Annotated in this window: 52 protein-coding genes, 1 other RNA gene and 1 pseudogene (2 of these 54 cut by a window edge); 33 read left to right on the forward strand and 21 right to left on the reverse strand. The window is 38.2% G+C overall.

Annotation, left to right across the window (positions count from 1 at the left end):
• From DN064_RS07160 to DN064_RS07180, 5 genes are all read left to right on the forward strand, one after another.
• Positions 1-544 carry the 3' portion of a formylglycine-generating enzyme family protein gene (locus tag DN064_RS07160; RefSeq protein WP_115461952.1) on the forward strand. It extends 653 nt beyond the left edge of the window, so 544 of the gene's 1,197 nt are visible here — the last part of the coding sequence; its start codon lies off the left edge, out of view; its stop codon occupies positions 542-544.
• A 63-nt stretch (positions 545-607) separates the two neighbouring features.
• A complete protein-coding gene (locus DN064_RS07165) occupies positions 608-1,363 on the forward strand; it encodes a hypothetical protein (RefSeq protein WP_157962261.1) in 756 nt (251 codons plus the stop codon).
• Between the two features lie 196 nt (positions 1,364-1,559).
• Positions 1,560-2,393 carry a DUF481 domain-containing protein gene (locus tag DN064_RS07170; RefSeq protein WP_157962262.1) on the forward strand — a complete coding sequence of 278 codons (834 nt, stop codon included), beginning with the start codon at positions 1,560-1,562 and terminating at the stop codon, positions 2,391-2,393.
• A 115-nt stretch (positions 2,394-2,508) separates the two neighbouring features.
• Positions 2,509-3,522, forward strand: a complete 1,014-nt coding sequence (locus DN064_RS07175) for a DUF481 domain-containing protein (RefSeq protein ID WP_157962263.1) — start codon at positions 2,509-2,511, stop codon at positions 3,520-3,522.
• A 56-nt stretch (positions 3,523-3,578) separates the two neighbouring features.
• Positions 3,579-5,738, forward strand: a complete 2,160-nt coding sequence (locus tag DN064_RS07180; protein WP_115461956.1) for a tetratricopeptide repeat protein — start codon at positions 3,579-3,581, stop codon at positions 5,736-5,738.
• Here the strand turns inward: DN064_RS07180 and DN064_RS07185 are convergent.
• From DN064_RS07185 to tilS, 4 genes are read right to left on the reverse strand one after another with little or no spacing between them, the layout of a single operon-like run.
• On the reverse strand, positions 5,735-7,273 hold the full coding sequence (locus DN064_RS07185) for a YifB family Mg chelatase-like AAA ATPase (protein WP_115461957.1): 1,539 nt from the start codon (positions 7,271-7,273) through the stop codon (positions 5,735-5,737). The two genes, DN064_RS07180 and DN064_RS07185, sit on opposite strands and share 4 nt — an antisense overlap.
• 28 nt (positions 7,274-7,301) lie before the next feature.
• Complete coding sequence (locus DN064_RS07190) at positions 7,302-8,261, reverse strand: YheT family hydrolase (RefSeq protein WP_115461958.1); 960 nt, start codon at positions 8,259-8,261, stop codon at positions 7,302-7,304.
• A 40-nt stretch (positions 8,262-8,301) separates the two neighbouring features.
• Positions 8,302-9,924 (reverse strand): adenine deaminase, encoded by a 1,623-nt coding sequence (gene ade / locus DN064_RS07195; protein ID WP_115461959.1) that lies wholly within the window; start codon positions 9,922-9,924, stop codon positions 8,302-8,304.
• A gap of 2 nt (positions 9,925-9,926) precedes the next feature.
• Positions 9,927-11,240 carry a tRNA lysidine(34) synthetase TilS gene (gene tilS / locus DN064_RS07200; protein ID WP_115461960.1) on the reverse strand — a complete coding sequence of 438 codons (1,314 nt, stop codon included), beginning with the start codon at positions 11,238-11,240 and terminating at the stop codon, positions 9,927-9,929.
• Between the two features lie 119 nt (positions 11,241-11,359).
• On the opposite strand from tilS, the gene DN064_RS07205 reads away from it, so the two are divergent.
• A complete protein-coding gene (locus DN064_RS07205; RefSeq protein WP_115461961.1) occupies positions 11,360-12,052 on the forward strand; it encodes a hypothetical protein in 693 nt (230 codons plus the stop codon).
• A gap of 3 nt (positions 12,053-12,055) precedes the next feature.
• Here DN064_RS07205 and DN064_RS07210 read toward each other — a convergent pair whose 3' ends face one another.
• The 6 genes from DN064_RS07210 to DN064_RS07235 form a co-directional block, all read right to left on the reverse strand.
• Entirely contained in the window at positions 12,056-13,345 is a 1,290-nt protein-coding gene (locus tag DN064_RS07210; protein ID WP_232827431.1) for an anthranilate synthase component I family protein, read from the reverse strand.
• 49 nt (positions 13,346-13,394) lie between these two features.
• On the reverse strand, positions 13,395-13,805 hold the full coding sequence (locus tag DN064_RS07215) for a DUF2721 domain-containing protein (RefSeq protein WP_115461962.1): 411 nt from the start codon (positions 13,803-13,805) through the stop codon (positions 13,395-13,397).
• Positions 13,806-13,874: 69 nt separating this feature from the next.
• Positions 13,875-15,275, reverse strand: coding sequence for a dihydrolipoyl dehydrogenase (gene lpdA, locus DN064_RS07220; RefSeq protein WP_115461963.1), 1,401 nt, complete (start codon positions 15,273-15,275; stop codon positions 13,875-13,877).
• 272 nt (positions 15,276-15,547) lie between these two features.
• Positions 15,548-16,318 carry a LuxR C-terminal-related transcriptional regulator gene (locus DN064_RS07225; protein ID WP_115461964.1) on the reverse strand — a complete coding sequence of 257 codons (771 nt, stop codon included), beginning with the start codon at positions 16,316-16,318 and terminating at the stop codon, positions 15,548-15,550.
• 51 nt (positions 16,319-16,369) lie between these two features.
• On the reverse strand, positions 16,370-16,990 hold the full coding sequence (locus DN064_RS07230) for a CPBP family intramembrane glutamic endopeptidase (RefSeq protein ID WP_115461965.1): 621 nt from the start codon (positions 16,988-16,990) through the stop codon (positions 16,370-16,372).
• Positions 16,990-17,454 carry an Lrp/AsnC family transcriptional regulator gene (locus DN064_RS07235; RefSeq protein WP_115461966.1) on the reverse strand — a complete coding sequence of 155 codons (465 nt, stop codon included), beginning with the start codon at positions 17,452-17,454 and terminating at the stop codon, positions 16,990-16,992. The genes DN064_RS07230 and DN064_RS07235 overlap by 1 nt, the downstream gene beginning before the upstream one ends.
• 151 nt (positions 17,455-17,605) lie before the next feature.
• Between DN064_RS07235 and DN064_RS07240 the strand changes: the two genes are divergently transcribed.
• The 6 genes from DN064_RS07240 to DN064_RS07265 all read left to right on the forward strand — a co-directional run bounded on the left by DN064_RS07240 (position 17,606) and on the right by DN064_RS07265 (position 26,543).
• On the forward strand, positions 17,606-18,820 hold the full coding sequence (locus DN064_RS07240) for an aminotransferase class I/II-fold pyridoxal phosphate-dependent enzyme (protein WP_115461967.1): 1,215 nt from the start codon (positions 17,606-17,608) through the stop codon (positions 18,818-18,820).
• 90 nt (positions 18,821-18,910) lie between these two features.
• Positions 18,911-20,416, forward strand: coding sequence for a Na+/H+ antiporter NhaC (nhaC, locus tag DN064_RS07245; protein WP_115462071.1), 1,506 nt, complete (start codon positions 18,911-18,913; stop codon positions 20,414-20,416).
• A gap of 128 nt (positions 20,417-20,544) precedes the next feature.
• Positions 20,545-21,702, forward strand: a complete 1,158-nt coding sequence (locus tag DN064_RS07250; RefSeq protein ID WP_115461968.1) for an acyloxyacyl hydrolase — start codon at positions 20,545-20,547, stop codon at positions 21,700-21,702.
• 110 nt (positions 21,703-21,812) lie between these two features.
• Positions 21,813-24,971, forward strand: coding sequence for an AsmA family protein (locus tag DN064_RS07255; protein WP_115461969.1), 3,159 nt, complete (start codon positions 21,813-21,815; stop codon positions 24,969-24,971).
• Between the two features lie 67 nt (positions 24,972-25,038).
• Positions 25,039-26,016, forward strand: a complete 978-nt coding sequence (locus tag DN064_RS07260; protein ID WP_115461970.1) for a DUF4421 family protein — start codon at positions 25,039-25,041, stop codon at positions 26,014-26,016.
• Positions 26,017-26,081: 65 nt separating this feature from the next.
• Entirely contained in the window at positions 26,082-26,543 is a 462-nt protein-coding gene (locus DN064_RS07265) for a hypothetical protein (RefSeq protein ID WP_115461971.1), read from the forward strand.
• A gap of 54 nt (positions 26,544-26,597) precedes the next feature.
• On the opposite strand, the gene DN064_RS07270 is transcribed toward DN064_RS07265, so the two are convergent.
• Together DN064_RS07270 and katG are read right to left on the reverse strand one after the other, a co-directional pair.
• A complete protein-coding gene (locus DN064_RS07270) occupies positions 26,598-27,068 on the reverse strand; it encodes an ankyrin repeat domain-containing protein (protein WP_115461972.1) in 471 nt (156 codons plus the stop codon).
• A 79-nt stretch (positions 27,069-27,147) separates the two neighbouring features.
• The gene (gene katG / locus DN064_RS07275; RefSeq protein ID WP_115461973.1) at positions 27,148-29,349 is read right to left on the reverse strand and encodes a catalase/peroxidase HPI; all 2,202 of its coding nucleotides are present in this window, start codon (positions 29,347-29,349) and stop codon (positions 27,148-27,150) included.
• Positions 29,350-29,629: 280 nt separating this feature from the next.
• On the opposite strand from katG, the gene DN064_RS07280 reads away from it, so the two are divergent.
• From DN064_RS07280 to DN064_RS07325, 10 genes are all read left to right on the forward strand, one after another.
• A complete protein-coding gene (locus DN064_RS07280; protein WP_115461974.1) occupies positions 29,630-30,349 on the forward strand; it encodes a hypothetical protein in 720 nt (239 codons plus the stop codon).
• A 63-nt stretch (positions 30,350-30,412) separates the two neighbouring features.
• Positions 30,413-30,658: a putative signal transducing protein gene (locus DN064_RS07285; RefSeq protein WP_115461975.1), complete on the forward strand. Its 246-nt coding sequence runs from the start codon at positions 30,413-30,415 to the stop codon at positions 30,656-30,658.
• 40 nt (positions 30,659-30,698) lie between these two features.
• A complete protein-coding gene (locus DN064_RS07290) occupies positions 30,699-31,025 on the forward strand; it encodes a nuclear transport factor 2 family protein (RefSeq protein ID WP_232827432.1) in 327 nt (108 codons plus the stop codon).
• 106 nt (positions 31,026-31,131) lie between these two features.
• On the forward strand, positions 31,132-32,259 hold the full coding sequence (locus DN064_RS07295) for a hypothetical protein (RefSeq protein WP_115461976.1): 1,128 nt from the start codon (positions 31,132-31,134) through the stop codon (positions 32,257-32,259).
• 59 nt (positions 32,260-32,318) lie between these two features.
• Positions 32,319-33,080, forward strand: coding sequence for a SpoIIAA family protein (locus tag DN064_RS07300; RefSeq protein WP_115461977.1), 762 nt, complete (start codon positions 32,319-32,321; stop codon positions 33,078-33,080).
• A gap of 84 nt (positions 33,081-33,164) precedes the next feature.
• Positions 33,165-33,761, forward strand: a complete 597-nt coding sequence (locus DN064_RS07305; protein WP_115461978.1) for an HdeD family acid-resistance protein — start codon at positions 33,165-33,167, stop codon at positions 33,759-33,761.
• Between the two features lie 10 nt (positions 33,762-33,771).
• Positions 33,772-34,263, forward strand: a complete 492-nt coding sequence (locus DN064_RS07310) for a hypothetical protein (RefSeq protein WP_115461979.1) — start codon at positions 33,772-33,774, stop codon at positions 34,261-34,263.
• A 143-nt stretch (positions 34,264-34,406) separates the two neighbouring features.
• Positions 34,407-36,131, forward strand: a complete 1,725-nt coding sequence (locus DN064_RS07315) for an amidohydrolase (protein ID WP_115462072.1) — start codon at positions 34,407-34,409, stop codon at positions 36,129-36,131.
• Positions 36,132-36,139: 8 nt separating this feature from the next.
• A complete protein-coding gene (locus tag DN064_RS07320; RefSeq protein ID WP_115461980.1) occupies positions 36,140-36,907 on the forward strand; it encodes an MBL fold metallo-hydrolase in 768 nt (255 codons plus the stop codon).
• 3 nt (positions 36,908-36,910) lie between these two features.
• Positions 36,911-37,339 (forward strand): DUF4174 domain-containing protein, encoded by a 429-nt coding sequence (locus DN064_RS07325; protein WP_115461981.1) that lies wholly within the window; start codon positions 36,911-36,913, stop codon positions 37,337-37,339.
• A gap of 1 nt (position 37,340) precedes the next feature.
• Here the strand turns inward: DN064_RS07325 and DN064_RS07330 are convergent, their stop codons facing one another.
• Positions 37,341-37,898, reverse strand: coding sequence for a lipid-binding SYLF domain-containing protein (locus DN064_RS07330; protein ID WP_115462073.1), 558 nt, complete (start codon positions 37,896-37,898; stop codon positions 37,341-37,343).
• A gap of 89 nt (positions 37,899-37,987) precedes the next feature.
• Here DN064_RS07330 and DN064_RS07335 point away from each other — a divergent pair.
• The 3 genes and pseudogenes from DN064_RS07335 to DN064_RS07345 all read left to right on the forward strand — a co-directional run bounded on the left by DN064_RS07335 (position 37,988) and on the right by DN064_RS07345 (position 40,095).
• Positions 37,988-38,363 (forward strand): annotated as a pseudogene (locus DN064_RS07335) (nuclear transport factor 2 family protein).
• Positions 38,364-38,388: 25 nt separating this feature from the next.
• A complete protein-coding gene (locus DN064_RS07340) occupies positions 38,389-39,468 on the forward strand; it encodes an AI-2E family transporter (RefSeq protein ID WP_115461982.1) in 1,080 nt (359 codons plus the stop codon).
• Between the two features lie 12 nt (positions 39,469-39,480).
• A complete protein-coding gene (locus DN064_RS07345; RefSeq protein WP_115461983.1) occupies positions 39,481-40,095 on the forward strand; it encodes an SGNH/GDSL hydrolase family protein in 615 nt (204 codons plus the stop codon).
• A gap of 4 nt (positions 40,096-40,099) precedes the next feature.
• On the opposite strand, the gene DN064_RS07350 is transcribed toward DN064_RS07345, so the two are convergent.
• Positions 40,100-41,725, reverse strand: a complete 1,626-nt coding sequence (locus DN064_RS07350) for an ABC-F family ATP-binding cassette domain-containing protein (RefSeq protein WP_115461984.1) — start codon at positions 41,723-41,725, stop codon at positions 40,100-40,102.
• 153 nt (positions 41,726-41,878) lie between these two features.
• Between DN064_RS07350 and DN064_RS07355 the strand changes: the two genes are divergently transcribed.
• Positions 41,879-43,315, forward strand: coding sequence for a TlpA family protein disulfide reductase (locus tag DN064_RS07355; RefSeq protein WP_157962264.1), 1,437 nt, complete (start codon positions 41,879-41,881; stop codon positions 43,313-43,315).
• A gap of 39 nt (positions 43,316-43,354) precedes the next feature.
• On the opposite strand, the gene fsa is transcribed toward DN064_RS07355, so the two are convergent.
• The 4 genes from fsa to ffs all read right to left on the reverse strand — a co-directional run bounded on the left by fsa (position 43,355) and on the right by ffs (position 45,504).
• A complete protein-coding gene (fsa, locus tag DN064_RS07360; protein ID WP_115461986.1) occupies positions 43,355-44,008 on the reverse strand; it encodes a fructose-6-phosphate aldolase in 654 nt (217 codons plus the stop codon).
• A gap of 94 nt (positions 44,009-44,102) precedes the next feature.
• A complete protein-coding gene (locus DN064_RS07365; protein WP_115461987.1) occupies positions 44,103-44,507 on the reverse strand; it encodes a hypothetical protein in 405 nt (134 codons plus the stop codon).
• 44 nt (positions 44,508-44,551) lie between these two features.
• The gene (locus DN064_RS07370; RefSeq protein WP_115461988.1) at positions 44,552-45,355 is read right to left on the reverse strand and encodes an SDR family oxidoreductase; all 804 of its coding nucleotides are present in this window, start codon (positions 45,353-45,355) and stop codon (positions 44,552-44,554) included.
• Positions 45,356-45,405: 50 nt separating this feature from the next.
• Positions 45,406-45,504: signal recognition particle sRNA small type (ffs, locus tag DN064_RS07375), an RNA gene on the reverse strand.
• Between the two features lie 89 nt (positions 45,505-45,593).
• Here ffs and DN064_RS07380 point away from each other — a divergent pair.
• The 4 genes from DN064_RS07380 to DN064_RS07395 all read left to right on the forward strand — a co-directional run bounded on the left by DN064_RS07380 (position 45,594) and on the right by DN064_RS07395 (position 49,478).
• Positions 45,594-46,631 (forward strand): glutaminyl-peptide cyclotransferase, encoded by a 1,038-nt coding sequence (locus tag DN064_RS07380; protein ID WP_115461989.1) that lies wholly within the window; start codon positions 45,594-45,596, stop codon positions 46,629-46,631.
• Positions 46,631-47,020: an acyl-CoA thioesterase gene (locus DN064_RS07385; RefSeq protein ID WP_115461990.1), complete on the forward strand. Its 390-nt coding sequence runs from the start codon at positions 46,631-46,633 to the stop codon at positions 47,018-47,020. Before DN064_RS07380 ends, DN064_RS07385 begins: the two co-directional genes overlap by 1 nt.
• Positions 47,021-47,127: 107 nt before the next feature.
• The gene (locus DN064_RS07390) at positions 47,128-47,841 is read left to right on the forward strand and encodes a peptidase associated/transthyretin-like domain-containing protein (protein WP_115461991.1); all 714 of its coding nucleotides are present in this window, start codon (positions 47,128-47,130) and stop codon (positions 47,839-47,841) included.
• A 50-nt stretch (positions 47,842-47,891) separates the two neighbouring features.
• Complete coding sequence (locus DN064_RS07395; RefSeq protein ID WP_115461992.1) at positions 47,892-49,478, forward strand: hypothetical protein; 1,587 nt, start codon at positions 47,892-47,894, stop codon at positions 49,476-49,478.
• Positions 49,479-49,527: 49 nt separating this feature from the next.
• Here the strand turns inward: DN064_RS07395 and DN064_RS07400 are convergent, their stop codons facing one another.
• Positions 49,528-50,802 carry a serine hydroxymethyltransferase gene (locus tag DN064_RS07400; protein WP_115462074.1) on the reverse strand — a complete coding sequence of 425 codons (1,275 nt, stop codon included), beginning with the start codon at positions 50,800-50,802 and terminating at the stop codon, positions 49,528-49,530.
• Positions 50,803-50,914: 112 nt separating this feature from the next.
• On the opposite strand from DN064_RS07400, the gene fahA reads away from it, so the two are divergent.
• Complete coding sequence (gene fahA, locus DN064_RS07405; RefSeq protein WP_115461993.1) at positions 50,915-52,207, forward strand: fumarylacetoacetase; 1,293 nt, start codon at positions 50,915-50,917, stop codon at positions 52,205-52,207.
• A 1-nt stretch (position 52,208) separates the two neighbouring features.
• Here the strand turns inward: fahA and DN064_RS07410 are convergent, their stop codons facing one another.
• A complete protein-coding gene (locus tag DN064_RS07410) occupies positions 52,209-53,855 on the reverse strand; it encodes an AMP-binding protein (RefSeq protein ID WP_115461994.1) in 1,647 nt (548 codons plus the stop codon).
• A 40-nt stretch (positions 53,856-53,895) separates the two neighbouring features.
• Complete coding sequence (ytxJ, locus tag DN064_RS07415; RefSeq protein ID WP_115462075.1) at positions 53,896-54,285, reverse strand: bacillithiol system redox-active protein YtxJ; 390 nt, start codon at positions 54,283-54,285, stop codon at positions 53,896-53,898.
• Between the two features lie 166 nt (positions 54,286-54,451).
• On the opposite strand from ytxJ, the gene clpB reads away from it, so the two are divergent.
• Both clpB and DN064_RS07425 read left to right on the forward strand, forming a co-directional pair.
• Positions 54,452-57,058: an ATP-dependent chaperone ClpB gene (clpB, locus tag DN064_RS07420; RefSeq protein ID WP_115461995.1), complete on the forward strand. Its 2,607-nt coding sequence runs from the start codon at positions 54,452-54,454 to the stop codon at positions 57,056-57,058.
• Positions 57,059-57,219: 161 nt separating this feature from the next.
• Positions 57,220-57,671, forward strand: partial view of a TraB/GumN family protein gene (locus DN064_RS07425; RefSeq protein ID WP_115461996.1) — the 5' portion only. The gene runs 409 nt beyond the window's last position; 452 of the gene's 861 nt are visible here — the first part of the coding sequence; the start codon lies at positions 57,220-57,222; its stop codon lies beyond the right edge, outside the window.

Below are 57,671 nucleotides of genomic sequence, written 5' to 3' on the forward strand. Positions count from 1 at the left end.
TCATCCTGTGGTCCATATTGCCTATGCCGATGCCAAGGCTTATGCCCAATGGGCTGGTAAACGTTTACCAACTGAAGCTGAATGGGAATATGCGGCTCAAGGTGGTCTAAAAGATCCTATTTACCCATGGGGTGATAAAGATGTTAACGACACACCCTTTGAGTGCAATTTCTTTCAGGGTCAATTCCCATCTTTCAATTCGTCGGAAGATGGATATTTAACTACGGCACCAGTAGGAAGCTTCAAATCTAATGGTTATGGCTTATATGATATGGCTGGAAATGTCTGGGAAATTGTGAGCGATAAATTCGATGAGGATTATTATTCAATGCTATCAACAGAAACACCGACCATAAACCCAAAAGGTTCTTATCGCAGTTACTACCGCGAGAACAACTACGCCAAACACACCGTCATCAAAGGAGGTTCCTTTTTATGCAATGATAGTTACTGTTCTAGTTATCGTGTGTCTGCGAAAATGCCACTCGAAACTGATTCAGCCATGAATCATGTAGGATTTAGATGTGTTCAAGACATCAAATGATTCTTCTAATTGTTTTGTGCCTCCTAAAATTATCTTAAATTAACCTCACTAAACATCAATCTCATGAAAAAGACCCTTCTCCTGTTAGCCGTATTGTTCTCATCTCTAATGTTTGCTCAAAATGATGATGATACTTCCAGTAGTTCTGCACAACCTACAAACGAAAAACAACGACGGAATGAAGTCAGCCTGGAATTTCTAGGAATGATTGACGGAAGGTTTATACCTGCTTACGAACGCTCTTTTGGGAAGCACTGGTCCGCAAAAGTTGGAATTGGATATAAAGTTAAGGAAGGACTCGTAAATTTCTCCGGCCTTGATGGAGAAAAATTAAAGACAGGTGATATTAATTATGACGGGGGAGTGTTTTATGGAGAAGGGCGTTATTATGTAAATGCCTTTAATAATGGACGTGCCGTTGGTTTTTATTTTGGATTGTATATTAAATATTCAGGGTTCCAATCAGACATTGGAGGTACCTATATTACAGACGAAGGAGAAAACTTCAACTTTTTGTTTGATACAAATATTGGGGTAACTTCAAGTGGTTTTCAATTAGGTTATAAACTACCAATTGGGAAGCGTTTTGCCGTGGACTTTTTAATTGCTGGACCTGGAACTGCCAGATACAGTTTCGATATAAAGAATAGATCTGACCCCTTACCAGATGAGTTCTTTGATGACCTGAATGATCTTCTTGAAGAATACGGTTTTTTTGAATTAATTGATACTGATTTTGATTTTCAACCAAGTGATAGTTCAAGTGCTTTTAATACCGTTAACTTTAGATACGCTATAAGCTTTTCGTTTAACTTCTAAGTTACTGTAACATCTGCAACGATTAGTATTAACCCTTATTATAGTCTTAAACTGCTGGACAATTGCAGCACAAAACGACACCATAAGAGTTAAAAACGGTGGTGTTTTTTATGGTAGAATTAAAGGATTAAAATCAAGTGTTTTAATTGTTAAAACTCCCAATAGTAAAAAAGACTACCAGATCAAATTTTCTCGTGTGACCGAGCTAATTGTACAACGGCAATGTTACGTCATCCTTTCTGGTGGGCGAAGAAAGGCCGGCTATATCAAATCATTCAACCCTGATGAATTTACTCTCACCTATTCTGATGGAAGTTCGGAGACCTATCCCCTAACAGACTTAGTAGTTTTTGATATTATTGGCAGCACTTTTTTTAGGAGATTCAGAGCCTATATAGATGTGAGTTATAATCTCACAAGAGCCGACAATGCGAGTCAAATTTCAGTTGGTGGAGGCCTGCGTTACATCAGTCCGCAATGGAAATCTTCTTTAGACTTTTCAGCACTGGATTCCCAACGAAATAATGCCGACAATATTAGCAGGGTTAGTGCGCAATTAGACGTACAACGTGTGACAAATAATCGAAATTTCCTGCTTGGTGGTCTCGCCTACTTATCTAATACCGAACAATCGCTCCAAGGACGGTACTTGTTTAGATTGGGTTTTGGACGGTATATGGTTTTGTCCAATAAACTCGCCTGGGGCGTTAACCTTGGGATTAATTACAACGTTGAGAATTTTAATGATATGACCACCCTTGCTCAACAATCAGTAGAATTAGGTATTGGCACTGAATTGGATATGTTTGATTTTAAGAATTGGACCCTGAAATCCACACTCATTGTATATCCCAGTTTAAGTGAAAGCGGGCGATGGAGAGCGGATTACAATCTTTATTTTAAATGGAATTTACCACTTGATTTTTATTTAAAGCCCAACCTGCAATTTAATTATGACAATCAGGCGGCTAGTCGAGGGAGCGAATTCGATTATATTTTTACGCTAGGTGTGGGTTGGAAATTTGACTGATTTCATTAAATGTTTATTGCTTAAAACGAAACTTTTTCATCTTCAGAGAAATGCGGTATATTTAAAGCAAAAAACACAATCAATTATTTATTGTACCAACCAAACTAAAACGTCTATGAAATTTATCTTATCTCTCATGATACTTTTGGTTTCAGTCCAACTTGCGACTTCTCAAAATGATACTATAAAAGTTAAAAACGGAAATGTTATTTATGGGGAGATTAAAAAACTCAGATCCAGTGTCATCACCATTGAAACCCCTTACAGTGATAGCGATTTTCAAGTAGAGTTCCCACAGGTGACTGAAATTCATATACAAAGGCTATGTTTTATAGTATTGACTGGTGGGGTTCGCAGAACTGGTTACATCAAATCTGAGGAGCCTAATCAATTTACCCTAACACTGCAAGATGGCACTAAGGAGACCTATCCTCTGACCCATTTAGTGGTATTAGATGAATTAAAAGACAGTTTCTGGAAACGGATTAAAGGAAATGTGGACCTCAGTTACAATCTCACTAAAGCCAATAATGCCAGACAATTGACCTTGGGAGGAGGCTTAAGTTATAGAGGACCCAGGTGGAATTCTAGTGCCACCTTTACATCTTTAAAATCCAACCAGGATAATGTGGATGAAATCCAAAGAACGGATGCCAATGCCAATGTGCAACGTGTCCTTCCAAGGAATTGGTATCTGTTAGCTACCTATAGTTTCCTTTCCAACACTGAACAGGCGTTAAATGCCCGTAACTCTATTAGACCAGGTGCGGGTCGCTTCCTAGTGTTATCCAATCGTTTATCATGGGGACTTAATGCCGGTCTCAACTTTAACTTTGAAAGTTTCTCGGATGCCACCCCTGACAGGAATTCAACAGAACTTTATCTTGGATCTCAATTTGATATGTTTGATTTTAAGGACTGGAGCCTCTTAACCAACATTAATATCTTTCCAAGTTTAAGTGAAAGTGGACGATGGAGGATTGATTACAACCTGGATATCAAATGGGACCTACCATTGGATTTCTATATCAAGACCAATTTCCAGATCAATTATGATAACAGGCCAGCAGCAGCAGGTAGTGATCTGGATTATATCTGGACTACAGGTGTTGGTTGGGAGTTTAATTAAACCTGGTATTATCATCATCATTAATCAAACAACATCAATCCTCAATCAAATAAACCTTGACTACTGAATCCACAAAGAAGAAATGGTTACAGACCTTACAATTTTTGGCTGCCTATTTGGTGGCTGCGTGGACTTTTTTGCAATTTGTAGATTGGATATTGAATCGTTACAACATATCACCCTATTGGGTTGATTTATTACTTTGGGTGTTTGTTGGTATAATTCCATCACTCGCTATTTACTTCTTCAATAAAGAACGTATCAATAAACGCCTACTTAACAGGCGTGAAAAAATACTTTTTCCTTTAAATGTACTCTTAATTATGGCTGCTACCTATTTTGGGTTCAGCAATAGCGATTTAGGAGCCACTACCAAAGAGATTAAGTATACGGATGAGGCTGGTGTACCACAGAGTAAGACCATTACCAAAGAAGAATTTAGAATTGGCATACCTATTTACGGCTTCGAAAACACCAAAAACAATGACAGCATCTCCTGGTGGCGTTATGGTATTGGAGACCTTTTAGTTTATGATTTGGAACAGAACAAAAGCCTAAGCCCATATGCCTTCTTTTTTACTGATACCTCTACGAAAATAACCGAAGCATCCACATTTGAAGACTTTTATGTGGACGGAAATTATGAGAAAAATGGCGATGATATCACCATTAACGTATTTATTAGAAAATCTAATAATGCCAAAGTTCTCAGCAAGCAGACTTTTACTGGCACAAGCTTTCTTGACCTATTAGATGAGATTAGCTACTTTATAACAGAACAAGCGGGATTTGTTGAAACAAACACTATTCGATACCTGGACTATCCATTGAGTGAATTCATGAGCGCCTCAGAAGAAGCTATGAAAGAGTTTGTGAATGGTAACTATGACGATGCTGTAGCTATTGACACCACATTTGCCATGGCCTATCTTGAAGATGCAAAAAGAGCGCAACGCTTTAATCGTGGCAGCTTAGAAGTACAAGATATTATTGACAAGGCCTATTCCTATAGAAATGAGCTCCCGCTTCAAAAACAACTAGAGGTTAATATACAACGAAGTTTAGCCTATGGTAATTTGGAAGAAGCGGAAGAACTGGTAGACTTACAATTGCAAGTTGATCCTACCAATGAATTCTATAATCAAGTTCTATTCTCAATATATGGGAAAGAGAAAGAATTGGATAAATATTACGAGCGATCCGAGTTCTTATTTTACCAGGATCCCAAACCGGCAAATGGGGTTAATATGGCTAATGCGGCCTTGGTGACGGGTCAGGACAAATTACTACTGCAAGAAATAAAGGCCTTTGAATTAGTGAATCCTGATTTAAAATTCTTCAGGATTCAACCATATTTGTTTCAAGAAAAATATGACGAAGCTGAAGACTTATTAAAAGAATTAGATTTGGTCAAGTCGGGCTATCAATTTAGAGCTCAGGTTTATGATACCGCTGTTACCTATCTGCAAAAAAACAAGTTAAATAAAGAGTATTATCAACCTTTTGTTGGACGCTTTAGATATGATGTTAATGAGCAAGTAAAAACCTTTTGGATAGAAAACAATCGATTGCTTTGCTATACAAATAACAGAGGAACAATGCCATACGTACTCTCAGGAAAATATAAGGCAGCAGCTGGCGCGGTTAATGACTATACAAGTGAGTTGGAACTTGTACTTGATAGTTCAAAGAGAGTTGTTGGCATGTTAGAGCGTGTTTATGACTATAGAACTATGGGAACTTATTGGCATTGGAAAGAGGACCAATCTATCACAGCAGCCCATATGGCATTCGAGGCAGGAGATCTAGACAAAGCAAAATCCTTGTATGAAATTGCCTTAAGAAATAATCCAAAGCATAGTTATTTAAAAAATATATTGGATCACATCAATTATAAATTTACTACGGATCCTGAAATCATTAAAGCGCAGAATGAACGCTACGTCGGTACTTACGGTCCACGTCAATTTTACATCATTGATGATAAGTTTTACTATAAGCGAAAAAGCGAGGATACCAATCTCCCTAGAGTTCAACTCTTACCAATGGATGAAACAAGATACATGGATCTCACCCGTTTTAATACCATCATGGAGTTTAGCAAGGATTCAACGGGTGTTATGGCCTCTAGCGGCTATAATTTTAGTGTTGCAGACAACAAATTTGCTTGGGAAGAATTAAATAGAGAGCGCAATTATTTTCTAAAAGACAACTAACCTAACCACCCCTCCCTATCCAGGCTTCTATACTGGATAGCTTCACTTATATGACTTCCAACAATAGATTCTGACTGATCGAGGTCTGCTATAGTTCTGGCCACCTTTAAAATGCGATCATAGGCTCTTGCCGATAAATTCAATCGTTCCATGGCAGATTTTAACAGTTCTAAAGAAGCTGAATCTAACTGGCAGTATTCTCTAATTTGTTTGGTACTCATTTGTGCATTGTAATGCACTGTGTCCAGGTCTTTGAATCGTTCGGTCTGAACGTCTCTTGCTAGGGTAACCCTTTTTCTTATTTCAATTGATGCTTCCCCTTTTCTGCTTTCTGCCAGTTTTTCAAAAGGAACAGGGGTTACTTCAATATGAATATCGATTCGGTCCAATAAGGGACCAGATATTTTACTAAGATAACGCTGCATCTCAGCGGGAGAAGAGGTCACTGGAGCATCCGGATCGTTAAAGTAACCCCCAGGACTTGGATTCATACTGGCAACTAACATAAAAGAAGACGGATAAGTAACCGTAAATTTTGCTCTGGAAATGGTCACATCCCGATCTTCTAATGGTTGCCGCATCACTTCCAGAACACTGCGTTTAAATTCGGGTAATTCATCTAAAAACAGTACACCATTATGTGCCAGAGAAATCTCTCCAGGCTGTGGATAGGTTCCGCCACCAACCAAAGCAACGTCACTAATTGTGTGATGTGGACTTCTAAACGGACGCTGGGTCATCAATCCTGTATGCTCTTTAACGCGTCCAACCACAGAATGAATCTTAGTGGTCTCCAATGCCTCATGTAGAGTCATTGGTGGTAAAATACTTGGTAAGCGTTTAGCTAGCATTGTTTTTCCAGAACCTGGTGGCCCAATTAATATAATATTATGTCCCCCAGCAGCCGCTATTTCCATACAGCGTTTAATACTCTCCTGCCCTTTGACATCCGAGAAATCGAATTCAGGAAAATCCAAATGTTTATAAAACTCTTCCCGGGTATCTACAATGGTTGGTGCAATTTGTTCATTACTGTCAAAATGCTCTATTACCTCTAGAATGTTTGAAGCTCCCAATACTTCTAAATCATTGACTATAGCCGCCTCTTTAGCGTTTTGCTCAGGAAGAATAAAGGCCTTAAACCCCTCTTCCCTTGCCTTGATGGCAATCGGTAACGCTCCTTTAATTGGTTGAAGACTTCCATCTAAAGATAGTTCTCCCATGATCAGGTATTTATCCAAATCCTCCGATTGTATTTGGTTGGAAGCAGACAAAATTCCAACGGCCAGAGTTAGGTCATAAGCAGAGCCTTCTTTTCTAAGGTCTGCCGGTGCCATATTAATGGTTATTTTTTTGCCCGGAATTTTATATCCATTATTCTGTAAGGCAGCAGCAATACGGTAATTACTTTCTTTAATGGCATTATCTGGCAAACCTACTAAGTGATAGCCAATACCTGAGTCAATATTAACCTCAACTACAATGGTTGTTGCCTCTACCCCAAAAACGGCACTGCCATAAACCTTTTTTAGCATAAGGAGTTGATTTCCTTAAAGCTACAAATTAAATATCAGATAAAAACTCGAGGGCCCGAAGCTCATTGTAGTAATATTCTTGTTTTGATTTAAACCCAACATGACCCCCATATTTGGGCATTTCTAAATACAAATTTGAATTGGTTTTGGCCTCTTTTACTGGATAACAACCATGCGATAAAAATGAGTCATTTAAGGCGTTGATGATTAAAGTAGGAATCTGAATTCCTGAGAGAAACTGCAAACTACTACATTTTTCGTAGTAATCTAGTGCATCCCTAAAACCATGAGCTCTGGAGGTATATACATTGTCAAAGTCAATTAATAGTTTAATAGAATCGATATCTTGTTTGGAAATGCGTTTTGGAAATTGTTGCTGTTTCTGCTGAAGTTTTGCTTTTAGATGGTCTAAAAACCGCATCGCATAGGGTTTGTTTTTTAGCTTGTGCAATTCGTAACATGAGCCATTAAGATCGCAGGGTACCGACACAGCTACAACACCTTTTAACTCTTTTGGTATAATATTTCCTTCACCAAGAAATTTTAGAGCCAAATTACCACCCAGACTAAAACCTTTAATATACATGTGCTCATACTTATCTAACTCGACCAGATGGTCCAGGACTTCTTTTAAATCCTCTGTAGCTCCAGAATGATATGAGCGATACAGTAAATTAGGCTCCCCGCTGCAACTACGAAAGTTAACAGCTACCGCATCAAATCCATTCTCACTAAATAGCTTAGCGGCTGAGGTTATATAAGGTCTCTGCGCAGTTCCCTCAAGGCCGTGTAATAAAATAATGAGCTTTTCAGTTGATTGATTGGAGTAACTCCAATCCAAATCAAGAAAATCACCATCGGATAGATTTATTCGTGTCCTGGATTGTTCCAATCCATGGACCTTTCTAAACAGTCCTGAATAAACTGTAGAAACGTAGCCATTTTTAGCCCAAAATGGGGGTTGGTATGTGGATTCTATTATGGGCAATTATTTATAACAACTTAGAATCTAAAAATAGGCATTTATTCTAGATGGATTCAAGTGAGGTAAATTGAAATTTAGTGCCGTCAAACAAGCCCAGATCACTCAATTTAAGTGAGGGAATAACAAGAAGTGCCATAAAGGATAAAGTCATGTAAGGAGCATTAAGTTGCGAACCCAAAGATTTAGCCATTTGATCTAATTGCGCATACGCCTCACCGGTACTTTTGGCATCTGTATTGCTCATGATCCCAGCTACGGGAAGTGGCATAACTAATTCATTATCATTCGAAACAGCACTTAAACCACCTTTGGATTCAATAATTAAATTTACAGCCTTACAGATAGAAATATCATCAACTCCAACCACCACAATATTATGGGAATCATGCGCCACTGAACTTGCAATTGCACCATCTTTTAAGCCGAAATTTTTGATAAAAGCTACTGAGGGTTTTGCATTTGAATAGCGATTGATAACCGCAATTTTAAGGATGTCATTACTAATATCGGATATTAAGTTACCACCCACAAGCATTGTCTGAGTAGAGAGACAGTTAGTTATCAATTGACCTTCTAAACATTCAATAGCTTTAATTTGGTTTGATTTCCCATTTATTTCGAAATCTTCTGGCTGCTTTAAGGACGTTGAAAAATTATTAAGCACTTCAAATTCCGATGAAGTAATGAGGCTTCTACCTTCATCACTTACCAATTCACCATTGATATAGGTCTGAAGAACCTCAAAAAACTCTATATCTTTAACCAAAATAAAATCGGCGTTATCCCCAACTCTTAGGGTGCCAACATCCAAATTGTAATGATCAACAGGGTTTAAACAAGCCACCTCAAGAACTTTAAAAAGGTCTAATCCTCTCGAAATTGCTCTGACCACTAATTGATTGATATGCCCCACCAAAAGCTCGTCCGGGTGCTTATCATCCGAACAAAACATCATGTTTTGAAAATGGTCTGGAAGTAGATCAATTAAGGCGTTAAAATTTTTGGCGGCACTTCCCTCCCGAATAAGGATTTTCATCCCCTTCTCCAACTTTTCCAAGGCTTCCTCATAGGTAAAACATTCATGATCAGTTGAAATCCCGGCTGCAATGTAGGCATCCAGATCCGCACCTCTTAATCCGGGTGCATGACCATCAACAGGTTTATTAAAGGATTGTGCCCAATTAATTTTTTCAAGCACTTCCTCGTCTTTATAAATTACCCCGGGGTAATTCATCATTTCTGCCAGATATAATATCTCTGGCTTCTGGAGAAGTGCCTTTATACCCTTGGCATCAATGGTGGCACCCGCTGTTTCAAAACTCGTGGCTGGGACACATGAGGGGGCACCAAAATTAAACTTGAAGGGAACGGTCTTACCATTTTCAATCATGAATTCCACCCCTTGTACCCCAAGGACATTGGCAATTTCATGTGGGTCTGATACCGTTGCTACTGTGCCATGATTCACGGCAATTTTGGCAAACTCAGAAGGCACTAGCATGGAACTTTCGATGTGGATATGCGCATCAATAAACCCTGGAAGGATGTAGGTCTGTGGTGCAGAGTCAATTTCAATTATATCAGAAATGTAGCCGTCAATAATTATGATTTCCCCGGGAAAGATCTTCCGATTTCTGATATCAACTATTTGACCCTGAATTTTCAAAACTATGCTTCCAATTGAATATGAAGTATCGACTCTGTGTCCGATGTAGCTACGCATTTGTTATTTGCGCGTTTACCAACCACCCAAATAACATCATTCCCAGAACATAAAACCCATGTGCGCTCCTTTTCAGTTAGGGAACACTTTTCATCTTTAAGGAATTTACTAATCTTTTTAGTCCCTGACATGCCCGAAGGGACAAAACTATCACCTGCTTTCCAAATTCTTAAAACCAGAGGGAATTCTACCTTATTCTCATCCAAATAAACTTCCGACTTTTTTGTTTTACGTAATGCCTGTATCTTATTAAATTTTAATTGTCCATGCGGAAATAAAATGCATTCGTCTCCTTCTTTAATTGTGATGGACCTAAAAACTGGAGGGTTAACATCGGTGAGTATCAACACCTCGCGATGTTTGATTAAACGATGGCTTTCTGATTCAACATATTTACCAGATTTAGCGTCTAATAAATTAAGTACATCATCCCACTCCGTAAATCCATAATCTTTAAACATTTCGTGCAAATAAGCCCTTGAATTATTAACCTTTTTGAACTCAGATACTTTATAATGTATTTCATTATCATCCAAATGGGTAATAGCTCTTTTAGCAACAGCGTTGAGGCTTTCTTCAACAATATCACCCGTTTCATTTAGGTTGTTTATGGTAGATTGAAAACTTCCTATTAAATTAGGATTAATGGCCTTTAGAATTGGCACCACTTCATGCCTTAACTTGTTTCTTAAATATTTTCTGGACTTATTGGAGGTGTCCTCTCGCCAGTTCCAACCACTTTCAGTTGCGAGTTGAAGAATCTCATCTCGTGAAAATGGTAACAAGGGTCTTACTATGTTTTCATTGAGTATTGGAATTCCTGTTAATCCGTTTATACCTGTACCACGGGTGAAGTTGATTAGAAATGTTTCCAGATTGTCATCCGCGTGATGCGCGGTTAATATATAGTCAAAATGGAGCTGACTTGAAAGTTCCTGAAACCACTTATAACGCAATTCACGGGCAGCCATTTGTAGACTCACTTTATTTTGAGTCATATATTTTTCCGTATTAAACCCTTGAATAAAAACTTCTAAACCAAGATTGTCAGCGAGGTCCTTTACAAAGCTTTCGTCAGCGTCACTTTCGGCACCTCTTAATTTAAAATTACAATGCGCTAAGGTCAAATCTAAATGCGCTTTAAGGCATAATTGGGTCAAAACCACACTATCAATGCCTCCTGAAATAGCAACCAAAAGGCGCTTATCTCGCAGAAATGAAAGTTCATTATTTAAAATAGAATTAAAGGCATCAAGCATGTGGTAAATATACAATTTTGAAATACCTCATGAACGTTTCTTAGATTTCAAAAGTGACAAATATCATAGTAAACCGAAGTGAAATGCAATAGCTTTAATGGAATTTTAAAACTAAAATTATGAGCACCTTAAAAGACCTTTCGTCAAAATCTGCAAGAGAGACCTTTAATAAAAAGGTGTTATCGGCAGTACCACATTTACATCCTTATGTTAAGCACCGCATTTACATAGGCGAATCCACTGGAATCATCCCAAAAAACATGTACTCTTCCAATGGTATTATTGATGAATGTATTATTAAACTATATTCTAACGGTTATGATATTGAAGCCAAATCAAACATTATAAAGCTTCAGCTGTTTAAACTTGTTGACGAATATTTAGTTCAGCTGTTTAAAAAAGAGGCATTCCATAAGAATACAACAAGTACCGACACCATTCTTAAGGACGAACTTTCACGCCTAAATGAAGACTTTACCATGGATGCCGATTCAGATCTGATTCTGAATACCGAGTTAACAGATATTAGTTACCATCAGCATGATAAGGATCCTCACATTTATTTGTATACCGACAAGGAAACTTCATTTTTAAATGCATTCGAAATTGAAGATTTAAGTAAATCTAAAGCTCCTAAACTGGTGCATCATTTTTACAGTTGGTTGCCTGTTAATATTTCCAGTATAGTTGACATGTACCTGTTTGGACATTTAACTTTTGAGGAGATTGCCAAGGTTAAAGAACAACAAAAAGAACGTATTGAAAGTATATTCGATAAGGTCAAGAAAAGCTTTAGAACTCATTTAGAATAGTGGTTAATTCTCCAGAACTTCCCGCATGGCCTTTGCTTTGAGGAGGCATTCCTCATATTCAGTCTGAGGATGACTTTTTGAGGTAATAGCACTTCCTACGGAAAAGGAAGCATATTTTTTTGTCGCATTATAAAGAATGCTCCTAATGACGACATTAAAATCAAAATCCCCATTGGGTTTAAAATAGCCGACACTTCCTGAATAGAGGCCTCTTTTAGTTTCTTCTAGTTCTTCTATGATTTTCATGGCCGAAATCTTTGGAGCCCCAGTCATACTGCCCATTGGGAAGGCTTGTTTTATAACTTCTATTCCAGAAACATCAGCCCGCATTTCAGATTCTATGGTCGATATCATTTGATGCACCTGCATAAAAGAATACACTTTGCACAACTCTGTTACCTTAACCGTTCCAGCTTTAGCTGTCTGAGACAAATCGTTTCTAACCAAATCCACAATCATAATATTTTCACTGCGTTCTTTTTCATCTACAACTAACGCTTCTTTTAATGCATGGTCTTCATCCGGGTTTGATGAGCGACGCGCCGTACCTTTTATTGGCTGAGATATAATGCGTCGACCTTCTCGCTTAATAAAACGTTCAGGCGTTGCAGATAACAGATACTTATCTTCAAATCGTAAAAAGGTTGAAAATGGTGGCCTAGAGATGCTATTGAGATGTTTGTATGTAGCAATTGGAAACAATTCTATCTCTTCAGCATAAAACTCCTGGCAAAAATTAGCCTCATAAATATCCCCTCTATGAATATGCTCCAAAAGCGTATTGACCTTATCAAAATAGGCATCCTTATGAATACGCATCTTGATCTTTGGTGGATCATGCTTAAAAGAATTGATTTCAGGAGTATTGTTTATTTGAACCAGATCAGATTGTAATTCCTGTTCAAATTCAGCTAGATATTGGATCTTAACATTATTACCCTCTATTAAAAACAATTTCTTTGGTTGAAAAAAACACAACTCTGGAAATTCCAATTCATCAAAATTATTTGATGACAAATCTTCAATGCTGTTTTTAAGGTCATAAGTCAAATACCCAAATACCCAATCTTTAAGGGACTCTATAAATTGTTCCAGCTCAGTGAAGGCGTTTGGTGAAGCCGATTCAATTTTGCTATGTGCTCCTACGGCTAGAATAGCGTCATACTGCGTATAACCACTATTGTGGTTATTTGAGTCCATCCATATACAATGCGTTCCGTTTTGAGCCCAGTGCAACAACCGCTCGTTGAATGCCTCAATACTATCAACCTCAATTTGTGTGGTAGTTCTCAAATGCAACAATTACAAAAACTAAAATATAGCGAAATATTTAAAGGATGATTCATTTACGGGTTTGCATATCGTTTTCTATATCACTCAAATGATGACTAAGAGCCTGAGAAGAGATATAAATTTCCTGAATTAATAAAGCCAACGATATAATTAAAAGTAATAAGGCCAATCCAAAAATCCAGACTGCTGCATTCTGTTGCTCGATATAAATTAAAAACATGGTCAAAACACAAAGCAATAAACTGCTGATACCAAATATTTGCATCCAACGCGTTAGGGTCAACCGCAGCTTTAGGTTTTTTATTTGCCGAATTAACGATTCTTCCTTTCGTTCTAAGTACTTATCTCTAAGACCTCTTATGACTGCAGCATATGCCAAAAATCTATTGGTATATGCCAGCATGATCAATGATATGGCTGAGAATAATAGTGCCGGAGTTGTTAATGTAAGTGCTTCCAAAACCTTCTTCTTTTAGTCAACAAATTACCAAAAAACAAAAAAGCGAGTTTTTAACTCGCTTAATTCTATTTAAATATGCAGTGCCCGATCATCAGTTGCTGCCAGAGCAGCTTCCTTGATCGCTTCCGTATATGTTGGATGTGCGTGCGACATTCTTGAGATATCTTCTGCGGAGGCCCTAAACTCCATGGCAGTTACAGCTTCAGCAATTAAATCAGCACAGCGGGCCCCAATCATATGGACACCAAGAACCTCATCTGTTTCTTTATCAGCCAAAATCTTTACAAACCCATCAATATCCATACTAGCACGACTTCTGCCCAAAGCTCGCATGGGGAATTGTCCTGCTTTATAAGCAATTCCAGATTCTTTAAGTTCTTCTTCGGTCTTTCCTACCGAAGCAACCTCTGGCCATGTGTATACGACACCTGGAATTAAATTATAATTGATGTGTGGTTTTTGTCCAGCCAATATCTCAGCAACAAAAACACCTTCTTCTTCAGCCTTATGAGCCAACATGGCACCTTTGACCACATCTCCAATAGCGTAAATATTTGAAGCAGTTGTTTGAAGATGTTCATTAACTTCAACCTGACCTCTATCATTTAATGCAACACCTGCTGCCTCACAATTAAGCCCGTCTGTGTATGGACGCCTACCAACGGATACCAAACAATAGTCACCTTCAAATACAACTTCTTCACCTTTCTTGTTATCTGCCTTAACTACAACATTATCACCATTGCGTTCAACAGATTTTACTTTATGAGACACATTAATTTTAAACTTGGCTTTTTTAAAGACCTTATTAAGTTCTTTAGACAATCCAGAATCCATGGTTGGTATAATACGATCCATATACTCTACTATACTTACCTCTGAACCAAGACGACGGTATACCTGACCCAATTCCAGGCCAATAACTCCACCACCAATTACAATTAAATGCTTAGGGATCTCTTTTAATTTTAAAGCTTCGGTGGAGGTAATTATACGCTCTTTATCAATATTTATAAAAGGTAAATTTCCTGGTTTACTTCCGGTTGCAATGATGGTGCTTTTTGCCTCGATCTCAGTAGTTTCTTCACCTTCTATTTTAATATGAGTGGAATCCTTAAAACTACCCATTCCGTGATACACGTCGATCTTATTTTTGTTCATTAAAAAATCGATACCTGAGGTGGTCTGATCGACTACGGCCTGTTTTCTAGCAATCATCTGCTCAAGATTGACCTTAACATCCCCGGGAATATCAATTCCATGATCTTTAAAATGCTTGACAGCATCCTCATAGTGATGCGAGGAATCCAAAAGTGCTTTACTAGGAATACAACCTACATTTAAACACGTTCCGCCTAAGGTGTTATACTTTTCAATAATGGCAGTTTTCATACCTAATTGAGCACATCTAATCGCAGCAACATAGCCACCAGGACCAGATCCAATTACAGCAACATCATAAGAATTCATAGAATTTTGGTTTCAAGTTTTAAAAACGACTACAAAAGTACAACTTGCATGTTAATTTCTAAATGGAAACCGGTGTAAACTTAGAGCTAATTACACAGAAGAATCTGAATCTTATTGGGAAGACACCATTAAAAAACCCAGCCACAAACTAGCGCAAATTTGTAAGACTGGGATTTTGAGTTGATCTCTAAATGAGATTGATTAATTAATAGCTACATAAAAATCGTACTTATTGTAATTATAATCAATACTCAATTTGAGTATTTTTAGTCTTAAATGAGATTTTGATTCATTTTAAGCATACCAATCAATTCTCCAGTAGAACTGATCTTCAGTTTTTTAAGGATATTTCTACGATGTGTGTCAACGGTATTTGGACTAATACTCAGGCTATTGGCAATCTCTTTACTTGTTTTATTAAGGACTAACAATCTTATAATATCGCGTTCTCTATTTGAAATGCCCTCTGATAGTAATTTTCGTGAATAGGTATTAAAATATACAGTCTCATATTCATTATTGGCGTTTAATCGTTTTGCAGAAGCACAGACCTCCAAAGATATCTCACTATCCAAGACCGTATAATGGGCTAAGCCAATAATGGGTTTATTAGTCTCATCAAATTTTAAAGGAGTCGTATTCTGAATTACATTTACATACTTACCTTCATGATTTTTAAGTCGGTAATTCCAAGTATAGCTCATAAGACTGCGATCCTCTTCGGGTATTTCAGCTAATGTAAATTTCATAAGTCCATCCAAGGCCTGCAACCATTTGTCAATATCATCAGGGTGCATAAAACTCCATAAATGACGCATGCCTTTTTCCTCCAGTACATGCTTATTAATGCCTATGCAAGCCTCGATGTTTTTACTAACAAATTCGAAGCTTAAATCCTGAGTATTTGTTATGCAAAAGAAGGTGGCATTATACGGAAGGTAGACGTCTAGTTCAATAAATTTCTTAATGTGTTCCTCCAGAGAAGGTTTATCATACGAGGCAAAAATGTCCTCATAGACTTCTTTAATATTTTCTATTATCACAGGGGTTGAATATTACTCAAATATAAATAATTAGAAGTAAAATTCTAATTCTCACGAGGGGAATCCAAGCATATCACCCATTCCAATGGTGAATATCCAACAGCCATACAGGGCATGTTCTATAGATACTAAAAGCATGGAATTAGTTCTATTATAAGTAAAGGCAAAAACAAGCCCGCCAATAAAAGTAAGAAGAAGAACTAATAAATTTCCAAAAAACAGATGGGCCAATGAAAACAGTGTAGCGTTTATAAAAATGAGCATATTTTTTGATTCAAAGAGGCCTCTATACCGCTTGAAGAAAAAAGAGCGGTACAATAATTCCTGTGGATAAACTGATAAAATCGAATACACTAATAAAATCCCTAGCCACAATAATGGTTTGGTAGTTGGAACTTTAAAGAGTAAATCAGGATACAAGAAATAAACAAAGGCTGATGATACTACCACCAATAGCGCGAATCTTACACCCAGAATTCCAAAGAAAGCCCTCCAATTAATGACCATTTGGGTTTTCTCTATGGGATCTTTAGTTCTAACGGCCACCACTATCACATATAACAAACCACCGGCTCCCAACAAAAGTTTTGGTATTAAATACACCGGTAAAGCCAGAAATATTGGAATCCCAACAAATAAACTAATTAATTCGTATGAGCGCCGTTGTAACATCAGGGTACTGGAATTTTAGTAGAATGCTTGACTTCATTGATCATAAACATACTATGCGTACTTCCAATATGATCAATTTTGGTCAACTTGTTTACCATAAAGGTCCGAAATTCCTGCATATCAGCCACCAAAACCTTTAATATGTAGTCATAATCGCCGCTAATATGATAACATTCCAGCACCTCTTCAAGGTTGGCAACCTGTTTTTCAAACCGAACCACATAATCTTGAGAATGCTGCACAAGCTTTATGTGACAAAAAGCTACAAAATTTCTATTCACTTGCTTTTTGTCCAACAAAGCCACATAGCCCTTAATAACTCCCGATTTCTCAAGTTTTCTAATGCGTTCATAAACCGCAGTTACTGACAGTCCCAGAGAAAGAGATAGTGCTTTATTGGTTTGCTTACTGTCGTTTTGAAGTAGCTCTAAAAGGGCTTTATCTGTAGCGTCAAGTTGTGGCATGATGATTTTTCTAGTTATTCAATTAAAAGCAATCAAATTTAGAATATTTTTCTATAATATTAAATTAATATATTATTATTTTCTTTATTATTAATCTTGTATTGTTTTTAATTCTATATAGTTGGAAATTTGCCAAAATAAAATTATAGTTATGGCATTTAAACCCGCAAACAACATTCAGGATTTACAGTACTTTGGTGAATTTGGTGGAGTCAACCCATCCATTTCTGATTCTTCAACCTATACCTTTCTGTCAGCGAAAACCATGTTTGATACTTTTGAAGGCAATGCCGATGGATGTTACTTATATTCACGTCACTCCTCCCCTTCAAATTTGTATTTAGGCCAGGCTCTTGCGGCTATGGAAGGCACTGAAACTGCAACTGTAACGGCCTCTGGAATGGGAGCCATTACTGCAGTTCTCCTGCAATTATGTGGTAACAGTGATCATGTGGTGAGCAGCAGAACCATTTATGGGGGCACGTATGCCTTTCTGAAGAACTTCACCCCTAGAATGGGCATCTCAACTTCGTTTATTGATATTACAAAATTAGATCGTGTTGAAGCAGCCATAACAGAACACACCAAAGTTATTTTCTGCGAATCTGTTAGTAATCCTCTTCTGGAAGTAGCTGATATTGCCGCCTTGGCCAAATTGGCTAAGAAATATAAAATACAACTGGTTGTAGACAATACCTTTTCGCCGCTGTCTATTGCACCACACAAGCTTGGTGCCGATGTGGTTATTCATAGTCTAACAAAATTCATTAACGGAGCGTCAGACACTGTTGGAGGGGTTGTTTGCGGATCTCAGGAATTAATTGATCAACTGAGAAATGTTAACGACGGGGCAGCCATGTTACTCGGTTCAACAATGGACAGCCTTCGTTCAGCATCTGTTCTTAAAAATTTAAGAACTCTGCATGTACGCATGCAACAGCATAGTTTTAACGCTTTTTACCTGGCACAACAATTTGAAGCTCTAGGATTAAAAACGGTTTATCCAGGATTAGAGTCTCATCCATCTCATAATCTCTTTAAATCCATGATGCATCGAGACTATGGCTTCGGTGGTATGCTAACCATTGATGTTGGATCATTAGAAAAAGCGAACGAACTCATGGAACTTATGCAAGAGGAAAATCTCGGTTACCTTGCCGTAAGCCTAGGGTTTTATAAAACACTCTTCAGTGCACCAGGATCTTCCACCTCTTCGGAAATTCCAGAAGATGAGCAAGAGGAAATGGGATTATCTGATGGGTTAATACGATTTTCAATTGGACTCGATGCGGATATTGAGCGTACTTTCTTTAAAATGAAGGAATGTATGGAGCACTTGGAAATATTAGAGCCTGAAGCTGTCTAATAATGCACTTAATTGTGATACCCTGAATTGCTCTACTCATTTGCAATTGGCATGGCAATGTTGTAACATTACTTCTTGAAATTTCAAGATATGCCTGAGGAAAACAACCTAGAAAAACTAAGTGTTGAGGATCAAACAATTATAAGTAATAAAGAACTAAAAATCTGGGAAGCCTTAATCCCAGTAGTGGCCCTAGTCGCCTTATTAGCTTATAATATCTATGTGTTTAAAGATGATGCGCTTAGTGGTAGTAACCAGTTCATCTTATTAATTGGTGCCTCCGTAGCGGCCATCGTAGGGTTCCGTAACAAAGTCTCCTACAAAGTCATGATTAAGGAAGTAGCGGAGAATGTTCGATCCACTACAGGTGCCTTACTTATTCTTTTAATGGTTGGTGCACTAGCCGGAACCTGGCTCATTAGCGGTATTATTCCCACCATGATTTATTACGGATTACAAATTCTTAATCCCACCATTTTTCTATCGGCATGCGTTATTATTTGTGCCATTATTTCCATTGCTACTGGAAGCAGCTGGACCACCTCAGCAACCGTTGGTATTGCTCTGGTTGGTATTGGAGAAACCTTAGGGATTTCAATGGGTATGACTGCGGGTGCTGTTTTATCTGGTGCCTATTTTGGTGATAAAATGTCTCCTTTATCTGACACAACAAACCTAGCGCCTGCCATGGCTGGTGGTGAGTTATTTAGTCACATCAAATACATGAGTTATACAACCGTGCCAACAATAGTCTTAACATTAATCATTTTTACTATACTGGGCTTCAGTCTCGACACTCAAGGAACACCTCAGATAAACGATAAGCTCGAAGCTATTTCGGGTGCCTTCAATATTAGCCCCTGGTTATTCTTAGTACCTGTTTTGGTAATTGTAATGATTATTAGAAAGACACCTCCCTTAATTGCCTTATTGTTAGGTGCGCTAATGGGTGGTTTAGCAGCCCTTATAGCTCAACCTGGCATTGTAGCTGCTGTGGCAGATTCAAATGAACTTACGTTCCAATCTGGTTATAAAGGTGTTATGAACGCATTAACCGTTGACACCTCCGTAACCACCTCTAATGAAGAGCTAAATGATTTGTTCAGTTCAGGTGGTATGGCTGGTATGTTAGGTACTATTTGGTTAATTGTATGTGCCATGGTCTTTGGTGGTGTAATGGATGCCATTGGAGCATTATCAAGAATTACGGATGCATTACTGAAAATGGCCCACTCCATTTTTGGATTATTTGCAAGTACTGTGGCCAGTTGTCTTGCTCTAAATCTTACAGCTTCAGATCAATATCTAGCTCTTGTGGTTCCTGGAAAAATGTTTAAACAAGCTTATGAGGACAGAGGCTTGGCTCCAGAAAATTTAAGTAGAACACTTGAGGATTCCGGAACAGTAACCTCTGTTTTAATCCCCTGGAATACCTGCGGTGCGTACCATTCTAAAGTACTTTTTGGATATGCTGGCGCTACAGCTTACATACCATATGCTTTTTTTAGCATTATAAGCCCCTTTATGACGCTTCTGTTTGCAGCGTTTAAAATCAAAATTAAAATGCTTAAAGAAACCAAAGCAGCTAAAATATAGCCTAAAACCATCTGGTCAGGTCAATCTCTTTTTTTATGATTATCTGAAATTCTAAGTCTCCAACGAGAGCAATAATTCGTATATTCGATTCAACGATTAACCTAAATACTAATTAATCTAAACCCACTATGACTTTACGAAATACCTTTCTTGCAATTTTATGTTGTTGCCTCTTTTCAAGTTTGATGGCACAGGACGACAATGGTAGCTATAAATTTATTGCGGTTAAAGCAATGACTGGTGGACATTTGTATTCTGGTCAGTCATTAACTGAAGAAGTTTCCTGGGGATATGGTGCTTTCGATATCCGTTTTGCCTGGCAACCTTCAAAAGAGAATGATTGGACCAGAGACACGGGATACGCTGCATATGGGATTGGTTTCTATAATGCCTTTGTTGGGGATCCTCAAATCTTTGGTGACCCTACTGCCTTGTATGGTTTTGCTAATTTCTATTTAAGTAAGCCATGGAGGCGCAATGTACTTGAGTTAAGTCCTGCTTTAGGTTTAACCTATCATTTAAAGCCTTATGATCCTCAAACCAACCCCACAAACGATGCTATTGGATCACGTATGGCCGTGTACTTCAACGTTCATTTTGGGGGTGCCTATAAATTTACGAGAGAGTTAGACCTCACCTATGGGATTGATTTTACCCATTACAGCAATGGCCGTACTTGGCAACCTAACTATGGATTGAACTTATTTGGACTAAATGCTGGGATTCGATATAATTGGAATGGGTATCAACGTCAAGTGGATAATGACTTTTATACCACGAATGTTGTATCAGCCCGATTTAATAGACCTGAAAGACCTAAAACAGGAAAGTTTGATTTCAAAAATTCGGTTGACTTTTATGGTGCCGCTGGTGTGGTTCAAAATGAGGGAGACGTAGGAACCAATGTTAGATACGGCACACTTTCTTTTGTAGTGGACTATAGACGTTATTTTAATCGTATGAGTGGTTTAACTCTTGGTTTAGATTACTTCTATGATGCATCCTTGGGGGCTGAGAAAGATGCTGAAGGCAACCTAATTGGATACGACACCTACATGATCGCTGCACATGCTGGTTATGACTTTATGTTCTGGCGATTTAATATCAGAGTCCAAATGGGAGCTTATTTAACCGACGACCGTGGTAAAGGAACCACTTTCTTCAGACCTGCCATACAATATCAGGTGACCAAACGCTTTTTCGCTCAAGTTGGCTTAAAAACCAAAAACGGGTTTGCAGCAGATTGGGTTGAATTTGGTGTTGGGTTTAAACCCTTCAAATGGTGATCTTAAAAACAGTTTAAAAAAAATGCCCAAAGGGCATTTTTTTATTTCTACTAATTCATTTGCTATTACCTATCTTTAAAACTAGAGAAATACTAAATACGCTGTAGACCTTGAAAAGGAAACTAGAGGCCATTGCTAAAAAAGTACTGATAATAACCGCAATAATCGCTGGCTTGTGCGCTATTGTGACCGCTATATTTTATAAGGACATTGAGTCCTACCTAACCCAAAAGGTCTATGAATATTTGGACGATTTTCAATACGGTACCGTTACAGTTGAGTCTATAGACTTATCGGTTTTTAGGCATTTTCCTAATGTTGGTGTAGTTATTAACGAAGTAAAGTATTATGAGACTAAAGATCTAACAGACTTAAATGATAACAGTCCAATATTGGCAATGCAAGAAATAGACCTGGTTTTCAACTCTTGGAAACTTTTAGTGTCTAATGAATTAGCGATAAACGCCATAAGCGCTTCTAATGGAAAGTTTTCGGTTATCACCTATGCTGATGGTAGCACCAATTTAGACCGTGCATTTTCCAATGATGTGGCTTCTAACGAAAGTGTACTAAACCTAAAAGACCATAAGTCTAATTCATTCGCTGCCACTGTCAATTCAGCGGCCTTTGTTAATTTCTCCGAGGAATCAGACAGTACTAGTGGAATTAGTTACGACATTAAGAATATTTACATACAGAACGTTCAACTAAACTATTCCAAACCTTCAGAAAATCTAAAAAGCACCATTCAGGTTGATCAATTAACTGGCAATTTAAAAATTGAAGGAGATGATATTACTTGCGACATTAAATCTAGATTTGATATTGTTGAGAGTTCAAAGAATCCAATTTTTAAAAACCTCGGACAAGCCGATCTTGACTTAGATCTTGAATTATCTGACAACTACAAATTGGTGAAAATTAAAAAAGGACAATTGATTTTTGATAAGATTGGAATAGATATTCAGGGGTCTTACGATCATAATTCTCAACGCTATTTAGATTTACAATTTGATGCCAACTCCAATGATCTAGCCCTTTTAGCCCTGGTCATAAACAAGAACTATTTAGATAAAAACAGCACCTTAATTCAGGAAGGAGACATTGACCTAAGTGGTGCTATTAAAGGGAAGATTCTCAATAACAAACCAAGTGTCAATATCAACTTCAGTGTTGATAACCTCAATTTACAAATCCCAAACAGTCCGGAAGCATTTAACAATGTAGGTTTCCACGGAAGATTTAATAACAAAGAAGGAAAAGATTACAAGAACGCAAGCTTAGAAATTAAAGAGCTTAGAGGGACGACTCCAGGTGGACAATTAAGCGGTAATCTCGCAATCAAAAACTTTAATAACCCATACATAAATAGCGATCTGTCCTTTAGTATAAAACTTGATCAATTAGACAAAGTGTTTAATGTTCCGGCGATTGATTCTCTATCCGGTGCTGTTGCATTTACCTCAAAAATCGACGGACTATTTCCTTTTGATGATCAAACAGACAAAGCATCCACATCATGGACCCTAAACCTATCTGATGTTGCCTTTAATAATAAAACTGCTGATCGGTATCTGCATGACTTAAATGGGCTTATTTCAAGCATATCTGGACAAGTGGTAATAGATAACTTAGAGCTAGGTTATGACGATAGCAATATCACCATAAACGGTCAATTAACTAATTTATACCATCTCTTATTTAACCAGGAAGCAGTAATAACAACAGAATTAGAAGTGACTTCCAGTCAATACTTCACCAAAGACATTGTGCAAAACAAATGGGCATCGGCTATTATTCAAGATCGTATTAGTGATTTTAGGTTTTTAATGGAGGCTTCTATGGACCTTAAAAAATCCTCAGGGGGTTCTACCCCGCCTATTGATGTTGAGTTTAAAGAGCTATCATTTAAACTGGACGAATTACCGGATATTAAAAACTTCACAGGAAAATTCAGATTGAAGAATATTTCTGCAGAAGGTATGGACCTTGATTTATACAATGTTATTGGATCACTCAAAGTTGGTGAAATGGTCATGAATGGTCAAGTCAACCTATTAGATTCTTTCGGTGGCATGGAAATTCACACCCACCATGAGATGAATGATTTTCCTCATAATTACATAGTGGAGATGATTAATGCTCTCAGCGAGTCTGAACTCAATAATACCAGAAATAAACCTGTAGAAGAACTTATATTAGTCAATGGTGGTTTTGATGCTGATGTCTATATGGAATACGTACCATTTAATATGACTAATTGCAAGTTAGAATCTAAAACACTCGTTTATAAAGCCCCCAATAGAAGTCCTTTCGTCTCAGAAAATTTGAGCATGTCCTTAGACAGTTTGTTTTTTTCAAGAGATCCAAAAACAAATGCTGTCAACGGCATAAAAACCATTAGCGGCAGTGTGCGTGTCCCTAAAGTTGATTCAGAAATTATAAATAACACCAGTGTTCATTTAACCTTTTATGGAGAAGATGATTATATAGATACCCAGTTCTATTCTGTCAATGGCACCAATGAACAAAGCGTTGGGTATTTTAAAGTTGATTATGCTGATTCCATTCCAGAATACCAACTTCATTACGAAATTGATAGTATTGCTACCAAACCGCTGATGGATAATTATGATGCCAGGGTTTTAGTGAATGGAGACATCAGTGTGTTTCTTGATTTAAAAGCTAAAGGCAATACAATGGACGAATTATCGTCTAGCGTTGAAGGTGCCATAAATATGTCCAGCGATTCCTTATTGCTCACGGGGATTGATCTCGATAAAATCCTGGCCAAATACAAACGCAGTCAAAACTTTAATTTAATTGATGTTAGTGCCGTTATACTTGCAGGTCCGGTGGGCCCAATTATAACTAAGGGAGCCGACTTTACTAATCTAGCTATTTCCGCAGACCTCGATGAAAAACAATCCTCATTTATACCTAAAGCTGTAGCCAACTGGGAACTAAACAATGGTTTGCTTCAAACCAAAGATGTCGCCTTTAGCACCACCAACAATCGGGTGGCTTTTGATGGTAGTTTTGACATTGAAAAAGATAGTATCCCCAATTTCTCTATTCATGTGGTCGATAAAAAAGGCTGTAGCCTCATGGAACAAAGTTTTCATGGCAAAACTGACAGCCTTCAAGTAGGTAAAATTAAGCTACTTAAAACACTTCTTGGCTCTGTTATTAATTTAGGTAAAACCATTGTAGGTGCCAATTGTGACGTAGTTTATGAAGGCGTGGTGCAACATCCAGAAGACAATTGAGAATCATAGCTAATCGATAACTTAGTCCATAGTTATCATTCAAATGTATCATCAATAATATAGGGTCATGAAAGGGATTCTAAACTATTTAAAACTAATCATTTTCCTGTTGATGGTCATACAAGAAACTCCGTCAATGGGCCAAGATGACCAACCCATAATTGATCTTTCCGATAAGTTTCTAGCAAGAATTTATACGGTCACCAAATTAAATTCTCTTGAAATCGAAAATTTAAGAACAGATGACGTAATCCAACATCTACCTAATGGTGGCACCAATTTGGGACTGGGATTCAATTATAAACGTTTAGGGCTAGGAATAGCTGTAGGACTGCCTAGAAACTCAGAAAGTCAACGCAAATTCGGTAAAACCAGGAGGCTCGATATTCAGGGAAGTATATATGGTAAAACCATTGGCGGTGAAGCCTTTCTTCAACATTACAAAGGCTATTACAATTCCAATCCAGAGGATTTTTTAGACTGGAATCAGGACACAAGGCCCCAATTGCCGAGCATGGAGGTATGGTCTGTTGGACTCGTCGGGTTTTATATTTTCAATTCTAAAAAATACTCATATCGCGCTGCCTTTGTTAAAGATGAGATTCAAAACAAAAGTTCAGGGAGTTTCCTAGCGGGTATATTTGGTAATCTGGATGAATCAAGTACAGACAATGGATTTATTCCAGAAGAATATCCGGACTCCATAAAGGTAAATGTCAATGTGAAAAAGTTTAGCAATATTGCCACTGGTATATCCCTAGGCTATGCTTATAATTTAATCATTAGAAAAAAAATTCTCGCAGGCATAGCGCTTCTTCCAGGATTTGGATTTCAAAACACAACATACGAAACCTTAAGTGATGAAAGGGTTAATAAAAATCAAGCGGCTGCTCAGCTTCAAGTAAGAGCTGCGCTGGGTTACGAGCATAAATACTTCTTCATTAATATTACAGGCTCCGTAAATTGGAGAAGTATCGAATTAAACCCCTACAATTTCAATTTATCTACCGAGCAATTTAGGCTAATACTGGGAAAAAGATTCTAATCCGTATTGTTCTCGTAGTTTTAATTAATACCTTTCTTGTCTAATACGCAATAAATTAATTAACCATGAAACACGTATCATTAATTGTGGCACTTTTTTTAGTGTCCTTTCTATCAGCTCAAACTACCAATGACTATCTGGAAATAACCAGAGATGTTATAAAGACTGAAAAGAAAGCGGCCATTGCAGAGGTAATGGAACTTTCTGAGACTGAAAGTCAACCCTTTTGGAATCTATATAACGAGTATGAAGGTAAGTTGTATGCTCTCGGAAATAAACGCATCGAAATTATCAAATCTTATGCTGATAATTATGAAAACTTGAGCAATGAAAAAGCTGACGAATTGATTATGGATTACTTTAAGTACGAAAGTGATTTATTAAAACTGAAGAAAAACTACTACAAGCAATTCAAGAAAATCCTTCCGGCAGGCAAAGCCGCTAAGTTCTTTCAAGCCGAAAGTAAAATACAAGCCATGGTTGATGCTAAGTTAGCCTTGGAAATCCCAATGATGGAAACAAACTAAAATAAAAGGCCAGGATTTAAAAGTCCTGGCCTTTTTTATTCAATAGAAAGCTTTTTAACTGAGAAGTTCAGCGAGCTCTTTATAACCTTTTGCTGTGGCATGATCCTTAGCCATCTTACCCTCACTATCCTTTAAACTCCTATCAGCACCAGCTGACAATAAAAAACGTACCACCTCAATTTGATTGTACTGAGCAGCAAAGCTTAAAGCACTTGTACCCTTGTTATTCACTGCATTAATATCTGCACCAGCTTCAACCAGGATTTTGGCAAGACTCACATCTCCCTTAAAACTCACGCCAATAAGTGCCGTATTTCCAGTGCCATCCTTGCCATCTACATTAGCATTATGAGCGATTAAACTTCGCGTAGCTCCCTCATTTCCGAAGTAGGTAGCGAAGATAAGTGGAGTAAATCCACGCTGATCAACCGCATCTACTAATAACGCATTTGTAGCCAATAAGGATTCTAATTGATCCTGATTGTTCGATGCAATAGCTCCAAAAAGTTGTTCTGTCTGTTCCATATGTTTTAAAAATTTAAAAGAGGAATGCTTACAGGAAGCATCCCTCTTTTTAAGGTGTATTAATTAAACCTAACAACCATTATATATCATAGCGATCTAAATTCATAACCTTCGCCCATGCTTTAGCAAAGTCATTTACAAATGCGTCCTTAGCATCATCGGCAGCATAAACTTCGCACAGTGCACGAAGTTCTGTGTTGGATCCAAAAATTAAATCCGCTCTTGTACCTGTAAATACAACATTTCCAGTGCGACGGTCTCTACCTTCAAAAAGGGTATCATCCTCAGATGTAGCTTCCCAGGTATAGGTGAAATCTAAAATATTGGTAAAGAAGTCATTAGTTAAATGCCCAACATTATCTGTGAAAACCCCATGGTCAGAGCCGTCATAATTAGCTCCTAATACTCTAAGTCCACCAACAAGAACGGTCATTTCAGGAATCGACAAGGTCATTAGATTAGCCTTATCAACTAATAGGTCCTCATCAGCTACGTCTAATTTGGAATTCATGTAGTTTCTAAATCCATCTGCCAATGGTTCTAAATACCCAAATGACTCCAAGTCTGTTTGCTCCTGAGTGGCATCGCCTCGTCCTTGGGTAAATGGTACTGTTATGTCCTGACCAGCCAGTCTTGCCGCTTCTTCAACAGCCGCGTTTCCTGCTAAAACAATTAAATCTGCCATAGAAATCTCACCACTAAACTCATTTTGAATCCCTTCTAAAACACCTAATACCTTGTTGAGCTGCTCAGGATTATTCACTTCCCAACTGCGTTGTGGCTCTAAACGAATGCGTCCTCCGTTGGCACCACCACGCATGTCCGATCCTCTAAAAGTCGAGGCAGAAGCCCAGGCAGTAGACACCAATTCTGAAATACTCAATCCGGACGCCAATACCATTTTCTTTAACTGTTCAATATCAGAATCAGTTAAGGAATACGAGACTTTTGGAATTGGATCTTGCCAAATCAACTCTTCCTTAGGTACCTCAGGACCAAGATAACGGTCTTTAGGACCCATGTCTCTGTGCGTTAATTTAAACCAAGCTCTGGCAAAAGCATCCTCAAACGCTTTGTGATCCTTGTGGAAACGCTCTGATATTTCTTTATAAGTTGGGTCCATTTTTAAGGCCATATCGGCAGTGGTCATCATTAAGGCTTGTTGCCCATTCCCGTCGGCAGCAGGAGCCATTCTCGCATGAGATTCTGCTGTTGGAGTCCACTGGTGAGCACCAGCAGGACTCTTAGTTAGTTCCCAATCGTAGTTTAACAACACATCAAAATAATCAGCATCCCATCGCGTTGGATTTGGTGTCCAAGCTCCTTCGATACCACTGGTAATAGCATCTTGTAAAACTCCTGACTTATATGAGTTCTTCCATCCTAAGCTCATTTGCTCAATTGGCGCACCATGTGGTTCGGTACCAACATATTTATCAGCGTCGGCAGCTCCGTGTGCCTTACCAAAGGTATGACCACCTGCTACTAAAGCCACAGTTTCTTCATCATTCATTGCCATACGACCAAAAGTGATTTTAATATCATGTGCCGATTTTAAAGGATCGGGTTCACCATTAGGTCCCTCTGGATTAACATAGATAAGCCCCATATGAACAGCGCCTAAATGCCCTTCTAAATCTCCATCACTAGTGTCGTATCTATCGTCATTATCCAACCAACCCGTTTCAGATCCCCAGTAGATATCCTGCTCAGGCTCGTAAACATCTTCACGCCCACCAGCAAATCCAAATGTTGGAAAACCCATAGATTCTAGAGCAACATTTCCTGCTAAAATCATCAAATCCGCCCAAGAGATCTTCTTACCGTATTTCTTTTTAATAGGCCATAACAACAGTCGTGCTTTGTCAAGATTTCCATTATCTGGCCAGCTATTTAAAGGTGCAAATCTATGCGTACCAGTGCCAGCTCCACCTCTACCATCACCAACACGATAAGTACCTGCACTATGCCACGCCATACGTATCATTAAGCCTCCATAGTGACCATAATCAGCAGGCCACCAGTCTTGTGAGTCCGTCATAAGGTTGGTCAGGTCTGCTTTAAGCGCATCATAATCAATACTGTTAAAAGCTTCAGTGTAGTCAAAATCCTGTAATGGATCATTCTTTGGATCATGCTGACGTAGAATATTCAATTTTAATTCGTTAGGCCACCAATCTCTGTTTTGAGTTCCTCCACCAGCAGATTTTTTCTGAGTACCACTTAAAAATGGGCATTGACTCGCATCTGCATTAATGTTATAATTTCCTTTATTATCCATGTTGTTATATGATTTTAATATCGACTTAAAGAGAGGTATAAATTTACGAAGATTGTTCCTGCGATTTTATGATTGAGAGATACAATCTATTTATTTTAAAATAGACCATGGCTATAATACAAATTCGTGTCATGCATTAAAGCTATGACTTGCATTTTTTGTTTAAGCTTTATTAGACCAAAGATGCTTAAACAGATGATTTGTTAAACAATTAAAAACCAGTACCCTTAACACTTGCGAAAGCATTTTTTCCTTATTAATTTAGTCAAAAAAAGGCGCTATGATGTTTAAGAGAACCAATATTGAGGATCAGCTTTATCGGCTGAGAGCAAAGCAACTTACTGAAGAAGATTTATTGGATCAGGTGAAGGCAATAATTTCCAGGGACGATCAAAAAGATATCCAGGTACTTGAAACTTTAAACAATGGTAGTTCAGCGATTTCAAATGATTTTAATATTGATCTGTTACAAACTGGAAATATTTACCACCTGGATCAAATCAAGGAAATTTGCATTAATTATCGTCTACGCTTTTTAGACAGTAAATATTTTAAGGGGGAACTACCCTATGAAGCCATTTCAAAAATCAAGCAGTTAGAAAAAGACCATGAGACCAGTTTAAAGGGCTTTAAAATTATTGCCCCAAGCAAATTGTTCAAGTTAGAAAATGCAGATGACCCCTTATTATTTGCACCCCTTGGCAACGGATACTATTACCTAATCCATAAATGGGGAAACGACTTAAATCCCTTCCGTAGGTTATTAATGCTGCCTTTCAAAAATTTTGAAAATTTGGTGTTCCTTATATTACTCGTGAGCTTTGCGGCAACTTTATTGGTACCAAATGGGCTATTTACCAATAACATGGGAGCTGCAGAATTCTGGATGATCTTCTTTTTCATGTTTAAATCTGTGGCAGCCGTAACCATTTACTATGGCTTTGCTGCTGGTAAAAACTTTAATACCGCTATTTGGAATAGCAAATATTTTAACGCCTAATCTTCTGAGGAATTAATTGGATGATTTTTCGTAACTTATTGCTACAAATTAAATCATCAACATATGTCTGACTTCAATTATATTCAAATATTCAGTGGTAGTTCTATTATAGTTAATCGCATTAAAATAGAACTGGAAAGTGTGGGGATCTCCCCTATCATTAAGGACGAAGGCGAATCGCAGCGCCTGGCCGGTTATGGGTCCTTAAGCCAAGGCATTCAGGAGATCGTTGTAAGAGAGGATGAATTGGAAAAAGCTCAAATAGTACTTGAACAAATTCAGAATGAATTAGACCTCAGCACTGATTAATCTCAATAAAACTGAATAACCCCTAATTTATATTAGCTAAATGAGTCTCAAGAACTTTATTGAGAATTGGGTAGCTGTATTCAACTCAGGAGATGCACATGTACTCTCTCAAATGTACCATGAGGATGCCATCAACCATCAGGTTAATCAAGACCCCATTGAAGGACGAGATGCCATCAAACAAATGTTTAAAGACGAATTTCAGCAAGCTAAAATGGTCTGTCTTATAGAGTCAATATACGAAGATGGAGACTGGGTTATTTTGGAATGGAAAGATCCTCTAGGGCTGCGCGGCTGTGGCTTTTTTAAGGTGGTTAACGGAAAGATAAAGATCCAAAGAGGCTATTGGGATCGCCTTTTTTTTTAAGGCAACATGGTTTGCCTATACCAAACGATTAATCGCCACTAGCATTTAATTAAAAACCTGCACCATCTATTTTCCTAAAAATTCATATTTAAAATTATCCATACTATTGGGGATTTGGATCCTTGTCAACTCTCTCTTTATTTTAAAATACGGACCAAGGCAAAGTTTTATTCCAACAGCATGGTTGTTAGCAGGCTATGCGGTGTTTAGCGCCTTCCTATTCTTTAGTATTGCTAAGCTTAAAGCGTCATCACGATTTTTAATAGTGATTCCTAAATGGGCCTATATCGCAGTTGTTAGCATTATTGCGCTTGCCATGACAGTTTATATCCATTCTACAGACAGCCTAAGCATTAATGTCGACCGTTGGTCGGCTCTGGAGATTTCGGTAGAATGTCTCACTCAAGGCTTATACCCCTATACACGCATTGATCATATCGGTGGGGTGAGTTCCAATCTTCCGGGTTTGGCCTTTTTAGCATTGCCATTTTATCTTTTAGGTGATGTGGGCTATCTGCAAGTGGCCACCTTTTTATTAGTAGCAACGTATGCGTATAGGCGCGCTAGAAACAGTTGGCATGCTGCCATACTTATATTGCTTTTTATCAGCTCTCCTGCTGTACTCTGGGAAATTGCGGTGAAGAGCGACTTTCTAAGCAACCTCCTTCTCTGCTTTCTGTTTATCGATTATTGGATGCTTAAAAATTCTTCGCAGGAGTTAAGACGCCCCTGGTTATTAGGGGCGCTCACAGCTTTCTTTCTCTTAACACGAGGAGTCACACTAATCCCTTTAAGTATCTTATTCTTCGTGGCCTTTTGGAAGAGCACAACCAAGGCCAAACTTAAAATCATGGCCTCCAGTTTAATAAGCGGATTGTTGATCTGTCTTCCCACCCTATTGGCCGTTCCAGATTGGGAAACTCTTGTAGTTTTCAACCCCTTGGGCCGTCAAACTAATAAAGCACCTTTGTTCTTATACATGCTCTTACCATTGGTTTTGTTGATTCCAAGGTATTATTCAACTTATAGGACCCGTCTCTTTATGTCGGCTCTTATATTGTTTACTTTTCCTTTAGTGGCACTTTTGTACCGAACTTATGATCTGGGTTGGTACAATGCCATTATGAATTTCAACTTCAATTTCTCATACCTAAACATGAGCCTTCCGCCTATTTTGTTCTGGCTGCTCACTCAAAATCAACAGACTAAGAACGACCTCTTAACAAAGACATAAAATAGAATCGTACCTTATTAATCTGCAATTCTTATCTTTAGGTACCTTATAAACGAACTATGGAACTCAAGAAAATAGAAGGTACTAATATCTACCAATTTCATGCTACAGGAACTATCTCTGAGGAAGACACCCGGCAAATGAATTTGGCCTTTCAGGAATTTAAAGACAATGGAGAAAAGATCAAACTTTTGGGAATTATAGACGATGTGCCCTTTCCGGACAGCTGGGGTTCCATTGGAGATTTGACTAAAATAAAAATGAATTCTCTAAGCGTTATTGAAAAATATGCGGTACTTACCAATAAGAAATGGATTGGCAATTGGGTGCCTATTGGTAATTTCTTTACTCCAGGCATTGAAGTGAAGTCTTTTGATCATGATGCTTTTGATGAAGCAATTAATTGGTTGCAAGCAGCAACTGAAGAAGACGAAACTGTGGCTGCAGAGGACTACTTGTCTAACATTCCTATTAAAAAAATCTCAGAGAACGCTTATGAAATTCATATTGCAGAACAATCCGTAAATCTTGGAGCTATGTCGGCCATTTATGAGATTGTGAGCAATGTTGAAGAAGGTTCCAAAGTAAATCTGCTGATGCTCTTGGATTCTTTTCCTGGCTTCGATTCCTTTCAAACTTTTGTTGAGGGGCTTAAAATTGATTTAAAGGCCATAGGGAGGATGGGAAAATTTGCTGTGGTCTCCGATGCTGGTTGGATAGACACCTATGCCAAAATAGGAGATTTTATGACCCCTGGATTGGAAATGAAAGCGTTTGCTACAAGACAAGCTGAAGATGCCAGAGTTTGGATCACATCATAGTATTAATAACCATAAAAGATGACTAAGACTTGATCAAATCATATTGAATTAAAATAACAAATAAAACTAACTAAATCATTTAAAATGAGTCAATTAAAATCAACAATTAAAGAAATTTCAGCAGCTATTAAAAATTGGTGGGTGTTTACCCTTTTAGGAATTTTATTTATTCTATTGGGCATTTATGTTTTTAATAATCCTGTATCAGCTTACCTTACCTTGTCCATGTTTTTTGCTGTGAGTATTTTAGTTTCAGGAATCTTCCAACTCTGGTTCGCCTATGCCAATAGAAACGAAATCGAGGGTTGGGGCTGGCAACTAGCATTGGCCATCATGGAGGTCATTATTGGTTTGGTACTCTTCAGTAATATAGGTCTAACCGCGGCTATTTTACCGCTATACGTAGGCTTCTGGTTGCTCTTTAGAGCCTTTGCTTTAGTAGGCTTCTCTTTTGAGCTAAAGTCCTATAAGGTCATGAATTGGGGCTATTATTTTGTGTTTGGCCTTCTCTTAGGGATTTTCGCCTGGTGCATCATTATTAACCCACTCTTTGGAGGCATGACCATCGTTACCTGGACTGGCATTGCTCTGGTCATTGCGGGGATTGGTCATATCATGGTGTCCTTGAAACTGAGAAAGGTGAGTCAGAAACTAGTGGATTTTAAAGATAAACTGAATTAGACTAATTTTTATGAAAACTAAAATCGGTCTGTTCTTTATTGTTCTGGGGTTTATTTGCCCACTTATTGGACTCATCATACCAGTGTTCGGCTTCTCTGCTACTATGACCACAACACTGGTAGCATTTTTTCTAATAGGTGGCCCGGAGATTTTTCTCGTTTTGGGGGCGGCCCTTGCTGGTAAAGAAGGTATTATCATTGTTAAAAACCGGATCAAACGCCTCCTAGGCTTACCAGAAGGCAAGTACTACGCCACTAACTCACAATACAATTTGGCCCTTATTCTAATGGTGATCTGGCTTATCAGTCTTACGCTGCCCTACTACATACCAGCTATTGAACAATTGCTAGAAGAAACGAAATGGGAATGGTATTATTTTGTAATTGGAGATGTGGTGTTTGTATTAGCCATTATATTTATTGGTGGCGACCAACTAATTACAAAGTTTGCCAATTTGTTTACCTGGGAACCCTGGAAAACGGATGAGCTAAGTAATGAATAGAAAGGTTTAAAAAAGACCTAGCTATTTAATTGACCTTATGTCCATTAGCCACAATTGAATCAATTGTGGCTTTTGTTTTTACCAACACCTCTTCACCAAAGCTGAGATTATCAGTATCTTTAGAATCAAAACCGAAACCACCAATGAAAAAAAGAAATTACGTGCTTGGATTAAGTCTTGTGCTTAGTCTAAACTTTATCAGCTGCAACTCTTCTAAATCGGAAACCGCTTCCATGATCATCCATGGCGGCACTATTTACACCGTTGAAAACAATAATGCTACGGTAGAGGCCGTGGCCGTTAAAGATGGAGCTATCCTTTTTGCTGGAGATCTAGCTACTATAGAATCTTATAGAACAGAAGCTACCGTTGACATCAACCTGGAAGGAAAAACCATGACACCAGGTCTAGTTGAGGGCCATGGGCACTTTATGGGCCTTGGGTACAACGAATTAAATCTGGACCTTTTAAACACTACCAGCTATCAGGAAATCATTGACGCTGTTGCTGAACGCGTAGCCACTGCCGAACCTGGCCAATGGATAACTGGAAGAGGCTGGCACCAAAGTAAGTGGGATAGCCTCCCTGAAGAAATGGTGAATGGCTTCCAAACCCACCACCTCCTGAGTGAAGTATCACCAGATAATCCTGTGTACTTACGACACGCCAGTGGCCACGCAGGCTTTGCCAATGCTAAAGCCATGGAGATTGCTGGATTAGACGTTTATGCCAGAGAGGGTATAACTCCGTCTGACCTAGTTGAAGGTGGTGAAATCTTAACCGATGCGATGGGTCGCCCTACCGGAGTCTTTAACGAGCGCGCCATGACCATGATCACCCAGCACATTCCCGAAAGCACCCCGGAAACCGATAAGCATGCCTTTGATTTAGCCATTGCCGCCTGTCATAAAAACGGTATTACCAGCTTTCATGATGCTGGGATCCCAAGAGAAACCATTGAGTTATACAAATCCATGCAAGCTAAGGGTAAAATGGATGTAAGGATCTATGCCATGCTCACCGGATGGGATAAGGACCTGCTTAACGAATGGTACGAACGCGGTATCATGGTGGATCCTGATCATCGATTTACCATTAGATCTGTAAAACTAAATTGTGATGGAGCCTTAGGTTCCAGAGGAGCATGGTTGATACAACCTTATACCGATAGACCTGATCATTTTGGTCATGAAACCTTACCTATGGAATTTGTAAAAGAAATAGCCGTCAGCGGCCTTGAAAATGGCTTTCAGGTATGTTCGCACGCCATAGGTGATCGAGCCAACAGAGAGATCTTAAACCGCTATCAGTTTGCGTTCAATAGAAACCCTGAGAAAGCTAAAAACCACCGTTTTAGAATTGAACATGCCCAACATTTGCATCCAGCCGATATTCCTCGCTTTGCAGAATTAAATGTAATTCCTGCCATGCAGGCCATTCATATGTCCTCAGACAGACCATGGGCCATTAACCGTTTGGGCGAAAAACGGATTAAGGAAGGGGCCTATATGTGGCAAACCCTTCTTAAGAGTGGAGTACCTATAGTCAACGGTACCGATGTACCTGTTGAACCTATTAATCCCATTCCAAGTTTTTACGCTAGTGTGAGTAGAAAAACATTAAAAGGTCAGCCAGAAGGCGGTTACGAACCTGCTGAAAAGATGACTCGTGAGCAGGCGCTGAGATCGTATACGCTGGATGCAGCCTTTGGGGCTTTTGAAGAAGATATAAAAGGATCCATCAAAGAAGGAAAATTGGCCGATTTTACTATTTACAATCAGGACTTAATGACGGTTCCAGAAGACCAAATTCTGAATACCGAAGTGGTTATGACGATTTTTAACGGGGAGGTTGTTTACCAGAAATAAAAGTCACTATGACTATCCATCATATTAGAAATGCGACCATGATCATTGAATCCAATGATCATGTGTTGCTTATTGACCCCATGATAGGAGATGTGAGCACCGCTGCCCCACCCTTTTCCTTTATTAGGTTCAAGCCGAAGAAAAACCCTATTGTTCCTTTACCGGATGGAGCTATGAATCTTATTAATAGAACTACCCATTGTTTGATAACCCATCAACATGCCGATCATTTGGATATGGCGGCACTGGACTTTTTAAGAGAAAATAATATACCCGTAACCTGCAGTCATCTTGACAAGGAGGACTTAAATAAAAAAGGACTTCAAATTGACAATAGTATTGAATACTACAAGACTCATGATTTTCTAGGCGGTAGCATTGAAGGCATCCCTGCGCGTCATGGCTATGGCTATGTAGCCAAACCAATGGGGAATGTCATGGGATATTATTTGAAGCTACCTAATGAACAATCCGTTTATTTGAGTTCGGACTCAATTTATACGGAGGATGTACAGAATGTCCTGCTAAAGAAACAACCTGACATTAGTGTGGTGGCCTGTGGGTCTGCTCAGTTGGATATTTTTAAGCCCTTGTTAATGACAATTGAAGATATTACGCGGTTTATTGAAGACGCACCTCATCAAGTTATTTGCAACCATCTGGAGGCGGTCAACCACTGCCCTACCACCCGCAAGGGGTTAAAAGAACACCTAATTTCTAATGGGCTAATTGAGAAATGCTGGATACCTGCTGACGGGGATCAAAAACAGTACTAGGGCATGATCAAAAACCTATTAATCGTCCTAATTGTAATTATCCCGTCCCTAAACATAGCTCAAAAGCTATCGGGTTACCAATGGCATAATCGCCTTTTAGTTATTTCAAATCCTTTAAATAATTTAGAAAAGGAAACTGAGCAACTAGAACTTCTTGGTTCTTTAGATCAGGACTTTAAAGAGCGTAAAATATTAGTCTTAAAACTTACCAATCACAACTATACTGTCCTAAATTCTAACGTAACCACCAATACATCAGACCCAATAGGCATTGAAGGGCTTACGTTAAGTGAGAAGGAGTTTAGCATTCTGCTCATTGGCCTTGATGGAGGCATTAAACTGCGCCAAAACCAAAGTATTAAACGTGACGAGTTATTCGCAATTATAGACGGGATGCCAATACGACAATCTGAACTAAGACAGAAAAACTAATTTAAAAAGCGTCGAACTTAAATTTTTGCCCACCTACGGAAGCCTCATACATAAGCCCACCTTTCTGCATGGTGAAAATTAAAACTCCGTCTGAATAATCAACATCTGCCGACGCTCCAGCTGTGGCAGCCACCGCCGAAGCTTGAGCCGATAGCTCAACATTGTTTTCTTTAAAGCGGTTCATTGCCTCCTTGTTTTGGAAGAAGATAATTTCACGATAAGCTTGCCCTCCCCATTGGAATCCAATGCTCACTTGAGTCAACTTTGCCATCCCAATAGCAGCCCCACCTTGGTAAGCAACACCATTACCAGACGCACCTCCAATTCCTACAGCTCCTTTTCCAACATTAGGGAAAATAACATACCCATAGGCCTCAGCAAAGTGCTTTTCCATTTTCCAATCAGCTTTCAAAAATTCAGCCTTAGCTTCTTGAGAATCTACCTTCAGGCGCTCAACCTTCTCTTTGGATTGTGCAACAGCCGTAAACGATAAGGATACAATAAGGGTTAGACTTAATAAAAGTTTTGGGGTTAATGATAATTTTAAAACAGAATTCATAGATAGTTGATTAAATAATATTACCCCAAAATAATTCATTCTTAGTTATTTAAAAATTAATAACTTTAAAATCATCATTAATTCCTTATATGAATTTAGAGTCTAATAAAGCAAATGCTATTGCCTTCTACAAAATGGCTTATCAAGGTAATCCTAAACAGGCTTTAGACTTATATGTTGGTGACGCCTATATTCAACACAATCCCGATGTAGCAGATGGACTCCAGGGATTCATCGATTATTTTGAACGTATGCAAGCGGAATACCCTGATAAATCGATTGATTTTGTGAGGTGTATTGCAGAAGTTGATTTTGTGGTCTTGCATACCCATCAGATCTGGCCGCAAGGAGGAATATGTAACTATGGACTTTTTTCGGTTCGATAAGCAAGTAAAGATATGCGAGCATTGGGATGCTATACAACAAATACCAAAGACTTCTGCCAACGACAATACAATGTACTAATACAGCAACTAACTAAATCAACTTTATGATCAATCTAAAAGACAATTCGCAATTCAATCAAATAGTCGATACTTTAATCCGCCTTGGATTTCTGTTTCTTATTATTTCATGGTGTCTTAATATTCTATCGCCGTTTGTAAGTGTTATTATTTGGGGCGTTATCCTGGGTATGGCGCTATACCCTCTGCACAATAGCTTAAGTAAACGCTTGAAGGACAGAAAAAAGTTAGCATCAGGTATTATTGTATTGCTAGGTATCTGCTGCATCGTCATCCCCACCTGGTTATTTGTAGGGCAGGTAATCACAAGCTTTACGCAGCTTAGTGCTGATTTTAATTCTGGAAACTTAAGATTACCCCCTGCTAATAAAGACATCGCCGAATGGCCAGTTATTGGTGAAGATTTGTACAGCATTTGGCGAGAGGCCTCTCAAAGCTTAGAGAAATTTTTAACAAAGTACCAGGAGCAATTATTAAGTATTGGACAAACTCTTTTCGATGGCGTAAAGAGTATTGGTGGAAGTTTAATTACCATTTTGTTGGCCATTATTATCGCTGGGGCCCTTCTATCTGGTAATGCAGCACAAAAATTAGGTGAATTGTTCTTTTTAAGATTGGCGGGTGATAAAGGTCTCGAGATAACAACACTTATTTCTAAAACGGTGAGTAATGTGGTTAAAGGTGTACTTGGTGTGGCTTTAATACAGGCCTTCCTAGCAGGATTAGGAATGCTGGGTGCGGGAATACCCTATGCAGGAGTTTGGACCTTATTGATTTTAATAATGGCCATCTTACAATTACCCATCATCCCAGTTATTATTGCTATTATTATTTGGCTCTTTAATGATATGGGCACAGTTGGTGCGGTTCTCTGGACCATATACTTTGTGGCCGTTTCATTGGCAGACACTCCATTGAAGGCCGTCTTTCTGGGCAAAGGTGCCTCGGTTCCAATGTTGGTGATTTTTTTAGGAGTCATAGGAGGGTTTATCACCGATGGTTTTATAGGCTTATTTACAGGAGCCATTATAGTTAGTATTGGATATTCATTGTTTATGGCCTGGTTAAAACAAGGTGACTTATCTGATTATGATACATCCGAGTAATCAGAATGGCAGATGAAATACCTATTTCTTTTTTTTACTCTTTGTCTTTCCTTTAGTTGGAATTTACCTGGACAATCCAAGGACGAATTGCGATTGTTATTTATTGGTAATAGCCTCACCTATACGAATAACCTACCCAATCTGGTTTTGTTAAGGGCACAGAAGGATAAACGCGATATCACTACCGAGATGATAGCCCTTCCAAATTATGCATTAGTAGATCATTGGAATGATCAATCCATTCAAAAAGCCATCGCCCAGGGAAACTATGATTTTGTAATTGTTCAACAAGGTCCCTCTTCTCAGGACTTTGGTAGACAGGTACTTATAGACTATGGGCAGCGCATAAAAGATCTTTGTGATGAGCACGGTAGTCAACTCATGTTTTTTATGGTATGGCCATCCAAAGCCTACTACTACACCTTTGAAAAGGTCATTAAAAACCATTATGATGCAGCAAAGGCGAGTAATGCACTGGTCTGTCCTGTTGGTCTTAAATGGAAAGAACTGACTGATAACAACCCAGAATCAGGCCTTTATGGTCCAGATGGATTTCATCCGAGCAGGAAAGGGAGTGACTTTGCCGCTAGCGAAATCTATAAATGTGTGCTAGACAACAAAAATTGATTGCCTAAACACTTACTGCGTACATCTTCTCGCGTAAGTCTTTGATCTTAGAATCATTCATGTACTCATCAAAAGTCATGTAACGGTCGATAACACCATTAGGGGTCAACTCGATAACTCTATTTCCTACAGTTTGTGCAAACTCGTGGTCGTGAGTTGTAAGAAGCACTGTTCCTTTAAAATTCTTAAGTGAGTTGTTAAACGCTGTGATGCTTTCCAAATCCAGGTGATTGGTTGGTTCATCGATTTTAAGTACGTTAGCTCGCATCATCATCATACGGCTTAACATGCATCGGACCTTTTCACCTCCTGAGAGCACATCTGCATTCTTTAAAGCTTCATCTCCACTGAACAACATTTTTCCTAAGAATCCACGGATATAAACTTCTTCACGTTCTTCTTCAGTTTGTGCCCATTGTCTCAACCAATCTACTAAACTCAATTTAACATCAAAAAATGAGCTATTATCTAATGGCAAATAGGACTGCGTCGTGGTGACTCCCCAACTATATTTACCTGCATCTGCTTTTTCATTACCACTTATTATCTGATAAAAGGCTGTTGTTGCTCGTGAATCTTTTGAATACAAAACCACCTTATCTCCTTTGGCAAGGTTGATATCAATATTTTTAAATAAGAGCTCACCGTCAAGACTCGCTTCAAGTTTTTCAACATTTAAAATCTGATCCCCTGCCTCACGTTCACGTTCAAAAATAATGGCAGGATAACGTCGGCTTGATGGTCTTATGTCCGAAATATTAAGTTTATCAATCATTTTCTTTCTACTGGTAGCCTGCTTGGATTTAGCAACATTAGCAGAGAAACGGCGAATAAACTCTTCTAGCTCTTTCTTTTTTTCTTCCGCCTTTTTATTCTGCTGTGCTCTTTGCTTAGCGGCTAACTGAGAAGACTCATACCAAAAGGTATAATTACCTGAATAATGATTGATCTTTCCAAAATCAATATCGGATATATGGGTACAAACTGCATCTAAAAAGTGACGGTCGTGAGATACCACTATCACACAGTTATCATAGTTAGCTAAAAAGTTCTCCAACCACGAAATAGTTTCATAATCCAAATCATTGGTAGGCTCATCCATAATTAAAACATCCGGATTTCCAAATAAGGCCTGGGCAAGTAACACCCTAACCTTTTGTTTACCGTCCAGATCCTTCATCTGCATATAGTGTAAGTCCTCTTTAATACCAAGATTTGATAATAACGAAGCGGCATCACTATCAGCATTCCAACCATTCATCTCCTCAAATTGCACCTGAAGTTCACCAATCTTTTCCGCATTCTCATCAGTATAATCGGCATAAAGCGCATCAATTTCTGTCTTAATTTTAAACAGGGGTTGGTTACCCATGATCACAGTTTCCAAGACTTGATGCTCGTCATAAACATTGTGATTCTGTTCTAACACAGACATACGTTTACCTGCCTCCAGATGCACATGACCTGAAGTGGCTTCCATTTGGCCCGATAATATCTTTAAGAATGTGGATTTTCCGGCACCGTTGGCACCAATAATACCATAGCAATTACCTGTATTAAAAGTAGTATTAACCTCGTCAAACAATATGCGCTTACCAAACTGCACCGATAGATTAGAAACTGATAACATCTTTAGGGTTTTAAATTTGCCGCAAAAGTAGAAAAATTAAGGCATTGAGCGAAATTAATAGTTCCCTTAACAACATTTAACTTGTCATTAACAAGAGAGCATGTCGGCAAAATCTATTTTTGTTTGGTTACGGGAAAAAAAATGAATAAGATTATGCGAAATGGACTCACCCTGATAATGACCCTTTTTCTGTTTGGTTGTGCTCAAATAATTGAAGAAAAAGATTCAGGTGTTTATTTTGGTGGTGAGATTATCAATCCAAAGGAACGCATCGTCGTACTCTTCACAAAAGATGGTATGGCATCCGATACCATTCCTTTAAATGTTGATAACAGATTTCTAACACATATCGATCAGCTCGAAACGGGTTTGTATTCATTTAAACACGGAAGTGAATACCAGTGGGTTATTATGGAACCCACAGATAGCATTATGTTGCGTCTTAACACCAACGACTTTGATGAGTCTTTGGTATTCTCTGGAAAAGGTGCCCGTAAGAACAATTACTTTCTTAAGATTTTTTTACAAAACGAACAGGAAGATCGTCGTCTGGTTAAATACAGTCAGAATGAACCTGAAGTATTTCTAGAATTTGTAAATAAAAGACATGAGCAACAGCTTGATAACTTGAACGCCTTTTTAAGTAAAAAAGAAGTTAGTCCGTTTGCTAAGTCCATTTTAAAAGCTGGTATCGATTATAACAATTATGCCGACAAGGAAATTTATCCATTTGCGTATTTTGGTAATAACAAGCTGATACATTACAAAGACTTACCAGGAGGTTTCTACACACATAGATCTGAGGTTGATTACAATTCGGAGGTATTAAGTGAAATTTTTGCGTACAACCGTTTTCTATTCGCTCATATAGACAATTTGGCTTTAAGCCATTTTTACGACCATCATGATTTTCACAGTCAATTTAATCGACATGAAATGGTTTATAACAAAGCCAAGCTTGATTTAATTGATAGTCTCATTAGCAATGATGTTATTAGAAATAACCTTCTCAAATATAAGACCAGAGAATTCATCAGTAATAGTTTGGATAACAGCGAGACGGATGAGATGCTGGCCTATTTTAAGTCCAAGTGTTCTAATGGATCTGATATCGCCTATATGGACCGGTTGGTTGATGCCATTGAGGATTTAAAGCCCGGGAATGACTTTCCAGATTTGCAGCTTATTGACATTTATAATAAAGAGCATTCTATTGGGGAATTGGTAAAGAAACCAACGCTTATTTACTTTTGGTCCTCTAATAACAAAAAGCATTATCGCAATAGTCACTATAGAGTGAAAGAGCTGAAAAAGAAATTTCCCGAAGTGGAATTTATCTCTATTAATATCAATGAGAATTCAGATGAGTTTTGGATCAAAATCCTAAACAAGTACAAGTTCTCACTAGACAACGAGTATAAATTCAAGGACCCTGAATTGGCGAAAGAGACCTTAGCTTTGAATTTTGTTTATAAAGTAATGATTGTGGATAGAAATGGACACATTCTTCACCCAAACGTCAACATTTTTAGTAAAGATTTTGAAGCCTCACTTCAGAAATTATTACAAAAAAAAGCGCTTTCTATTTAAAAGCGCTTCTCTAAAATCTGTTCAGATTCTTTATAAATTCTAGTTGCCTTTCTTATAATCGGCTAAGAATTTTTCTAATCCAATATCAGTTAAAGGGTGTTTTAATAATCCAGCAATAGAACTTAATGGTCCTGTCATAACATCAGCACCAATTTTAGCACAGTCTATTACGTGCATCGTATGGCGTACAGAGGCCGCAAGGATTTGGGTCTCAAATCCGTAATTATCATAGATATGTCTGATTTCTGAAATTAAGTTTAAGCCATCAGTTGAGATATCGTCCAAACGTCCAATAAACGGTGACACATAAGTTGCACCTGCCTTAGCAGCAAGAAGTGCCTGACCAGGAGAAAACACTAAAGTAACGTTGGTTTTAATGCCTTTATCAGTAAAGTACTTGCAAGCTTTAATACCATCTTTAATCATAGGAAGTTTAATCACAATCTGATCATGCAATTCAGCCAGGGCCTCACCCTCTCTTACCATACCTTCAAAGTCAGTTGAAATAACCTCAGCAGAGACATCTCCGTCAACAATTTGACAGATGTCCACATAGTGCTTTAAAATGTTATCGGTTCCCGTAATTCCCTCTTTGGCCATTAAAGAAGGATTTGTTGTAACCCCATCTAAAATACCCATATCCTGAGCTTCTTTTATCTGCTCTAGATTTGCCGTATCAATAAAAAATTTCATGAATTTTGTGTTTAAATCTAATTTTCTGAGGGCAAAAATACGACTAATAAGAGACTGTCCTCGAAAAACTAATTAAATTATATCAACACTTCAACTAGTCAAAAACTTCCAGTACAAACGAGCGCTGTGTTGTGCCATCGCATGTGGGATTAGCATCATAATATTCACCATCATCATAGGCCCCAATAGTCAACAATACAGTTAATCGATACACCCCTGTTTCTTTGGGAATTCCAAATATTTCAACACTCCTGTAATCGTACCAAATATCTAATCCTTCTGGTAAAGGCCCTAGCACTTCAAAAAAGTATTCATAGTAATCATCTGAGGGTTCGTTAGTAATATGAGCAGTAATAAACTGCGAGTAAGGCCGATCTATATAAGCCTGCTGAATCTGCAATTCATTGATTTCGGGGTTTACTTTTATTAAACATTCCCAGAAATTGTCACATGATACTAAGATTAAGAATGACAAAAGATACGCTACGTTTCGTTTCATTGATTTGATGTTTAATCAAGTAAAACAAAAAACGTACCATAAACCTACAATTTATAATGGTTCATGAGCATTTTTTCATACCAGCGGTCAGGCAATAGACGCTTTAAAACAATGGAGAATTTTTGCAAGGGCTCACCTGCTTTGTAGTGAACTTTTCTGGACTTGGATGTAATAATATTATAAATGGCATTGGCAATAAACATAGGATCTTTACCAGAATCCACGTGCGTATCCATTAATTCTAGTGTTTTACCATATGTTGCCTTGTACGCGGATGACTCTTTTAAAGGTGAATGGTAACGGCCCGCGGCAATATCTGTAGCCACATCACCTGGGGCAAAATTAACCACATCTATTCCAAATGACTTCACCTCCATGCTTATCGCCTCTGTTATTAATTCAAGTGCCCCTTTACTAGCACTGTAAACACCTCTAAAAGGCAAGCCCATATAGCCCGCAATAGAAGTAACATTAATAATTAAACCAGATTTATTCTCACGCATTAACGGAAGTACCGACTTAATCATAGCCACAGGCCCAAAAAAGTTAGTCTCAAAATTTTTCTTAATCTCTGCTTCAGGAATTTCTTCAATTGGACCTGTTATACCGGCCCCTGCATTATTGATAAGAATGTCCAATCTGCTAGTCTCAGATTTTAATAAGTCGATGCACCTTGCTATCGAATTAGGGTCTGTCACATCCAAAGGCAGGAGTTTAAATGGATGGTTGCTAATGGTATCAGGATTCCTACTCGTTCCATAGACTTTAAAGCCATTTTCACTTAGCAGTTGACCTGTTGCTTTTCCTATTCCTTTGGAACCACCAGTAATGAGAACTACTTTTTGCATAAAACAGAATGAAGGTGAAATTTACAAATTCCTTGAATAAAACGCATAAAAAAAGGCAAGCTACCCACATCACACCGCTACGACCGTATACCTTTGCTGCGTTCCCGCCCTGGAGGGTTCAACAGGAGCTGGTTGTGTGGGACTTGCCGGGCGCAAAGATACAATGTTTTAATACTTTCACAATGATTTTTTAATCCTATTTTTTATAAATATCTTGCCCAAAAATAGCCTGATTCCTATGTCTAGTCTAAAACCTATAGCCTCTGTATTCCTGCTTGTTTTAATATGTAGCTGCGCATCTAATTCAGTTGATGATAGTTACGGAATGAGTATTACTACTTCAGCCTCTAAAAATACTATTACACTCGGTGAAACTGTAACCTTAAGTATAAATAACCCAAGGGCAGTTCCGATCGCTTCGGTTCAATTCATGTTAGATGGGGAACCAATTGAAAAAATGGTCACCTACAGCTCTGGAAAATTAGGAAACAGAATTTTAAAGGCAGTCGTAAAGCATAGCGATACTGAGACCACATTAGAGGGTGCTATCAAAGTATTAAACAATGAGGAACCCGCAATCTACACATATGAGATTGTCAATACCTATCCTCATGATATTACGTCTTATACCCAAGGGCTTGAATTCTATAATGGTCAATTATATGAGAGTACCGGACAATACAAAGAATCCAAATTGAGAAAGGTAGATTACACCTCAGGAACTGTTTTAAAAAATACTGACTTGGCTGATGGTTATTTTGGTGAAGGATTAACCGTTCTTAACGAGAACATATACCAATTGACCTGGCAGGAAGATACCGGGCTTATCTATGACGTTAATACCTTTGAACCAAAAGGAATGTTTAGATACGATCTAAGTAAAGAAGGATGGGGCTTATGTAATGACGGAACAAGTCTTTACAAATCTGATGGCACAGAAAAAATATGGACACTCAATACAGACACCCTTACTGAGGATAACTCTATAGACGTATTTACCAACAAAGGGAAAATTCCAAGTCTTAATGAACTTGAATGGGTCAATGGAAAGATTTATGCTAATATTTACCAACGTAATGGGGTTGCCATCATCAACCCTGAAACCGGAGCTGTGGAAGGGGTTATTGATTTTACTCCACTAAAAGAATTAGTGACCCAGCATGATGGACTGGACGTTTTAAACGGTATTGCTTATAACCCTGATACCAATACCATATTTGTTACTGGAAAACGGTGGGATAAACTTTTTGAAGTCACAATTGCCAAAAAAGAATAATGCAGGTCTTTGAAAAAGACATTTTGGTGAGTGAAAATGATTTGGACCAATTGCAGCATGTTAACAATGTAAGATATGTGCAATGGGTGCAAGACATGGCGGAGGCACATTGGCTAACTCGTTCCAATGATCTTATTCTCAATAAATACTTCTGGGTACTAATAGACCATCACATTCAATACAAAGGAGAAGCTAAACTTGGTGATATTGTAACAGCCAAAACTTACGTAGCGTCATCTGAGGGGGTTATTTCTACACGAATTGTTGAAATGTTTCATAAAGAATCAGATAAGCTTATTGTCAAATCTGCTACTAAATGGTGTCTAATGGATATTAGCAGCAAAAGACCAACACGAATAACGACCGAACTCAAAGAACTTTTTGAATAGTTATAAATATTCGTTAATCCTAATCCTTAGAAAAAATCTTACACATATATTGAAGTGAATTAATACCAATCACTACTATTAAAAGGCTTCTTTATATTCTAGTTGCAATGACCTTTGTTACATCAAAAGCACAGGTCCTTAAAGGATATGTTTATGATGAGGAATCTGCAGTAAAACGAGTCTCCGTCATAAATCAAACTCAAAAAATTCTTGCGTTAACTGATGAGCGTGGTCAGTTTGAGATTAATGCCATGCTCTTTGACAGCATAGCTATTATATCCTCGTTTCATGAAATTGTGTCTTTCCGGGTGGACAGTTCCAGCCTTAGCTCAGTTCAGACTTATCACTTAAAGAGCAGCCTCAATCAACTAGATGAAGTTATTGTTACTGCCGATTCAAAAAAGAAATTTCGACTAAAAAAATTTAACGCATCCATTAGACAGCAAATACTGAATGACATTAAAAACAACCCAGGAAAATACTCAGTAAATTCAAGTCAGTACGGACTTGATTTAGTCCAACTTTTTGGGTTAATATCAAGCCTTTTCAAAAAGAAAAAAACTAAAGAATCTGTTGTTTATGCACAACCTTATGATTTAGACAGTTTATTTAACAAAAGTCGATTTTTTAATCATAATTTACTGCACAGTGCCTTAGGAATTAAAGACGAACATGAATTCCTATTTTTTGAGTATTGTACTGCAAGAGGAATCTCTTCTTCACTACTAGATGATCGTTTGCAATTAGAGTTATTGGATTCATTAGTTATAAGAAGTAAGGAATTTAAGTCAATAGTTCAGAAATCAAAAAAAAATGATTGAGGTACATACGCACTCAAATTCATTAAATGTTATATTTTTACCTACATCAGATGAGACTATTGAAACGCTACTCCTTATACATTCTGGGAATACTAGTTTTGCTCTTTTGGAGCTCATGCCGTGAAGACTTTGTCTTTACACCTAGTACAGGTGAATTAGTTTTTGAAAGAGATACTGTTTATTTGGATACGGTATTCACAAACATTGGTTCCAGCACTTACAACCTAAAAGTTTACAATCGCAGTAATTCAGACATTGTAATTCCCTCCATAAGATTGGAAGAAGGCACTCAATCTTATTACCGATTGAACGTTGATGGATCTACTGGTTTAGACGGTGATCAGGAAGGTAAGATTTTTGAGAATGTAGAATTATTAGCCAATGATAGTTTATTCATTTTTATAGAAACAACGGTCAATATCCAGGATCTTTCGCAGTCCGATACCCAATTTCTCTACACCGATAGAATTCTCTTTGATGCCGGTAATAATCAACAGGATGTGGACCTAGTCACTCTAGTAAAAGATGCGGTCTTTATATTCCCGGCTCGTGATCCTGAAACTGGAATCGTAGAAACACTGAAATTTGACACCAACGGTGATGGTAATGACGAAGAAACCAATATACAGGGACGTTTTTTAAGTGATGCTGAATTAGTATTTACGAATGAAAAGCCTTATGTCATTTATGGCTACGCGGCCGTAGCGGAAAATAAAACGCTTGAAATGCAGCCAGGAGCGCGCGTACATTTTCATAGAGATTCTGGTATACTAGTGACCTCTGGAGGAAGCTTACATATTAATGGAGAGTTAAGTGATGATTCAGAAGCCTTGGAGAAAGAAGTCATTCTTCAAGGAGACCGACTGGAACCTTTTTTTGAAGATGTTCCTGGTCAATGGGGTACGATTTGGTTGTTTAATGAAAGTATCAACAACCAGATCAATTATGCCACGATTAAAAATGCTACAGCCGCATTGCTAGTAGAAGGAAATGATCAGGACCTTAATGACAAATTGGTAATTACCAATAGTCAGATCTACAATTCAAGCGCCTTTGGTATTCTTGGTAGAGCAACTTCCATTTCGGCCGAAAACCTGATCATCAATAGTTCTGGGCAATCGTCATTTGCAGGCATTGTAGGAGGACGCTATAACTTAACACATTGCACTATAGCCAACTATTGGTCCAATAGTTTCAGGGAGTTTCCTTCTTTACTATTTAATGATTTTATCCAGGTTGAGGACGCGAGTATTGTAACAAATCCGCTTTTAGCGCGGATCAACAATTGCATCGTTTATGGAAATGACAATCCAGAGTTCATACTCTCACAAGCGGGTGATGACTTTGATTTTAAATTCAGTCATTCGCTCTTACGATTTAACAATGCAAATTTAGAAGGCACACCAAACTATATGTTTGATGATCCGGAAACTTATGATAACAATTCATTCAATCTTGACCCTGACTTCGAAAATCCTTTTGCTAATATTCTGCGAATCGGTGAGGCTTCAGGAGCCAACGGGATAGGAAGTACGGAGTTCTCTAATCAGGTGCCATTTGATATTTCAAATACCCAACGCAGCACTGACCCCGACGCTGGAGCTTATGAAAGTGTAGACCTTGAGGGTGATAACTAAAAAAAGGATCCCATCTGGAATCCTTTTTCTATTAAGCAAGTTGTAATTTTTAATACTGAAATAAGGGTCTGCCCGCCATCAACTCATTGACTTTGGTTGCCACTCCTTCAAGAACAGTTTCATCTTCATGGTTCGTGATAACTTCATCAATAAGATCTACCACATAAGCCATATCATTTTCTTTTAGACCACGGGTGGTTATGGCCGGTGTTCCCACTCTAATCCCTGAAGTCACGAATGGAGATTGTGTATCAAAGGGCACCATATTTTTATTAACCGTAATATCAGCTTTTACAAGTGCCTGCTCAGCATCCTTACCAGTAATATCTTTGTTTCTTAGGTCAATTAGCATCATATGGTTATCTGTACCTCCAGAAATTAAATGGTAGTCTTTTTTCACAAATGCCTTGGCCATAGCGTCAGCATTTTTCTTCACTTGTAAAATGTAATGCATAAACTCATCACCTAAGGCTTCTTCAAATGCAACAGCTTTAGCCGCAATTATATGCATCAATGGGCCTCCTTGATTGCCCGGAAAAATTCCAGAATCCAAAAGACCCGACATCTTTCTTAGGTTACCGTTCTTTAAACGCAATCCAAACGGATTCTCAAAATTCTCGCCCATCATGATAAGCCCACCCCTGGGACCACGAAGTGTTTTATGGGTTGTTGTGGTAACAATATGACAATGGGGTAAGGGGTCATTCAAAATCCCCTTAGCAATGAGCCCAGATGGATGTGAAATATCTGCTAGTAAAATAGCCTCAACATTATCAGCTACTTCTCTAAACTTCTTAAAATCAATATCTCTAGAATAAGCTGAAGCACCTGCAATGATTAATTTAGGCTGTTCCTTTTCGGCCATATCTGCCAGCTGATCATAATCAATATAACCCGTATCTTTTTTAACACCATAAAAGGTAGGTCGGTACAAGCGTCCAGAGAAATTAACTGGTGAACCATGAGTTAAATGCCCACCATGGGACAAATCAAAACCTAATATGGTGTCACCCGGCTTTAAACAAGCATGAAAGACAGCAGTATTGGCCTGACTTCCTGAATGTGGTTGTACATTCGCATAGGCTGCACCAAATAATGTCTTTGCCCTTTCAATAGCGATGGTTTCAACCTCATCCACCACTTCGCAACCACCATAATAACGCTTTCCTGGGTAGCCTTCAGCATATTTATTGGTAAGCACAGAACCTGTAGCCTCCATAACCTGAGGACTGGCAAAATTCTCAGATGCAATTAATTCAATACCATTGATTTGACGTTCTTTTTCAGCATCAATCAGTTCAAAGATTTGTTCGTCTCTATGCATTCTATTTCCTAGATTTTTAATGAAGTTCAAAAATACTAAATCCATGAGTTTTGTATTGAAAAATTATGTAGGTTTGAATAGAAATTATTAAACATTTAATCAACAAAGCCTTATGCCGTTATCTGCTAACGACCCTAATAGAAGTTCATGGTTGTACGTGAATAAAAACTCGGACTTCCCAATTCAGAATATTCCATTTGGCGTCTTTTTAACTAAGGATGATATTATTACCATTGGAACCAGAATTGGTGACACCGCTATTGATCTTGGTGCCCTACACCAACTTGGCTATTTTGACGGCATTCCTTTAACCGATGATATATTTCTACAAGACACGCTCAACGATTTTATAGCCGATGGAAGAAAAACCTGGAGACTAGTAAGGAATCGTATTGCAGAAATCTTTGATGCCGACAATCCTGTACTCAAAAATAATACTGCTCATAAGGAGACCATCCTATTCCGTCTTGACGAAATTGAAATGAAACTTCCAATTTACATAGGTGATTATACTGATTTTTATGCTAGTAAAGAACATGCTACTAATGTTGGAAGCATGTTTAGGGACCCTGAAAATGCACTGATGCCCAATTGGGTACATATGCCTGTAGGTTACCACGGTAGAAGTTCTTCCATTATCACAACACACACGCCAATTCACAGACCGCAAGGTCAAACCATGCCAGAGGGAGCAGAAAATCCTGTTTTTGGTCCATCAAAATTGGTTGATTTTGAATTGGAAATGGCATTTATTACGACAGATGCAAATGATTTGGGCGAGCCCATACCAATTGAGGAGGCAGAAGAATACATCTTTGGCCTGGTACTTTTTAACGATTGGTCCGCTAGAGATATCCAAAAATGGGAATACGTTCCATTAGGACCTTTCTTGGGTAAAAGTTTTGCTTCAGCTATGTCACCATGGATTGTAACTTTAGATGCCTTAGAACCATTTAGAGTAGAAAGCCCAAAGCAAAATCCACAACCACTCCCCTATTTAAGAACTAAGGGTAAACACAGTTTCGACATTCAACTAGAAGTTGGCATAGTTCCTAAAGGATCCAAAGAAACAACCGTTTGCAAATCCAATTTCAAATACATGTATTGGAATATGGCGCAACAATTAGCACATCACACGGTTAATGGTTGCCCTGTAAATTCGGGTGATATGATGGGTTCTGGCACCATTTCTGGACCAACTGAAGATTCATATGGTTCCATGTTAGAATTAACTTGGAAAGGCAGTAAACCTATAGCGCTTAAGGATGGCTCAGAGCGTAAGTTTATTAACGATTACGACACTGTAGTAATGCGCGCCCATTGCGAAAACGATGATGTCCGTATTGGATTTGGTCAGGTAAAAACCCAGTTATTACCTGTGTTCAATCCAAAGAAGTCAAAGTAATTCATTCAAAGATTACCTTCTCATGGGTTGCAAACCAGGTTTTGTAATAAGGTTGGTGCAATTTTTCTATAGCATTTCTGCGAACTTTAAGGGATGGTGTTATAAGGCCGTTATCAATGGTCCAGGCCTCCTTCATAACGACAACCTTTTCCATTTTCTCATGTTTTTCAAACTTAGGATTCACTTCCTCTAGACTTGCTATTAAACTATCAGAAAGTTCTTCTTTGGATTGACGCATTCCAACTTCAGATAAGGTGATCAAGGCAATGGGTTGCGGAATTCCAGTACCTACGACACAAATGGTTTCAATTGCTTGATTTTTAGAAAGTTCTAATTCAAGATATGATGGGGATACATATTTACCTTTATCAGTCTTAAATTCATCTTTAGCTCTACCTATAATTGTTAAGTAACCATCATGGTCATATTCTCCTTTATCGCCTGTCTTAAAAAAGCCTTCAGAATCAAAAACCTCTTTTGTTTTTGCTTCGTTTTTATAATAGCCCTTAAACAAACAGTGGTTCTTGATTAAAATCTCTCCCTCGGGTGAGAACTTTATCTGTACCGTGTCATGGGCCCTACCAACGGTTCCTATTTTGTTAGCGTTAGGAAGATTAGCATGAGATATACAACAATCTTCGGTCATTCCATAAAGTTGCAGAATATGGATTCCAAGAGATTTATACCAATTAATTAATTCAACACTAATGGGAGCAGCAGCCGATCCAATGATCTTAGCATTTCTTAGCCCGAGTTTATTTTGAAGCTTCTTTCTGACAATACCCTTTATTATAGGAACCTTTAAGAGAGTATCCAGTTTTTTTTGAGGCACCTTTTCCAATACCTTCTCCTGAAATTTGGCATAAATGCGCGGTACTCCAAAAAAGGCAGTGGGTTGCGCACGCTCTAAATCCTGCGCAAAGGTATCCAGTGATTCAGGATAAGTTATTTCAGCACCCGCAATAATAGACATGGTTTCCCCCAAACGCTCAGCCACATGAGCCATAGGCAAATATGAAAATAGTTTTGAGGTTTCATCTAATAGCATCATGGGCATTAAGCTTCGAGCACTTTCCATAAAGTTTCCCACCGTGTGCATCACCCCTTTAGGATCACCGGTTGTGCCAGAGGTGTATATAATGGTGTGTAAATCACCTAATTCAGATTCAAATATTTCTGAATTAGTAATGGCTTCTGTTGTATCTATAATGGATTCCCAGGACGTTCCCTTATCTACTCCATAGAGCTCAACTCCAATTATGGAGAGGTCTTTCATCCCTTCATATTGACCGATAAAATCATCAAGTTTACCAGCGATGATTGTTTTGGACTCACTATGCTTTAAAATATGTTTTATGGATTTGGCATCCAACGTGGGATAAATAGGTATGGAAATGTAACCGGCCATCATAATGGCTAAATCAGCCATCACCCAATGCGCACAGTTTTTAGAAATTAAAGCAATATGACTTCGTTCTTCAAAGCCCAGGTGTTTTAGATAATGAGCCATTCGCCTCGCCTGATTGCCTACATCTTTAAAAGAGAAGCGCAGCATTTTACCATCTATCGGTTGGTTGAGAAAAATGCGATCTGGTACTACTTGTTCCCAATGCAGAAAGGCATCAAGAGGTGAGTTGAATTTAGCCATGTTAGTTAGATTTCTGTAAAAGATACTGAAAAACTAACAATCAATTGTACTGAGCTAAGTTTAAACTATTAATGGCACCATGGCTTTCATTTACAACAGCAATGCCGTTTTTTATTATTAAAACCTGCGGGGATTGATGAAAAACTTGAAAACGTTTAGCCACCAAATTAGATATAGATCTAAAACTAAGCAAATCCAAATAATAGAGATCCGCATGTAACCCACTTTCTGGGAATTGTGCCTGAAATTGGTTCAAAGTCATTCTACTTATACCACACCTTGTGGAATGCTTAAATATAAGCTGTGGTTTTGTGTTCGAGTTTTCAACTAGGGTTTCCAATTGACTCTCGCTTGTGAGAGGAATCCAAGGAAGGTCTTCCTTGTTATTGGAATCGGAACTAGTTCCAAAAAGTGACTTAAATAGTCCCATAACAATTGTATTGCTTTTTAAGTTTTCTGAACAGTCGTAAAACAATCTAGAGAATTACAAATGACTAAATGTCAGTTGTTTCTGGTTAAATTAAGACATTTTGTCTACCTCTGCCCGATGGTGTAATTATTGACTAAAGTTAAACGAACACAACAAGAAAATCGATATGAACTTTAATAATTATACAATTAAATCACAGGAGGTCATCCAGCAGGCACAGCAGTTGGCAATGAGCTTCGAACATCAGCAAATTGGAATTGAGCATGTTTTAAAAGCCATTTTCAATGTAGATGAGACGGTGCTTCCGTTCTTATTAAAAAAACTGAACGTGAATGTCAAGTTGCTTGAGCAAGTATTAGATAAAGAATTACAAGGTATTCCAAAGGTTTCGGGAACAGATTTAATGCTTTCGAGAGAAGCTGGAAACGCTTTGAATGACGCCTCTGTCATTGCCAAAAAGATGAAGGATGATTTTGTGTCTATTGAGCATTTAATCATCGCTATTTTTAAATCTAAGAGCAAAGTTGCTCAGATACTAAAAGATCAAGGAGTGACGGAAAAAGCTCTCACAGCAGCTATTGAGGAATTGCGTAGAGGAGATCGGGTTACTTCTCAAAGTCAAGAAGAGACTTACAATTCCTTAAGTAAATATGCCAAAAACCTCAACCAGTTGGCAAGCGTTGGCAAATTAGACCCCGTCATTGGGCGTGATGAAGAAATCAGACGTATACTTCAAATTCTGTCTCGTAGAACTAAGAATAATCCCATTCTAGTTGGTGAGCCTGGAACAGGTAAAACTGCCATCGCTGAAGGATTGGCACATAGGATAATTGATGGCGATGTACCTGAAAATTTGAAGGACAAGCAAATATTTGCGCTTGATATGGGTGCGCTAATTGCTGGAGCTAAATACAAAGGTGAATTTGAAGAACGGTTAAAGGCAGTGATTAAAGAGGTGACCACCTCTGAAGGTGATATTGTGCTGTTTATTGACGAAATTCACACCTTGGTTGGTGCTGGTGGTGGTCAAGGGGCTATGGATGCTGCTAACATTCTAAAACCCGCACTTGCCAGAGGAGAGTTAAGAGCAATTGGAGCCACAACTTTGGATGAATATCAAAAATATTTTGAGCAGGACAAAGCCTTAGAGCGTCGTTTCCAAAAAGTGACGGTTAATGAACCCGATACCGAAAGTGCTATTTCGATCCTTAGAGGTATCAAAGAAAAGTACGAGACACATCACAAGGTTCGCATTAAAGATGAGGCCATTATTGGAGCGGTGGAATTATCCAACCGCTACATCACCAATAGATTTTTACCAGATAAAGCTATTGACCTTATGGATGAAGCAGCTTCAAAACTCCGAATGGAAATAAATTCAAAACCTGAGGAATTAGATGTTCTGGATAGAAAGATCATGCAACTTGAAATTGAACATGAGGCCATTAAGCGCGAAAAAGATGAAGCCAAATTAAAAACCTTAAAGTCTGAATTGGCTAATTTGAAAGAAGAACGCAATGTCATTAATGCCAAATGGAAGAGTGAAAAAGAGGTGGTCGACCAAATCCAAAATATCAAACAAGATATTGAGAACTACAAACTGGAGGCCGAACGTGCTGAACGTGAAGGAGACTATGGAAAGGTAGCAGAAATCCGCTATGGGAAGGTAAAGGATGCTACAGAACAATTAGAAACTTATCAAAAGCAGTTGGCTGAGCAGCAAGAGAACGCTCTAATCAAAGAGGAGGTGACTTATGAAGATATTGCCGATGTAGTTGCTAAATGGACAGGTATCCCTGTCACCAAAATGATTCAGAGCGAACGTGAAAAACTATTGAAGCTTGAAGATGAATTACACAAACGTGTGGTTGGACAAGAAGAAGCCATAGTTGCGGTGAGTGATGCAGTAAGACGATCACGAGCAGGGCTTCAAAACCCTCAAAAACCCATTGGAACTTTCCTATTCCTTGGAACTACTGGTGTTGGTAAAACTGAATTAGCTAAAGCACTTGCAGAATACCTATTTGATGATGAGGCTGCCATGACGAGAATAGACATGAGTGAATACCAAGAACGTCATTCTGTAAGTCGACTAGTTGGAGCACCTCCAGGGTACGTAGGCTATGATGAAGGAGGGCAACTGACCGAGGCAGTTAGACGTAAACCGTATTCAGTTGTATTGTTGGATGAAATTGAAAAAGCACATCCCGATACCTTTAATATACTATTACAGGTACTTGATGAAGGTAGATTAACAGACAATAAAGGACGAGTTGCCGATTTCAAAAACACTATAATCATTATGACATCAAATATGGGAAGTCAATTGATTCAAGAACGTTTTGAAGCGACAAAGGACATTGATTCTGCCATGGAGGCTGCAAAAACAGATGTGCTCGGAATCTTAAAACAAAGTGTAAGACCTGAGTTTTTGAACAGAATTGATGATACCATTATGTTCACACCTTTAACTAAGCAGAACATTATTGAAATTGTAGATCTACAATTGAAGTCTGTGACCAAAATGATCGCGCAGCAAGGTATTACATTCGATGCTACTCAAGAAGCCAAGGCTTATTTAGCAGAGAAAGGATATAATCCAGAATATGGAGCACGCCCTGTAAAGCGAGTAATCCAAAAGGAAGTACTCAACCAGTTAAGCAAAGAGATTCTATCTGGAAAAGTAACTACAGATAGTATCATTCTACTGGATGAGTTTGATGATAACTTGGTTTTTAGGAATCAAGGAGATTTAGTTACAGAAGAATTTTAAATCTGCTGTAACAATATAGGCTAGAAATAGTCTTTATAATGATTGGTTGGTTAAAAGCAACGTAACTTTCATAAACCGTATAGCTACCGGTGGAAAGAAGCGTTGCTTTTCCTTTTTGTAACAATTATTAAAGAAATGATACCAATAGCAAAAATATTACTATGAAATCATTTCTTCCTGCTCTAATTCTGTTCACTATAAGTATAAGTTTAAATGCTCAAAAACTAGCTAACTCTACCTTATGGAAAATTGAAGGTAATGGCCTAACTGAAGCGTCCTATTTGTTTGGTACGATGCATTTAACTTGTGATGCCAACTTGGACGACCGCGTTCTAAAAGCACTTAAAAATACTGAGCAGCTTGTTCTAGAACTAGATATGGATGATCCCCAAATGCAAGCAAACATGATGAGTGGGATGATGATGAATGATGGTATAACAGCATCAGAATTGATTTCAGAAGAGGATTATAAACTTTTAGACGAGTTTCTTACAGAGGAACTTGGTATGGGGCTGTCTGCAGGGATGAATCAAATGAAACCTTTCTTTATTCAAGCTTCATTATACCCGAAATTAGTCGATTGCTCCTTGGAATCCTATGAAATGGAGTTGAT

The sequence above is a fragment of the Winogradskyella aurantiaca genome (assembly GCF_003362725.1).
Classification (GTDB): Bacteria; Bacteroidota; Bacteroidia; order Flavobacteriales; family Flavobacteriaceae; genus Winogradskyella_A; species Winogradskyella_A aurantiaca.

Bases quoted from the DNA above. Each gene is read 5' to 3' on its own strand.
- DN064_RS07165 (WP_157962261.1), top strand. From the start codon at position 608: ATGAAAAAGACCCTTCTCCTGTTAGCCGTATTGTTCTCATCTCTAATG.
- DN064_RS07175 (WP_157962263.1), top strand. From the start codon at position 2,509: ATGAAATTTATCTTATCTCTCATGATACTTTTGGTTTCAGTCCAACTT.
- DN064_RS07185 (WP_115461957.1), bottom strand. From the start codon at position 7,273: ATGCTAAAAAAGGTTTATGGCAGTGCCGTTTTTGGGGTAGAGGCAACA.
- tilS (WP_115461960.1), bottom strand. From the start codon at position 11,240: ATGCTTGATGCCTTTAATTCTATTTTAAATAATGAACTTTCATTTCTG.
- DN064_RS07205 (WP_115461961.1), top strand. From the start codon at position 11,360: ATGAGCACCTTAAAAGACCTTTCGTCAAAATCTGCAAGAGAGACCTTT.
- lpdA (WP_115461963.1), bottom strand. From the start codon at position 15,275: ATGAATTCTTATGATGTTGCTGTAATTGGATCTGGTCCTGGTGGCTAT.
- DN064_RS07230 (WP_115461965.1), bottom strand. From the start codon at position 16,990: ATGTTACAACGGCGCTCATACGAATTAATTAGTTTATTTGTTGGGATT.
- DN064_RS07235 (WP_115461966.1), bottom strand. From the start codon at position 17,454: ATGCCACAACTTGACGCTACAGATAAAGCCCTTTTAGAGCTACTTCAA.
- DN064_RS07240 (WP_115461967.1), top strand. From the start codon at position 17,606: ATGGCATTTAAACCCGCAAACAACATTCAGGATTTACAGTACTTTGGT.
- nhaC (WP_115462071.1), top strand. From the start codon at position 18,911: ATGCCTGAGGAAAACAACCTAGAAAAACTAAGTGTTGAGGATCAAACA.
- DN064_RS07250 (WP_115461968.1), top strand. From the start codon at position 20,545: ATGACTTTACGAAATACCTTTCTTGCAATTTTATGTTGTTGCCTCTTT.
- DN064_RS07260 (WP_115461970.1), top strand. From the start codon at position 25,039: ATGAAAGGGATTCTAAACTATTTAAAACTAATCATTTTCCTGTTGATG.
- DN064_RS07265 (WP_115461971.1), top strand. From the start codon at position 26,082: ATGAAACACGTATCATTAATTGTGGCACTTTTTTTAGTGTCCTTTCTA.
- DN064_RS07270 (WP_115461972.1), bottom strand. From the start codon at position 27,068: ATGGAACAGACAGAACAACTTTTTGGAGCTATTGCATCGAACAATCAG.
- katG (WP_115461973.1), bottom strand. From the start codon at position 29,349: ATGGATAATAAAGGAAATTATAACATTAATGCAGATGCGAGTCAATGC.
- DN064_RS07280 (WP_115461974.1), top strand. From the start codon at position 29,630: ATGATGTTTAAGAGAACCAATATTGAGGATCAGCTTTATCGGCTGAGA.
- DN064_RS07285 (WP_115461975.1), top strand. From the start codon at position 30,413: ATGTCTGACTTCAATTATATTCAAATATTCAGTGGTAGTTCTATTATA.
- DN064_RS07290 (WP_232827432.1), top strand. From the start codon at position 30,699: ATGAGTCTCAAGAACTTTATTGAGAATTGGGTAGCTGTATTCAACTCA.
- DN064_RS07300 (WP_115461977.1), top strand. From the start codon at position 32,319: ATGGAACTCAAGAAAATAGAAGGTACTAATATCTACCAATTTCATGCT.
- DN064_RS07305 (WP_115461978.1), top strand. From the start codon at position 33,165: ATGAGTCAATTAAAATCAACAATTAAAGAAATTTCAGCAGCTATTAAA.
- DN064_RS07310 (WP_115461979.1), top strand. From the start codon at position 33,772: ATGAAAACTAAAATCGGTCTGTTCTTTATTGTTCTGGGGTTTATTTGC.
- DN064_RS07315 (WP_115462072.1), top strand. From the start codon at position 34,407: ATGAAAAAAAGAAATTACGTGCTTGGATTAAGTCTTGTGCTTAGTCTA.
- DN064_RS07320 (WP_115461980.1), top strand. From the start codon at position 36,140: ATGACTATCCATCATATTAGAAATGCGACCATGATCATTGAATCCAAT.
- DN064_RS07325 (WP_115461981.1), top strand. From the start codon at position 36,911: ATGATCAAAAACCTATTAATCGTCCTAATTGTAATTATCCCGTCCCTA.
- DN064_RS07330 (WP_115462073.1), bottom strand. From the start codon at position 37,898: ATGAATTCTGTTTTAAAATTATCATTAACCCCAAAACTTTTATTAAGT.
- DN064_RS07340 (WP_115461982.1), top strand. From the start codon at position 38,389: ATGATCAATCTAAAAGACAATTCGCAATTCAATCAAATAGTCGATACT.
- DN064_RS07345 (WP_115461983.1), top strand. From the start codon at position 39,481: ATGAAATACCTATTTCTTTTTTTTACTCTTTGTCTTTCCTTTAGTTGG.
- DN064_RS07350 (WP_115461984.1), bottom strand. From the start codon at position 41,725: ATGTTATCAGTTTCTAATCTATCGGTGCAGTTTGGTAAGCGCATATTG.
- DN064_RS07355 (WP_157962264.1), top strand. From the start codon at position 41,879: ATGCGAAATGGACTCACCCTGATAATGACCCTTTTTCTGTTTGGTTGT.
- fsa (WP_115461986.1), bottom strand. From the start codon at position 44,008: ATGAAATTTTTTATTGATACGGCAAATCTAGAGCAGATAAAAGAAGCT.
- DN064_RS07365 (WP_115461987.1), bottom strand. From the start codon at position 44,507: ATGAAACGAAACGTAGCGTATCTTTTGTCATTCTTAATCTTAGTATCA.
- DN064_RS07370 (WP_115461988.1), bottom strand. From the start codon at position 45,355: ATGCAAAAAGTAGTTCTCATTACTGGTGGTTCCAAAGGAATAGGAAAA.
- DN064_RS07380 (WP_115461989.1), top strand. From the start codon at position 45,594: ATGTCTAGTCTAAAACCTATAGCCTCTGTATTCCTGCTTGTTTTAATA.
- DN064_RS07385 (WP_115461990.1), top strand. From the start codon at position 46,631: ATGCAGGTCTTTGAAAAAGACATTTTGGTGAGTGAAAATGATTTGGAC.
- DN064_RS07390 (WP_115461991.1), top strand. From the start codon at position 47,128: ATGACCTTTGTTACATCAAAAGCACAGGTCCTTAAAGGATATGTTTAT.
- DN064_RS07395 (WP_115461992.1), top strand. From the start codon at position 47,892: ATGAGACTATTGAAACGCTACTCCTTATACATTCTGGGAATACTAGTT.
- DN064_RS07400 (WP_115462074.1), bottom strand. From the start codon at position 50,802: ATGCATAGAGACGAACAAATCTTTGAACTGATTGATGCTGAAAAAGAA.
- fahA (WP_115461993.1), top strand. From the start codon at position 50,915: ATGCCGTTATCTGCTAACGACCCTAATAGAAGTTCATGGTTGTACGTG.
- DN064_RS07410 (WP_115461994.1), bottom strand. From the start codon at position 53,855: ATGGCTAAATTCAACTCACCTCTTGATGCCTTTCTGCATTGGGAACAA.
- ytxJ (WP_115462075.1), bottom strand. From the start codon at position 54,285: ATGGGACTATTTAAGTCACTTTTTGGAACTAGTTCCGATTCCAATAAC.
- clpB (WP_115461995.1), top strand. From the start codon at position 54,452: ATGAACTTTAATAATTATACAATTAAATCACAGGAGGTCATCCAGCAG.